At 73.1% G+C, this 56,813-nt stretch carries 52 protein-coding genes and 1 tRNA gene (1 of these 53 running past the window's edge); 31 read left to right on the top strand and 22 right to left on the bottom strand.

The annotated features are described in order from the left end of the window. The 3 genes from RBH18_RS14915 to RBH18_RS14905 form a co-directional block, all read right to left on the bottom strand. A protein-coding gene (locus RBH18_RS14915) for an ABC transporter substrate-binding protein (RefSeq protein WP_306208011.1) crosses the window boundary here: on the bottom strand, nt 1-456 show its 5' end (the start). 642 nt of this gene lie to the left of the window's left edge; only the first 456 of its 1,098 coding nucleotides appear in the window; the start codon lies at nt 454-456; its stop codon lies beyond the left edge, outside the window. A gap of 76 nt (nt 457-532) precedes the next feature. Further along, a complete protein-coding gene (locus RBH18_RS14910) occupies nt 533-1,366 on the bottom strand; it encodes an ABC transporter permease (protein ID WP_306208009.1) in 834 nt (277 codons plus the stop codon). 16 nt (nt 1,367-1,382) lie between these two features. Then, the gene (locus RBH18_RS14905; protein ID WP_306208007.1) at nt 1,383-2,186 is read right to left on the bottom strand and encodes an ABC transporter ATP-binding protein; all 804 of its coding nucleotides are present in this window, start codon (nt 2,184-2,186) and stop codon (nt 1,383-1,385) included. Nucleotides 2,187-2,833: 647 nt separating this feature from the next. Between RBH18_RS14905 and RBH18_RS14900 the strand changes: the two genes are divergently transcribed. Then, a complete protein-coding gene (locus tag RBH18_RS14900; RefSeq protein ID WP_306208005.1) occupies nt 2,834-4,609 on the top strand; it encodes a SpoIIE family protein phosphatase in 1,776 nt (591 codons plus the stop codon). Nucleotides 4,610-4,621: 12 nt separating this feature from the next. On the opposite strand, the gene RBH18_RS14895 is transcribed toward RBH18_RS14900, so the two are convergent. Then, nucleotides 4,622-5,083, bottom strand: coding sequence for a GNAT family N-acetyltransferase (locus tag RBH18_RS14895; protein WP_306208003.1), 462 nt, complete (start codon nt 5,081-5,083; stop codon nt 4,622-4,624). Nucleotides 5,084-5,110: 27 nt separating this feature from the next. On the opposite strand from RBH18_RS14895, the gene RBH18_RS14890 reads away from it, so the two are divergent. Both RBH18_RS14890 and RBH18_RS14885 read left to right on the top strand, forming a co-directional pair. Continuing rightward, nucleotides 5,111-5,920 carry an NUDIX domain-containing protein gene (locus RBH18_RS14890; RefSeq protein WP_306208001.1) on the top strand — a complete coding sequence of 270 codons (810 nt, stop codon included), beginning with the start codon at nt 5,111-5,113 and terminating at the stop codon, nt 5,918-5,920. Nucleotides 5,921-6,020: 100 nt separating this feature from the next. Continuing rightward, nucleotides 6,021-7,262: an erythromycin esterase family protein gene (locus RBH18_RS14885; RefSeq protein ID WP_306207999.1), complete on the top strand. Its 1,242-nt coding sequence runs from the start codon at nt 6,021-6,023 to the stop codon at nt 7,260-7,262. A gap of 1 nt (nt 7,263) precedes the next feature. Here the strand turns inward: RBH18_RS14885 and RBH18_RS14880 are convergent, their stop codons facing one another. Then, on the bottom strand, nt 7,264-8,100 hold the full coding sequence (locus tag RBH18_RS14880) for an MEDS domain-containing protein (protein ID WP_306207997.1): 837 nt from the start codon (nt 8,098-8,100) through the stop codon (nt 7,264-7,266). 87 nt (nt 8,101-8,187) lie between these two features. Beyond that, a complete protein-coding gene (locus RBH18_RS14875) occupies nt 8,188-9,189 on the bottom strand; it encodes a permease (protein ID WP_306207995.1) in 1,002 nt (333 codons plus the stop codon). A 73-nt stretch (nt 9,190-9,262) separates the two neighbouring features. Here RBH18_RS14875 and fdh point away from each other — a divergent pair, with 73 nt between their 5' ends. The 4 genes from fdh (at nt 9,263) to RBH18_RS14855 (ending at nt 15,184) form a co-directional block, all read left to right on the top strand. Further along, nucleotides 9,263-12,556 (top strand): formate dehydrogenase, encoded by a 3,294-nt coding sequence (gene fdh / locus RBH18_RS14870; RefSeq protein ID WP_306207994.1) that lies wholly within the window; start codon nt 9,263-9,265, stop codon nt 12,554-12,556. Beyond that, a complete protein-coding gene (locus tag RBH18_RS14865; protein WP_306207992.1) occupies nt 12,556-13,683 on the top strand; it encodes a 4Fe-4S dicluster domain-containing protein in 1,128 nt (375 codons plus the stop codon). Before fdh ends, RBH18_RS14865 begins: the two co-directional genes overlap by 1 nt. Continuing rightward, on the top strand, nt 13,680-14,747 hold the full coding sequence (nrfD, locus tag RBH18_RS14860; protein WP_372338917.1) for an NrfD/PsrC family molybdoenzyme membrane anchor subunit: 1,068 nt from the start codon (nt 13,680-13,682) through the stop codon (nt 14,745-14,747). Before RBH18_RS14865 ends, nrfD begins: the two co-directional genes overlap by 4 nt. An 89-nt stretch (nt 14,748-14,836) precedes the next feature. Further along, nucleotides 14,837-15,184 carry an SDR family oxidoreductase gene (locus RBH18_RS14855; protein ID WP_306207990.1) on the top strand — a complete coding sequence of 116 codons (348 nt, stop codon included), beginning with the start codon at nt 14,837-14,839 and terminating at the stop codon, nt 15,182-15,184. Between the two features lie 52 nt (nt 15,185-15,236). Here RBH18_RS14855 and RBH18_RS14850 read toward each other — a convergent pair whose 3' ends face one another. Together RBH18_RS14850 and selD are read right to left on the bottom strand one after the other, a co-directional pair. Beyond that, a complete protein-coding gene (locus RBH18_RS14850) occupies nt 15,237-16,127 on the bottom strand; it encodes a DUF5996 family protein (protein WP_306207988.1) in 891 nt (296 codons plus the stop codon). Next, on the bottom strand, nt 16,127-17,122 hold the full coding sequence (selD, locus tag RBH18_RS14845) for a selenide, water dikinase SelD (RefSeq protein ID WP_306208027.1): 996 nt from the start codon (nt 17,120-17,122) through the stop codon (nt 16,127-16,129). Before selD ends, RBH18_RS14850 begins: the two co-directional genes overlap by 1 nt. Nucleotides 17,123-17,299: 177 nt before the next feature. Between selD and RBH18_RS14840 the strand changes: the two genes are divergently transcribed. Next, nucleotides 17,300-17,491 carry a hypothetical protein gene (locus RBH18_RS14840; protein ID WP_306207986.1) on the top strand — a complete coding sequence of 64 codons (192 nt, stop codon included), beginning with the start codon at nt 17,300-17,302 and terminating at the stop codon, nt 17,489-17,491. 117 nt (nt 17,492-17,608) lie between these two features. Then, nucleotides 17,609-17,704 (top strand) — tRNA-Sec (locus tag RBH18_RS14835). Nucleotides 17,705-17,730: 26 nt separating this feature from the next. On the opposite strand, the gene RBH18_RS14830 is transcribed toward RBH18_RS14835, so the two are convergent. Next, entirely contained in the window at nt 17,731-17,910 is a 180-nt protein-coding gene (locus RBH18_RS14830) for a hypothetical protein (RefSeq protein WP_306207984.1), read from the bottom strand. A 33-nt stretch (nt 17,911-17,943) separates the two neighbouring features. Here RBH18_RS14830 and RBH18_RS14825 point away from each other — a divergent pair, with 33 nt between their 5' ends. From RBH18_RS14825 to selB, 4 genes are all read left to right on the top strand, one after another. After that, complete coding sequence (locus tag RBH18_RS14825; protein WP_306207982.1) at nt 17,944-18,411, top strand: DMT family transporter; 468 nt, start codon at nt 17,944-17,946, stop codon at nt 18,409-18,411. Nucleotides 18,412-18,572: 161 nt separating this feature from the next. Then, on the top strand, nt 18,573-19,616 hold the full coding sequence (locus RBH18_RS14820) for a hypothetical protein (RefSeq protein ID WP_306207981.1): 1,044 nt from the start codon (nt 18,573-18,575) through the stop codon (nt 19,614-19,616). Between the two features lie 9 nt (nt 19,617-19,625). Beyond that, on the top strand, nt 19,626-20,918 hold the full coding sequence (gene selA, locus RBH18_RS14815; RefSeq protein ID WP_306207979.1) for an L-seryl-tRNA(Sec) selenium transferase: 1,293 nt from the start codon (nt 19,626-19,628) through the stop codon (nt 20,916-20,918). 1 nt (nt 20,919) lies between these two features. Beyond that, nucleotides 20,920-22,665, top strand: a complete 1,746-nt coding sequence (gene selB, locus RBH18_RS14810) for a selenocysteine-specific translation elongation factor (protein WP_306207978.1) — start codon at nt 20,920-20,922, stop codon at nt 22,663-22,665. On the opposite strand, the gene RBH18_RS14805 is transcribed toward selB, so the two are convergent. Beyond that, nucleotides 22,662-23,240 (bottom strand): TetR/AcrR family transcriptional regulator, encoded by a 579-nt coding sequence (locus tag RBH18_RS14805; RefSeq protein WP_306207977.1) that lies wholly within the window; start codon nt 23,238-23,240, stop codon nt 22,662-22,664. The genes selB and RBH18_RS14805 overlap by 4 nt on opposite strands. A 63-nt stretch (nt 23,241-23,303) precedes the next feature. Here RBH18_RS14805 and RBH18_RS14800 point away from each other — a divergent pair, with 63 nt between their 5' ends. Then, nucleotides 23,304-24,281 (top strand): hypothetical protein, encoded by a 978-nt coding sequence (locus tag RBH18_RS14800; RefSeq protein ID WP_306207975.1) that lies wholly within the window; start codon nt 23,304-23,306, stop codon nt 24,279-24,281. After that, the gene (locus tag RBH18_RS14795) at nt 24,278-24,724 is read left to right on the top strand and encodes a GNAT family N-acetyltransferase (protein WP_306207973.1); all 447 of its coding nucleotides are present in this window, start codon (nt 24,278-24,280) and stop codon (nt 24,722-24,724) included. The genes RBH18_RS14800 and RBH18_RS14795 overlap by 4 nt, the downstream gene beginning before the upstream one ends. On the opposite strand, the gene RBH18_RS14790 is transcribed toward RBH18_RS14795, so the two are convergent. Further along, nucleotides 24,689-25,222, bottom strand: coding sequence for a TetR/AcrR family transcriptional regulator (locus RBH18_RS14790; RefSeq protein ID WP_306207972.1), 534 nt, complete (start codon nt 25,220-25,222; stop codon nt 24,689-24,691). The two genes, RBH18_RS14795 and RBH18_RS14790, sit on opposite strands and share 36 nt — an antisense overlap. Before the next feature lie 96 nt (nt 25,223-25,318). Between RBH18_RS14790 and RBH18_RS14785 the strand changes: the two genes are divergently transcribed. Together RBH18_RS14785 and chrA are read left to right on the top strand one after the other, a co-directional pair. Next, complete coding sequence (locus RBH18_RS14785) at nt 25,319-26,836, top strand: CocE/NonD family hydrolase (protein WP_306207970.1); 1,518 nt, start codon at nt 25,319-25,321, stop codon at nt 26,834-26,836. A gap of 104 nt (nt 26,837-26,940) precedes the next feature. Beyond that, nucleotides 26,941-28,353, top strand: coding sequence for a chromate efflux transporter (gene chrA / locus RBH18_RS14780; protein ID WP_306207967.1), 1,413 nt, complete (start codon nt 26,941-26,943; stop codon nt 28,351-28,353). 45 nt (nt 28,354-28,398) lie between these two features. Here the strand turns inward: chrA and RBH18_RS14775 are convergent, their stop codons facing one another. Both RBH18_RS14775 and RBH18_RS14770 read right to left on the bottom strand, forming a co-directional pair. Then, complete coding sequence (locus RBH18_RS14775; protein WP_306207965.1) at nt 28,399-29,457, bottom strand: spore photoproduct lyase family protein; 1,059 nt, start codon at nt 29,455-29,457, stop codon at nt 28,399-28,401. Beyond that, on the bottom strand, nt 29,454-30,866 hold the full coding sequence (locus tag RBH18_RS14770; protein WP_306207963.1) for an MFS transporter: 1,413 nt from the start codon (nt 30,864-30,866) through the stop codon (nt 29,454-29,456). Before RBH18_RS14770 ends, RBH18_RS14775 begins: the two co-directional genes overlap by 4 nt. A gap of 62 nt (nt 30,867-30,928) precedes the next feature. On the opposite strand from RBH18_RS14770, the gene RBH18_RS14765 reads away from it, so the two are divergent. The 3 genes from RBH18_RS14765 to glgX all read left to right on the top strand — a co-directional run bounded on the left by RBH18_RS14765 (nt 30,929) and on the right by glgX (nt 35,858). Then, nucleotides 30,929-32,353, top strand: a complete 1,425-nt coding sequence (locus RBH18_RS14765; protein ID WP_306207961.1) for an MFS transporter — start codon at nt 30,929-30,931, stop codon at nt 32,351-32,353. Nucleotides 32,354-32,620: 267 nt separating this feature from the next. Further along, entirely contained in the window at nt 32,621-33,541 is a 921-nt protein-coding gene (locus tag RBH18_RS14760) for a PRC and DUF2382 domain-containing protein (protein WP_306207959.1), read from the top strand. A gap of 202 nt (nt 33,542-33,743) precedes the next feature. Beyond that, nucleotides 33,744-35,858, top strand: coding sequence for a glycogen debranching protein GlgX (gene glgX / locus RBH18_RS14755; RefSeq protein WP_306207957.1), 2,115 nt, complete (start codon nt 33,744-33,746; stop codon nt 35,856-35,858). On the opposite strand, the gene RBH18_RS14750 is transcribed toward glgX, so the two are convergent. Beyond that, entirely contained in the window at nt 35,849-36,508 is a 660-nt protein-coding gene (locus tag RBH18_RS14750; protein WP_306207955.1) for a response regulator, read from the bottom strand. The two genes, glgX and RBH18_RS14750, sit on opposite strands and share 10 nt — an antisense overlap. Next, on the bottom strand, nt 36,505-37,590 hold the full coding sequence (locus RBH18_RS14745) for a sensor histidine kinase (protein ID WP_306207953.1): 1,086 nt from the start codon (nt 37,588-37,590) through the stop codon (nt 36,505-36,507). The genes RBH18_RS14750 and RBH18_RS14745 overlap by 4 nt, the downstream gene beginning before the upstream one ends. An 81-nt stretch (nt 37,591-37,671) precedes the next feature. Between RBH18_RS14745 and RBH18_RS14740 the strand changes: the two genes are divergently transcribed. The 3 genes from RBH18_RS14740 (at nt 37,672) to RBH18_RS14730 (ending at nt 39,536) form a co-directional block, all read left to right on the top strand. Further along, complete coding sequence (locus RBH18_RS14740) at nt 37,672-38,106, top strand: DUF1810 domain-containing protein (RefSeq protein ID WP_306207951.1); 435 nt, start codon at nt 37,672-37,674, stop codon at nt 38,104-38,106. 11 nt (nt 38,107-38,117) lie between these two features. After that, the gene (locus RBH18_RS14735; protein WP_306207949.1) at nt 38,118-38,855 is read left to right on the top strand and encodes an NADPH-dependent FMN reductase; all 738 of its coding nucleotides are present in this window, start codon (nt 38,118-38,120) and stop codon (nt 38,853-38,855) included. A 237-nt stretch (nt 38,856-39,092) separates the two neighbouring features. Then, nucleotides 39,093-39,536 (top strand): dCMP deaminase, encoded by a 444-nt coding sequence (locus RBH18_RS14730; RefSeq protein WP_306207947.1) that lies wholly within the window; start codon nt 39,093-39,095, stop codon nt 39,534-39,536. Here the strand turns inward: RBH18_RS14730 and RBH18_RS14725 are convergent. After that, on the bottom strand, nt 39,502-39,735 hold the full coding sequence (locus RBH18_RS14725; protein ID WP_306207946.1) for a winged helix-turn-helix transcriptional regulator: 234 nt from the start codon (nt 39,733-39,735) through the stop codon (nt 39,502-39,504). The two genes, RBH18_RS14730 and RBH18_RS14725, sit on opposite strands and share 35 nt — an antisense overlap. On the opposite strand from RBH18_RS14725, the gene RBH18_RS14720 reads away from it, so the two are divergent. The 3 genes from RBH18_RS14720 to RBH18_RS14710 are packed head-to-tail and all read left to right on the top strand — an operon-like array spanning nt 39,676 to nt 41,955. Continuing rightward, the gene (locus RBH18_RS14720; RefSeq protein WP_306208031.1) at nt 39,676-39,822 is read left to right on the top strand and encodes a hypothetical protein; all 147 of its coding nucleotides are present in this window, start codon (nt 39,676-39,678) and stop codon (nt 39,820-39,822) included. The two genes, RBH18_RS14725 and RBH18_RS14720, sit on opposite strands and share 60 nt — an antisense overlap. A gap of 45 nt (nt 39,823-39,867) precedes the next feature. Beyond that, entirely contained in the window at nt 39,868-40,995 is a 1,128-nt protein-coding gene (locus RBH18_RS14715; RefSeq protein ID WP_306207944.1) for an outer membrane protein assembly factor BamB family protein, read from the top strand. A 30-nt stretch (nt 40,996-41,025) separates the two neighbouring features. Continuing rightward, complete coding sequence (locus RBH18_RS14710; protein ID WP_306207942.1) at nt 41,026-41,955, top strand: diacylglycerol/lipid kinase family protein; 930 nt, start codon at nt 41,026-41,028, stop codon at nt 41,953-41,955. Nucleotides 41,956-42,122: 167 nt separating this feature from the next. Here the strand turns inward: RBH18_RS14710 and RBH18_RS14705 are convergent, their stop codons facing one another. Further along, nucleotides 42,123-43,394, bottom strand: coding sequence for a cellulose binding domain-containing protein (locus tag RBH18_RS14705; RefSeq protein ID WP_306207940.1), 1,272 nt, complete (start codon nt 43,392-43,394; stop codon nt 42,123-42,125). A gap of 189 nt (nt 43,395-43,583) precedes the next feature. On the opposite strand from RBH18_RS14705, the gene RBH18_RS14700 reads away from it, so the two are divergent. Continuing rightward, nucleotides 43,584-45,356 (top strand): rhamnogalacturonan lyase, encoded by a 1,773-nt coding sequence (locus RBH18_RS14700; protein WP_306207938.1) that lies wholly within the window; start codon nt 43,584-43,586, stop codon nt 45,354-45,356. On the opposite strand, the gene RBH18_RS14695 is transcribed toward RBH18_RS14700, so the two are convergent. From RBH18_RS14695 to RBH18_RS14685, 3 genes are all read right to left on the bottom strand, one after another. Next, nucleotides 45,317-45,991 carry a tyrosine-type recombinase/integrase gene (locus RBH18_RS14695; protein ID WP_306207936.1) on the bottom strand — a complete coding sequence of 225 codons (675 nt, stop codon included), beginning with the start codon at nt 45,989-45,991 and terminating at the stop codon, nt 45,317-45,319. The genes RBH18_RS14700 and RBH18_RS14695 overlap by 40 nt on opposite strands. Before the next feature lie 29 nt (nt 45,992-46,020). Continuing rightward, nucleotides 46,021-46,413: an N-terminal phage integrase SAM-like domain-containing protein gene (locus RBH18_RS14690; protein ID WP_306207935.1), complete on the bottom strand. Its 393-nt coding sequence runs from the start codon at nt 46,411-46,413 to the stop codon at nt 46,021-46,023. Between the two features lie 135 nt (nt 46,414-46,548). Further along, a complete protein-coding gene (locus RBH18_RS14685) occupies nt 46,549-47,877 on the bottom strand; it encodes a hypothetical protein (protein ID WP_306207933.1) in 1,329 nt (442 codons plus the stop codon). Between the two features lie 652 nt (nt 47,878-48,529). Here RBH18_RS14685 and RBH18_RS14680 point away from each other — a divergent pair. The 4 genes from RBH18_RS14680 (at nt 48,530) to RBH18_RS14665 (ending at nt 52,587) form a co-directional block, all read left to right on the top strand. Then, a complete protein-coding gene (locus tag RBH18_RS14680) occupies nt 48,530-48,799 on the top strand; it encodes a hypothetical protein (RefSeq protein ID WP_306207931.1) in 270 nt (89 codons plus the stop codon). 258 nt (nt 48,800-49,057) lie between these two features. Next, the gene (locus tag RBH18_RS14675) at nt 49,058-49,951 is read left to right on the top strand and encodes a phosphotransferase family protein (protein ID WP_306207929.1); all 894 of its coding nucleotides are present in this window, start codon (nt 49,058-49,060) and stop codon (nt 49,949-49,951) included. A gap of 80 nt (nt 49,952-50,031) precedes the next feature. Further along, complete coding sequence (locus RBH18_RS14670; RefSeq protein WP_306207927.1) at nt 50,032-51,297, top strand: pectate lyase; 1,266 nt, start codon at nt 50,032-50,034, stop codon at nt 51,295-51,297. Nucleotides 51,298-51,630: 333 nt separating this feature from the next. Beyond that, complete coding sequence (locus tag RBH18_RS14665) at nt 51,631-52,587, top strand: Acg family FMN-binding oxidoreductase (protein WP_306207925.1); 957 nt, start codon at nt 51,631-51,633, stop codon at nt 52,585-52,587. Here the strand turns inward: RBH18_RS14665 and RBH18_RS14660 are convergent. Together RBH18_RS14660 and RBH18_RS14655 are read right to left on the bottom strand one after the other, a co-directional pair. After that, nucleotides 52,584-55,061, bottom strand: a complete 2,478-nt coding sequence (locus tag RBH18_RS14660; protein ID WP_306207923.1) for a helix-turn-helix transcriptional regulator — start codon at nt 55,059-55,061, stop codon at nt 52,584-52,586. The genes RBH18_RS14665 and RBH18_RS14660 overlap by 4 nt on opposite strands. Then, the coding region (locus RBH18_RS14655; protein WP_306207921.1) for a helix-turn-helix domain-containing protein at nt 55,058-56,813 on the bottom strand (1,756 nt) is incomplete at its 5' end. The genes RBH18_RS14660 and RBH18_RS14655, both read right to left, overlap by 4 nt.

Genomic DNA, 56,813 nt, shown 5'->3' with positions numbered 1-56,813 from the left:
GGTGACGTCGGGCATGGTCATGAGGACCTCGAGGCCGACGTTGGAGTAGGACGAGATGCCCTGCACCTTGATGCCGTTGGCGTTCGCCGACAGGATGTCCTGCTGGCTGACCGGGCTGAAGGTCACCTTGCCCGAGGCGAGCAGCTTGGTGTTCTGCGCCGTGTCACCGGTGCCCGGCTGCAGCTTGACGTTCAGGCACAGGTCCTTGAAGTAGCCGAGCTTGTCCGCCGCGGCGTACTCCAGGATGGAGGCCGAGGCCTGCCACTGGTAGCCGGACAGGTACGTGATCTCGCCGGCGGCCTTGTTCTTCGCACAGCGCTCGGCCGAGATGGCCGAGCCGCTCGACGCGCTCGGGGACGCCGACGCGTCGTCGTCCGACGAGCCGCACGCGGCGACGGAGCCGAGCAGCGTGGCCGCCGCGGCGACAGCCAGAGTTGTTCGGATTCCGGTTCTCATGTCGTCACTCCTGGTGATTTTTCTCCGGGCAGGGCAAACCGGCCGTCCGAGGCGGACGACCGGCGGAGTTCAGGGATCAGCGGCCGGAACCCTGGCGGGTCTCGTGCCAGTGCAGGACGCGGCGCTCCAGCAGGGTCACCACGAGCAGCAGCAGGGAGCCGAGCACCGCGAGGATCGCGATGGAGGCCCAGACCGCGGCGAGCCGGTTCATCGAGGAGGCGAGGCTGATCGCCGTGCCCAGGCCCTTCGAGGAGCCGGCCGCGGACAGCTCGGCGACGACGGCACCGACGATCGAGAGCGGGAAGACGATGCGCAGCGCGGCGAACAGGTACGGCATCGCGCTCGGGATCCGGATGTACCACAGGGTCTCGAGCCGGGAGGCGTTGACCGTCCGGTAGACCTGCAGCACCGGCTGCGGCACGGTCCGCAGGCCCATCGACGTGTTGATGAGGATGGGGAAGAAGCAGATCAGCCCGGTGACGATGAGCTTGGGCAGCATGCCGAAGCCGAAGGCGACCACCAGCGCCGGGGCGATCGCCACGAGCGGGGTCACGTTGAGGATGACCGCCACGGGCATGATCGCGCGCCGGGCCAGCGGGAACTCGCTGACAACGATGGCAAGCACGAAGGCGCACACGAGGCCGAGCCCCAGGCCGCCGAGCGCCTCCTTCAGGGTCGCCCAGGCGCTGTCGAGGTAGTAGTCGGCGTCCTCGTGGAGGGTGGTGCCGATGTCCTCGAGCGGCGGCAGCAGGTAGGGCAGCTTGTGGGCGCCCCACTGCCAGAGGAAGCCCAGCAGGACCAGCATCAGCACCAGCGGGAGCCACATCCGCGGGTGCAGGAACTCCAGGCTGGGGCGGCGCAGCCGGCGGCGGGCCGCGGGCAGGGGCATGATCACTTCTTGCTCGGCCACGGGTCCTCCTGCGTGCTCAGGACCCGTGGAACGCGCCGCGCAGGGCGTCGCGGACCAGGTCCTCGTAGTGGTGGAACTCGGCCGTCTTGAGCAGCGCCGAGCCGCGCGGCCGGGGGAGGTCCACGTCGATCACCTCGGTGATGCGGCCGGGCCGCGGCGCCATCACCACGATGCGGTCGGAGAGCCGGACCGCCTCGGTGACCGAGTGCGTGACGAACAGGACGGTCGCCTGCAGCTCGTCCCAGAGGTCGAGGAGCTGCTCCTGCAGGCTCTCGCGGGTGAACTCGTCGAGCGCGGAGAAGGGCTCGTCCATCAGCAGCACGTCGGGCCGCAGCGCGAAGGCCCGCACGATCGCGGCGCGCTGCTGCATGCCGCCGGAGAGCTGGCTCGGCAGCTTGTGCATGGCGTCCTGCAGGCCCGCCTTGCGCAGCAGCTCCTCCATGGAGGGCCCGGGCACGCCGGCGCGCTTGCGGGAGGCGGCCCGGTTGACCTTCGCGGGCAGCTTGACGTTCTTGAGCACCGTCAGCCAGGGCAGCAGGGCCGGCGTCTGCGGCACCAGGCCGAGCATCTTGGCCGCGGCCGCCTCGTGCGGGCTCACGCCGCAGACCCGCACCTCGCCGCGCTCCGGGTCCTCGAGACCCGCGACCAGCCGCAGCAGCGTGGACTTGCCGCAGCCGCTGGGGCCGATGACGCTGACGAAGCTGCCCGCCCGGACGCTCAGGTCCACGTCGTTCAGCGCGACCAGTTCGCCGCCCGCGCCGGACGGGTACACCCGGCGGGCACCGGTGACCTGAATGGACGTTGCCGTGGCGACGCTCATGCGAGCGGGCCCTGAACGCGTGCGGGCATGGCGGTCTCCAAGTGGACGGGTAGCGTCGATGGAGCCGAGGAATGCGAGGCGAATACGAGGAATGGCTTCGCGGGACTCAAGCTGAGAGGAACCTAGGGAGGCGATGATTCCGGCGCAAGTAAGCGAAGTTTCCCGTCCGTTAACGCGGGGAATGGTGACCGGCTCGGCATCGAACCCGCTCGAAGCCCTGTGACCTGCTCATAGGCGCTTCGCCAGGGGGACGGATCGGACGTCGTGGCGGCAACGGGAAGCATTCGGCGCAGGTCGGCTGTGATTCAATCGTTACCTATTGCGCCGTAACGGTGCAGGTCGGTGGGCCGGCGCCATATTGTTGCGCCCGTCACATCGTACGGGCATCAATGTGCCGAGGGTGAGCATATCCCCACGCTCGGCCACTCCGGCGGTCGTGGCCCCGATCGGGTGACAATCCCGGCCGCAGGCCCCTGACCGGGCGTTCGGGTGATGACGGTGACGCCGCCGCTGGCGTAATCAGGAGACCTGACGGGGAAGGCAGGTCGGCATTGAGTGGGTGGCATTCATCGGGAGGACTCGCTCCGGCGGTACCCCTTGCGGGCGGCTTGGTGAGCTCCGGCGCCCGGCCCGGGGGCGGGGCGGTCGTGGACCGGGCGGTCGGGCTGCTCGCCGGGCGCACGCGGTGCCGCCTGATCGAGGCCCACCGGCACCTGCTGCAGATGGCCGCCGACGAGGGCCGCCTGCTCGCCGACGTCGCCCGCGACGTGATCGCCCTGCTCGACCCGCCCGAGGCCACCGGCGGCCCCGCGCTGCGGCTCCCGGTGCCGCCGCCACCCGACGCCGTCCAGCTGCGCCGCTCGGAGCCCTGGCCGGCGCTGGTCCAGGCCGTCCTCGACGCGCTGCCCGGCAACGCGGCCCTGCTCCTTCCGGTACGCGACGCGAGCGGCCGCCTCGTCGACCTGGAGTACGCCGCCACCACGCCCGGCGCGATCGCCTCCGACGGCACCCTGAGCCGCGAGCTGATCGGCCGCCGGCTGGCCGCCCAGTTCCCCGAGGAGCTCGACGGCGCGCGCTGGCGGCTCTTCGACCGCGTGCTGCGCACCGGGGAGCCGGCCGAGACCGGCCCGTTCACCTCGCGCGAGGGCCGCTACACGATCCGGGCGCACCGGCTGGGCGCGGCGCTGCTGGCCACCTGGGACCGCCTCGACGTCGCCCCGGCCGAGGACGCCCGCATCGCCGCCACCGAGCGCCTCGGCAACCTCGGCTGGGGCGAATGGGACCTGGTCAGCGGCGACATCCGGTGGTCGGCGCAGCTCTACCGGATCTACGGGCGCGACCCTGCCCTGGGCCCGATGCCGCACGCGGAGTCGGAGGCACTCATCGTCCCCGAGGACCGCCCGTTGCACGCCGCGGTCACCGAGGCGTTCGCCCGCGGCGAGCAGATCGACATGACCGTCCGCATCCGCGTCGGCGATCAGATCAAGCACGTGCACGCGGTCATCGACGCCCTCCGCGACACCGCCGGCAAGCCCCTGCGCCTCTTCGGCATCGTCCAGGACGTCACCGCCCGCGAGACCGCCGCCCTGCGCCTCGCCGAGGTCGAACGCCAGCTCGCCGAGCAGCGCCGCTCCGCCGCGGCCGAGCACGAGGTCGCCACCCGGCTGCGGCAGGTGATCCTGCCGATCCCCGAGGAGCCCCTGCCGCTGCCCGGGCTCAAGGTCGCCGTCCGCTACCTGCCCGCCGCCCGCGACGACCTGGTCGGCGGCGACTGGTACCACGCGGCCGCCCAGCGCGACGGCTCGGTGCTGCTGGCCGTGGGCGACGTGGCCGGCCACGGCACCCCGGCCGCCACGATGATGGCCCAGCTGCGCCACTCCCTGCGCGCCCTGGCGGTCACCACCGGCGATCCCGCCGAGCTGCTCACCCGCCTCAACCGCCTGGTGGCCGACCTGGCCGCCGAGAGCGAGCTCCCGGAGACCACCGCCACGGCCGTGGTCGCCCGCTACGATCCCGCCCGCCGGCGGCTGGTCTGGGCCCAGGCCGGCCACCCGCCGCCCCTGCTGCACCGCGCCGGGCGCACGGCCCCGCTGCCCCGCCCGTCCGGCCCCATCCTCGGCGTCCTCGACGACGCCCGCTACGAGGCCGCGGTCCTCGACCTGCGCCTCGGCGACGTCCTGCTCTGCTACACCGACGGCCTGGTCGAGCACCGCCACCGCGGCCCGGACGACGGCCTCGCCGAGGTTCGCCGCACCATGGACGAGGCGGTCGCCGCCGATCCCCGGCGCCCCCTGCAGGAGCTGCTGGGCCGCCTGCGCCGCGCCAACCCCGCCGACGACACCTGCCTGCTCGCCCTGCGGCCGATCACGGACGAGACCCGCGACCTGCGCGGCTTCCTGCGCTCGCCGCGGGCCGGCGGGTAGCCGGGCGGGCCGTCAGAGCGGGCGGCGGTACTCGAGCAGGTCCGGGTGGGGCGGGAAGGGCTCGCGGGTGACCCGGCCGGTGGCGCGCCAGCCGCGGCGCTCGTAGAAGCGGCGGGCGCGGTGGTTCTCGCGCATGACTTGCAGCGTGGCGTACGGCATCCCGGCCGCGGCGAGGCGGGGGAGCAGCTGGTCGTGCAGCTCGGCCGCCAGGCCGGTGCCCCACGCCGGGACCGCCGTGCCGAAGTGCAGGAGCTCGTTGCCGCGCAGCGCCGCGAAGCCGCGGATCTCCTCCGCGGTGACGAGCACGTCGACGGCCGGATCGGCGAGTTCGGCCTCCCACGCGGCGCGGAGCTCGGCACGCGGATACGGGTACTCGGCCGGCGGGAAGATGTGGGCGAACCCCGCCAGGGCGCCCTCCTCCTGGACGGCGAGCAGCCCGGGCAGGTCGGCCGGCGTGGCGGGGCGGAGCAGCATGACTGCAGGGTATGGAACGATCACGGCATGGCTTCGTACGAGGTGTCGCTCGTGGTGCTCGTCAACGGCGACGGCGCGGTGCTGCTGCAACACCGCGACGAGCACGCGCCCACGGCACCGGAGAAGTGGAGCCTGCCCGGCGGGCGCATCGAGGCGGGCGAGACCCCGCTCGAGGCGGCGCACCGGGAGCTGCGCGAGGAGACCGGGCTGACGGCAGGCGAGCTGCGTCCCCTGTGGAGCGGCCCCCGCCCGTACGAGCACGGCTTCCCGCACGACGTCACGTTCCACGCCTTCGGGGCGGTGACGGACGCGACGCAGGAGGACGTGGTGCTCGGGGAGGGGCGGGCGATGGTGTTCGTACCCCGGGACGAGGTCTGGGACCGCGACCTGGCGGCGACCACCGCCCGCCTCCTGCCCCGGCTGCTGCCCCGCCTGCTGCCGGCCGGGCCCCAGGTGTCGTGCGTGTTCGTGTGCCACGACGGCGCCGGCAAGATCCTGCTCGCCCGCCGCTCGCCCGGCGCACGCGACGAGCCGGGCGCCTGGGACACGGGGGCCGGCGCCCTCGAGTTCGGCGAGACCTTCGAGCAGGCGGTCACCCGCGAGGTCACCGAGGAGTACGCCGCCACCCCGCACGACATCCGCCTGCTGGGCGTCCGCAATGTCCTGCGCCCCGGCTCCCACTGGGTCGCCCTGGTCTTCGCCGCGACCGTCGACCCGGCCGCGGTGGCGATCGGCGAGCCGCACAAGTTCGACGAGCTGGGCTGGTTCACGCCGGAGGACCTCCCGTCGCCCCTGCACAGCCAGCTCCCCGCGACGCTGGAGCTCTTCACCCCCTGACCCGGTGCTCTGCTCGACGACGCGCGTGCGCGGGGCGTACCAGTTCCGGCGGCGGAAAAATCCGACGTATGGGACGGGGGCGAGCGGGTACGCGCCGGGGATGTCGCGCTACGGTGACGGGATCGCGTCGCTGGCCGTGCCGCTGACCGGGGCCGGGGATCTGGACCGGCTGGTCGAGCGGGCGGCGGGCTGCCGGGTGGTCATGCTGGGGGAGGCCAGCCACGGCACGCACGAGTTCTATCGGTGGCGGGCGCTGGTCACGCGGCGGCTGATCGAGGAGCTCGGGTTCTCGTTCGTCGCCGTCGAGGGGGACTGGCCGGACTGTGCGCGGGTGGATGCCGCCGTGCGCGGGCTGCCCGGGGCGCCGGCGGATCCGCGGGAGGCTCTGCACGCGTACGACCGGTGGCCCACCTGGATGTGGGCGAACGAGGAGTGCGTGGACTTCGCCCGGTGGCTGCGCGACTGGAACCGGACGGCATCGGCCGGCTTCCACGGCCTCGACGTCTATTCGCTGTGGGAGTCGATGCGGGCGATCCTGGTCTACCTGCGGGAGCACGACCCGGCGGCGGTCGGGGAGGCGCTCGCCGCGTACAAGTGCTTCGAGCCCTTCGCCGAGGACCCGCAGGCGTACGCGTGGGCGACCCGCTTCGTCGGCGCGAGCTGCGAGCCCGCGGTCGTCGAGCTGCTGACCAGCATGCGGACCGCCGGCGACCTCGGGGTCCGGCAGAACGCCGAGATCGTGGCGGGCGCCGAGAGCTACTACCGGGCCATGGTCCAGGGCGGTCCCCGGGCGTGGAACGTGCGGGACCACCACATGGACGACACCCTCGCCCGGCTGCTCGACCACCACGGGCCCGGGTCGAAGGCCGTGGTGTGGGCGCACAACACCCACGTCGGCGACTCCCGGGCCACCGATCAGGCGGCGCACGGCGAGGTGACGATCGGCGAGCTGGCCCGGCAGCGCTACGGTCCCGGACAGGTGCTCCTGGTCGGCATGGGCACCCACCGCGGCACCGTCGTCGCCGCGCCGCGCTGGGGCGACCCGATGGAGGTCATGGGCGTGCCGCCCGCCCGCCCCGGCTCGCTCGAGGACGTCCTGCACGCCACGGCGCCGCCGCGGGCGCTGTTCCTGCTGCCGGAGGACCTGACCGAGGAGGTCGCCCACCGCGCGATCGGCGTCGTCTACCGGCCCGAGCGGGAGCGCTGGGGCAACTACGTGCCGACGGTGCTGGGGAAGCGCTACGACGCGTTCCTGTGGTTCGACGAGACGACCGCGGTGCGCCCGCTGCACCCCGCCAGGGTGGACACCCACGAGCTGGAGACGTACCCGTCGGGCGTGTGATTCAGAGCAGGCCGGGGACCAGGCCCGCGCCCACCAGGGTGAGGAGGCGGTGGATCTGCGGGCGGGCGCCCGTGGTGCGCAGGCGCCCGCCGGCCGTACGCCCGGTGTCCACGATGAGCTCGCACGCGGACGCGTCGGCGAAGCGCAGCCCGGCCAGGTCGATCGTGACCGGTCCGGCGTCCTCGATCAGGTGCCGCAGCAGGGCGGCCAGGGCGTCGCGGTTGGACAGGTCCGCCTCGCCGGTGAGCCGCAGGACGGCCGGCGTCCGGGCCATGCGCAGCCGGGGCTCGTGCTCCGGGCCGCGGGCCGTGACGGTGGCCGGGTGTGCGCGGGAGACGTCGGCCAGCAGGTCGCCGGGGCAGCGGCGCCGGTCGTAGAGGCAGATCGCCATGCCGAAGCCGTCGGCGACCAGGCGGTTGAGGCGGCGCTCGAACCAGCCGACCCGGTCGGCGCCGGGGACCGGGCCGGCCGCCCAGCTCATGTCGCCCAGGACGCGCAGGCCGGCGTACCCCTCGCGGCGGGCCTGGCGCATCGCCGCCGCCCAGCGCTCGCAGGTCCGCTCGGGGTCGAAGTGGCCGCGGCTCAGGTGGGCGGCGGCCGCGGCGGCGACCCGGAGGCGGCCGGTGGTCACGTGCTCCGCCACGTCGATGCCGTCCGCGGCGAGGCCGGCGAGGGCCGCGTCGCGCCCGGCCGGACCGGTGAACCACAGGATCTTGTGATGGTCGCGCAGGCCGGCCCGGACGTGGGCCGCGGCGACCCGGCGCTGCTCGTCGTCGTCGGCGTGCGTCCAGCAGACGTGGTCCCCGGGCCGAAGCCGGCCGAGCGGCGAAGCGTCCATGCGTCGTCCCCCGAGCGTGATCCCCGCCCGAGCGGCGGCATGGCCGTAGATTACGCAGCCCGGACCGTGATCGGCGGCACAGACACCCTATGGGGTGAGCAGCGCCAGCACCGCGCCCCCGGCCAGCCCGCCCGCGACCACGACGCCGGCCGTCGCGGCGGTCACCTTCCAGCCGAGGGTGCGAACGACCAGCACGGCGCCCGGGATGCTGACCGCGGGAAGGGTGATCAGCAGCGCGCCGGCCGCGCCCAGGGACAGCCCGGCCAGCGCGAGACCCTGGACGATCGGGATCTCGCCCGCCGTCGGGATCACCATGGCCGTCCCCACGACCGCCGCGGCCAGCACGGCCAGGACGCCCGCCGACGCGGCGCTCAGCGGGAACAGCCAGCCGCGGAACGCCCCGACCAGCATGACGACCACCAGGTACTCGGGGACGATCAGCAGCAGCGGCAGCCACCCGCGCCGGCCTTCGGGCGGCGGCGGGGGCGTCGCGGTGCCCGGGACGAACCGGTCGACCAGGGCGGCGCCGGCGATCACGACCAGCGCGCCGACGAGCAGGCGGGTGGCGCCCCACTGCCACGGGGCGACCAGGAAGAGGAAGATCAGGACCGCCGGGTTGAGCAGGGGATTGCCCAGCCAGTACGCGACGACGGCCGAGACCGGCACGCCAGTGCGCCGCAGCGTGACGGCGACCGGCGCCGAGCAGCACGCGCACATCATGGACGGCGTGGCCGCCAGCCCGCCGGCCATCGCACTGCCCACGCGCGAGCGCCGGGAGAGCACCCGCAGCAGCCAGGCGCGGGGCACGAGCGCCTGCACCGCCACGCTGATCAGCAGGGCGGCGACGAGGGCCTTCCAGACCGCCTTCGTGTACGCCCCCGTGAAGCTGGTCGCCGCGGACCACGACGGCGGGTCGCCGGGCTCGACGCCGCCCACGCCGAGGATGCCGCTGCCCGTCCACTCGTGGCTGCCGCCGAGCTCGACGGCCCGGGCCTGGTAGGGCAGCCACTTCGCCCACAGCAGCACGGCCACGGCGATGACGGCGAAGATCAGGAAACCGGACACCGCGGTCGTACGGGAACGAAGCACCGGGCGACCGTAACAGCGGCACCGCGGGGCCGCTCGCCGTGCGGGGGCGTACGGGAGGGCGTATGTTGATCTCGTGGGCGTCAAGACGTGGATCGAGGGCTGGCCGGTCTACCGGCAGCTGACCGGCACCGACCCGCTGGGCCGGGGTGCCGCGGCGCAGTCCGCCCGGTCGAAGTCGCTGACCGCGCGCACCGAGACCGCCGACTCCGTGGCGAAGTCGGTGTGTCCCTACTGCGCGGTCGGCTGTGGCCAGCGGGTGTTCGTGAAGGACGGCGAGGTCGTCCAGATCGAGGGCGACCCGGACAGCCCGATCTCCAAGGGCCGCTTGTGTCCCAAGGGCTCGGCCAGCAAGAGCCTGGTCACCAGCGACCGCCGGCAGCGCAAGGTGCTCTACCGCCGGCCGTACGGCAAGGATTGGGAAGAGCTCGACCTCGACACCGCGATGGAGATGATCGCGGACCGGGTGCTCGCCGCGCGCGAGGAGACCTGGGAGGACGTCGACGCCGACGGGCGTCCGCTCAACCGCACGCTGGGCATCTCGAGCCTGGGCGGCGCCACGCTGGACAACGAAGAGAACTACGTCATCAAGAAGCTCTTCACCGCGATGGGCGCCATTCAGATCGAGAACCAGGCGCGTATTTGACACTCCGCCACCGTCCCCGGTCTGGGGACCTCGTTCGGCCGCGGCGGGGCCACCAACTTCCTCCAGGACCTGGAGTACGCCGACTGCATCGTGATCCAGGGCTCGAACATGGCCGAGGCGCACCCGGTCGGCTTCCAGTACGTCGTGGAGGCCAAGAAGCGGGGCGCCAAGGTCATCCACATCGACCCGCGGTTCACGCGGACCAGCGCGCTCGCGCACACCTACGTGCCCGTGCGGGCCGGTGCCGACATCGCCTTCCTGGGCGGCGTCATCAACTACATCCTCGGCAACGAGAAGGACTTCCGGGAGTACGTGCTCGCGTACACCAACGCGGCGATGCTCGTGCACGAGGGCTTCCAGGACACCGAGGACCTCGACGGGCTGTTCTCCGGCTACGACGACGAGCTCAAGGCGTACGACCAGAGCACCTGGCAGTACGCCGGCCAGGGCGAGGAGGGCCAGGAGGAGGGCGCCTCGCACGTCGACCGGGAGACCGCCTCGGGCCTCGAGCAGGAGTCGCACGGCCCGCCGATCCCCGCGGACGTGCCGCGTGACGACACGCTGCAGGACCCGCGCTGCGTCTACCAGGTGCTCAAGCGGCACTACGCCCGCTACACGCCCGAGGTCGTCGAGCGCCTCTGCGGCGTGCCCCAGGACAAGTTCCTGGAGGTCTGCGAGGCGTGGACGAGCAACTCGGGCCGGGAGAAGACGACCGCGCTGGTCTACTCGGTGGGCTGGACCCAGCACAGCGTCGGCGTGCAGTACATCCGGGCCGGCGCGATCATCCAGCTGCTGCTGGGCAACATGGGCCGGCCGGGCGGCGGCGTGATGGCGCTGCGCGGGCACGCCAGCATCCAGGGCTCCACGGACATCCCGACGCTGTTCAACCTGCTGCCCGGCTACCTGCCGATGCCGCACCACGAGCAGCACGAGACGTACTCGAAGTGGATCGACTCGATCCGGCACCCGGGGCAGAAGGGCTTCTGGGCCAACGCCGAGGCGTACGCGGCGAGCCTGCTCAAGGCGTACTTCGGCGACGCCGCGACGAAGGACAACGACTTCGGCTACGGGTGGTTGCCGCGGCTGACCGGAGACCACGGCACGTACCGGCAGGTCCTCGACATGATCGACGGGAAGATCAAGGGCTACTTCCTGCTCGGCCAGAACCCGGCGGTCGGCTCGGCGCACGGCCGCGCCCAGCGCCTGGGCATGGCCAACCTGGACTGGCTCGTGGTCCGCGACCTGTTCCTGATCGAGAGCGCGACGTTCTGGAAGGACGGCCCGGAGGTCGCCACCGGGGAGATCGACCCCGCCACGTGCAAGACCGAGGTGTTCTTCATGCCCGCGGCCTCGCATGTGGAGAAGGAGGGCACGTTCACCCAGACGCAGCGCATGCTGCAGTGGCGGGAGAAGGCCGTCGAGCCGGCCGGCGACTGCCGCTCCGAGCTGTGGTTCTTCTACCACCTGGGCCGGATCATGAAGGAGCGCCTCGCGCAGTCGACGCTGCCGCGCGACCAGGGCCTGCTCAACCTCACCTGGGACTACCTGCCCGAGGGCGAGACGGAGGAGCCCTCCGGCGAGCTGGTGCTCCAGGAGATCAACGGCTACGACCTGGCGACCGGCAGGCTGCTGTCGTCGTTCACGGAGATGAAGCCGGACGGGTCGACGAGCGGCGGCTGCTGGATCTACACCGGCGTCTACAAGGACGGCGTGAACCAGGCCGCCCGCCGCAAGCCGCGCACCGAGCAGGACTGGGTGGCCCGCGAGTGGGGCTGGGCGTGGCCCGCCGACCGGCGCACCCTCTACAACCGCGCGTCGGCCGACCCCGAGGGCAGGCCGTGGTCGGAGAAGAAGAAGTACGTGTGGTGGGACGAGGAGGCCGGCGAGTGGACCGGCTACGACGTGCCCGACTTCGAGAAGACCAAGCCGCCGTCCTACCGGCCGCCGGAGGGCGCGTCGGGCGTCGAGGCGATCTCCGGTGACGACGCGTTCATCATGCAGGGCGACGGCAAGGGCTGGCTCTACGCGCCCAGCGGGCTGATCGACGGCCCGATGCCGACGCACTACGAGCCCGCCGAGTCGGGGGTGCGCAACCCGCTCTACGACCAGCAGGCCAACCCGACGCGGAAGGTCTACGACCGCTCGGACAACCTGACCAACCCGAGCCCGCCCGAGCAGCACAGCGAGGTCTACCCGTACGTCTTCAGCACCAGCCGCCTCACCGAGCATCACACCGCCGGGGGCATGAGCCGGCAGCTCGCGTACCTGTCGGAGCTGCAGCCGGAGATGTTCGTCGAGGTGTCGCCGGCGCTCGCGGCGGAGCGTGGCCTGGAGCACCTGGGCTGGGCGACGATCGTGACCGCGCGGTCGGCGATCGAGGCACGGGTGATGGTGACCGACCGGATGCGGCCGCTGCGCATCGAGGACAGGATCGTGCACCAGGTGTGGCTGCCCTACCACTGGGGACACGAGGGCCTGGTCACCGGGGACCCGGCCAACGACCTCATCGGCATCACCCTGGACCCGAACGTGCTCATCCAGGAGAGCAAGGTCGGCACCTGCGACGTCCGGGCGGGGCGCCGGCCGACCGGTGCGGAGCTGACCGCCTATGTGCAGAGCTTCCGCGACCGGGCCGGCCTCGCGCCGGACCACAAGCAGCCGATGACGACCGTGGATCAGGCGACCTTGGACGCGTCGGGCGCCGCCGAGGGTGAGGAAAGCTAGTGGCCGGGCCGAACAGCTTCTACGGGCCGCTGGACCCGGCGCCCGACGCGGGATACGTCGACGCGCCGCCGCGGATGGGCTTCTTCACCGACACGAGCGTCTGCATCGGGTGCAAGGCGTGCGAGGTCGCGTGCAAGGAGTGGAACGCGGTCCCGGACGACGGGTTCGACCTGCTCGGCCAGTCGTACGACAACACGGGCGGCCTCACCGCGAACAGCTGGCGGCACGTCGCCTTCATCGAGCAGCCGGGCCGCCCGTCGTCCGGCGGCTGCGGCTCGGGCTCGCCGGGCGGCGGCTGCGGCTGCTCGTCCGGCGCGTCGGGGCAGGCCACCACCACGCCAGGTGCCTTCGCCGGCCTCCCCTCCGGCCCGCCGGCCAGTGCGCATGCCGCGGCGGTGGCCTCCCAGACCGTTCCCGACACGGGTACGGAGCCCGGGGTGGGCCCGGCCTTCGACGCGCTCGCGGCGGCGGCCACCACCGCCTCGGTGCTGGACAACTCGCAGTTCCTGGGCATGCCCGGCTCGGATCTTCCGGGGCGCACGTCCGAGGCGCCGCGCGAGGACTTCCGCTGGCTGATGATGTCCAACGTGTGCAAGCACTGCACGCACGCGGGCTGCCTGGACGTGTGCCCGACCGGCGCGCTGTTCCGCACCGAGTTCGGCACGGTGGTCGTGCAGTCCGACATCTGCAACGGGTGCGGCTACTGCGTGCCCGCGTGCCCGTACGGGGTCATCGACCGCCGCCAGGACGACGGCCGCGCGTGGAAGTGCACCCTCTGCTACGACCGCATCGGCGACGGCCTCACCCCCGCCTGCGCCAAGGCGTGCCCGACCGAGTCCATCCAGTACGGCGAGCTGGACGAGCTCCGCGAGCGCGCCGCGCGCCGCGTCGCCACCCTGCAGGAGCAGGGGGTGACCGAGGCCCGGCTGTACGGCAACGACCCGGGCGACGGCGTCGGCGGCGACGGGGCGTTCTTCCTGCTCCTCGACGAGCCCGAGGTCTACGGCCTCCCGCCCGACCCGATCGTCACCACCCGCGACCTGCCCGCCATGTACAAGCGCGCCGGCCTGGCCGCCCTCGCCATGGCCGCCACCGCGGTCGTCTCGTTCCTCGGGAGCCGTTCATGAGCACCGTCCCGGACCGGCGCCAGTCCTCCCGCCGTCGCGACGGGGGAGCCACCTCGTCGCGGCGGCGCGGCGACCGCTCGATGGTGCCGCCCGCCGACTTCCGCTCCTACTACGGCCGCCCGGTCGTCAAGCCGGCGCCGTGGCACCACGACATCCCGGCGTACCTGTTCACCGGCGGCCTCGCCGCGGGCTCGTCCCTGCTCGCCGCGGGCGGAGCCGCCACCGGCCGCCCGGCCCTGCGCCGCGCCGGCCGCGTGACCGCGCTGGGCGCCGTGGCCGCCAGCGGCTACTTCCTGATCAACGACCTCGGCCGCCCGGAGCGCTTCATCAACATGCTCCGCGTCGCCAAGCCGACGTCCCCCATGTCCATGGGCACCTGGATCTTCAGCGCCTTCGCCGCGGGCGCCGGCGTCGCGGGCGTCGCCGAGGCGGCCCCCATGCTCCCCGAGTCGCTCCGCCGGCTCCTCACCCCGCTGGGCACCGCCGGCGGATACGCGGCCGCGGCCACGGCGCCGGCCCTGGCCACCTACACGGCGGTCCTGCTCGCCGACACGGCCACCCCGAGCTGGCACGAGCCCTACCCCGACCTGCCCTTCCTCTTCGCCGGCAGCGCCCTCGCCAGCGGCGCCGCCGTCGGCCTCATCGCCGCCCCGACCGCCGAGACCGCCCCCGCCCGCCGCCTCGCCGTCGCCGGCGCCGCCCTCGAACTCGCCGCCGGCCACCGCGTCGAAAACGCCTACGGCCTGGTCAGCGAGCCCTTCCACCAGGGCAAGGCGGGCACCCTGATGAAGGCCGCCCGCCTCCTCACCGCCGCCGGCGGCGTGGGCGCCCTCCTCGGCCGCCGCAGCCGAACCGTGTCGGTCCTGTCCGGCCTCGCCCTGCTGGCCGGCTCGGTCGCGACCCGCTTCGGCGTCTTCGAGGCCGGCCTCGCCTCCGCCCGCGACCCGAAGTACACGGTGATCCCGCAGCGCGAGCGCCTGGCCGCCCGAGGCCCGGCCGACGCCCCCAAGGAAACCCCCGTCGACACCCCTCCTCCCGCGGGCCCGCTCGCTCCCGGGGCCTGACCCCGGTCAGGTCCGGACTCTTCCTCCGGCGGGTCCGCTCGCTCCCGGCGCCTGACCCCGGTCAGCCCCGGGTGAGGTGGTCGCGGCTGGTGCGGTCCTTCGCCGCGGCCGCGCCGATGGCCCACTACGGCGCCGCCAAGGCCGCCCTCAACACCTATGGCAAGGCGCTCGCCGCCGAGCTCGGCCCGGCCGGCATCCGCGTCACCACGGTCATCCCCGGCAACGTGTTCTCCCCGGGCGCCGACCCGATCCGCCGGCACCTCGCCGACGCGGCCGGCATCTCGCTCGCCGATGTCACGGCGGGCATCCCACTGGGCCGGATCGGGGACCCGCGCGACGTCGGCGAGGCCGTCGCCTACCTCGTATCGGACCGGGCCCAGTGGGTCACCGGGGCGACCCTGGTCGTCGACGGCGGCGAGCTCCCCGTCATCCAGTGACGAGCCGGTCAGGGCACCGCCGGGCCCGGAGGATCGTTCCGGGGCGCGGCGGTCAGCGGTCGAGGAGGGCCCGGTCCCAGGCGGCGAGGTCGGCGGCTGCCGCGTAGGTCGACTCGAGGAAGGCGGTCAGGGCGGCCTCCGGGTCGGGGGAGTCCGCCACGATCTCGTACGGCAGGAGGAACTCGCGCATGTCCTTGTCGTAGTGCGCGCCGGGCGGGCTCACGGGCTCGCCGGGGTAGCCGGGCGGCTCCGGGTAGGCGTACGCGTAGAAGGCGCCCTCCGCCCCGCCGCCCGGCCAGAAGCCGAAGCTCGCGAGCTCGTGCGAGTAGCCCTCGCGCATCACCGACGGCGGGCAGTTCGGCGCGCCGCCGGGGTGGGGCGGGGCCGTGCGGCCGGAGAAGCGGGTGTGGGCCAGGTCCATCGCGCCCCAGAAGAAGTGAACCGGGCTGGCCTTGCCGACGAAGCCGGTGCGGAACCGCTCGAACACCCGGGCCACGTGCGCCAGCTGCTGCCAGAAGGCCCGGGCGGCGGCGCCGTCGTAGTCGCGGTGCACGTCGTCCCCGGCGAACGGGATCGCCGGGTCCACCTCGTTGGGCACGGCGTGGAGCTCCGGTTCGATGCCGAGCGAGGCCAGCGCCGCCATCGTCTCGCGGTAGAAGGCGGCGACGGTCTTCGGGGCGAGGGACACCGATCGGGTGCGGCCGTCGTCCGTACGGATGTGGAGCTGGTGGTCGAGGAAGTCGAACTCCATCTCGACCAGCCCGCCCGGGTGCGGGACCGCGGAGGTCGTCAGCCCGCGCGCGCTCACGTAGAAGGTGACGTGCCACCAATGGTTGACCGCCGGGGCGTACGCCATGCGGACCTTCCCCACGATCTGCGTCCACATGTGCAGGGTGTCGCGCGTGGCCGTCCAGTCCTCCGTCCGCAGGCGCGGCCACGCCATCATCGGACCTCGAGGGTGCGGCCGTCGGGGCGTGCGGGCAGCAGCTCGCCGATCACCGGGTGGCCGGGAATCTCGCCCGCGACGAGCAGCCCGCCCGACGTCTGGGCGTCGGCGAGCAGGAGCAGCTCGTCCTCGGCCACGCTCCCGGCGTCGAGGTGCGGGCGGACCCAGTCGAGATTGCGCCGGGTGCCGCCGCTCACGAAGCCGTCGGCCAGGGCCTGACGAGCACCTTCCAGGTACGGCACCGCGGCGCTGTCGACCCGCGCGGTCACCCCGCTCGCGCGCGCCAGCTTGTGCAGATGCCCGAGCAGCCCGAACCCCGTCACGTCGGTGGCGCACACGGCCCCGGCGGCGAGCGCGGCCTCGGACGCCGCCCGGTTGAGCCGCGTCATGGCGGCCACGGCCTGCGGGAAGACCTCGCCCGTGCTCTTGTGGCGGCTGTTGAGCACGCCGATGCCGAGCGGCTTGGTCAGCGTCAGCGGCACCCCGGCCACCCCGGCGTCGTTGCGCAGCAGCCGCTCCGGGTCGCCGACGCCCGTGACGGCCATGCCGTACTTGGGCTCGGGGTCGTCGACACTGTGCCCGCCGGCGACGTGACACCCCGCCTCGCGCCCGACGTCGAGCCCCCCGCGCAGCACCTCGGCGGCCAGCTCCATCGGCAGCAGGTCACGCGGCCACGCCAGCAGGTTGACGGCGACGACCGGGACGCCGCCCATCGCGTACACGTCGGAGAGGGCGTTGGCGGCGGCGATGCGCCCCCAGTCGTACGGGTCGTCGACCACGGGCGTGAAGAAGTCGGCCGTCGCGATCACCGCCGTGCCGGCCGCGAGCCGCACCACGGCCGCGTCGTCGCCATCGTCGAGGCCGACCAGCAGCTCGCCGGGCCCCTGCGGCAGGTCGCCGCCGGTCAGCCCCGCCACCACGGCCTCCAGCTCGCCGGGCGGAATCTTGCAGGCGCAGCCGCCGCCGTGCGCGTACTGGGTGAGCCGTCGCATCTCCGTCGCAGTCACCCTTGCACTGTGCCACGCGGGCGGCCGGACAGCCTCCCGGGGCGGGCCGAATGCGATCTTCGTACGGTTCCGCCCGCCCTCGCCGGGTCGGCGCGAACGGGTCGGACACGCTCGGCCGTACGGTGGGTGTCCGCAGCTCAGCCCGCATGCGAGAGTCCCGGCGTGGATGATGCGATCGAGGCCTACACGACCGGCCATGCCGACGGCGCCGCCCGTCAGCCCGACGCCGCCCGGGCCACCGACCCGGCCACCGGCGCCGACTACCGCACCGGCGTCGTCGACGGCAGCGTCGCCGCCTTCGAAACCGAACTCCTCGACAAGATCCGCCGCCTCATGCGCGGCGACCGCGGCTGACAGCTCTCCCGGCGCTGTCCGACTGCGGACGTGAGCACCGCTTCCCCGGCACTGTCGGCTCCGGCCGTGAGCACCGCGCCGCCCGGGCCCCGCGGAGTGCGCGCTAGGGTGATCGGCGGAGGCGTTCAGGTGGCTGGTGCCCCTCGCGGTCTTCAAAATCGTTGTGACCCGGCATCCGGGTCAGGCGGGTTCGATTCCCGTCCGCCTCCGCCACCACCAGCAGGCATCGCCCGCCGGGCTCAGGGCCGGGCGGGGACGGGTGCCGGGGTCTTGACGGCGCCCAGGCGGAGCAGGGTCGTCACCCGCCGGGCGCCGATGCGGGGCAGGGTGCGGAGCAGGTCCTGCAGCTCGCGGGCGTCGGCCGCGGCGATGTGGAGCAGAACGTCGTCGGCCCCGGCGATGGCGTCGGCCCGCAGCACGGCGGGGATAGCGGCCAGGGCCTCGGTGAGCCGTTGCTCGGCGGCGTCGGAGTGCTCGCTCAGCAGCCCAGCCCCGGTGCGGCCGTCACCTTGCTGGGCACCGTGGCCATCGCCGTCCAGATCCTGCTCATCGGCCGGTTCGCCGGGACCGTCGACCTGCGGCTGGTGACCGTCGTCCAGCTCGCGGTCTGCTCGGTGCTGGCCTCGGCCGTCCGCCCGATGACCGGCGAGCGCCTGCCTGCCCCGTCGTGGTCGCTCGCGGCGATCGTGGCGGCCTTCGGGCTGGTCACTGCGGGCGTCCAGGTCGCGATGAACTGGGCGCAGCGTTCGGTCCCGCCGACCCGTGCCACCGTGCTCTACGCCGGGGAACCGGTGTGGGCGGCGCTGTGGGGGCACCTGGCCGGGGAGCGGCTGACCGCCCCGGCGCTGTGCGGAGGGGCGCTGGTCGTCGCCGCTGTGCTGATCTCGGCACTGGGGAAGCGGCGGGTGAACACCGGGTGAAGGTTGGCCCGGCGGCCCGGCGGACCGGGACGAAACCGGCGTCTGCGTGTGCCACTCTGGCCCGTCCGCGGAATCTTGACCGCGGCGGTCAAGGAGGAGAGGTCCGGGTGGCGAGACGCGTTTTTGTGCATGTGGGGGCGCCCAAGACGGGGAGCACCTTCGTGCAGAACGTGCTGTGGGGCAACGCCGGGGCGCTGCGCTCCGCCGGGATCCTGCTGCCCGGCGGCACGTGGAAGGCGCACGACCAGGCCATGATGGACCTGCGCCAGGTGTCGTGGCGGGACCCCGGCGCCACCTGGACGTGGGACGCTCTGGTGCGGGAGGCGGCGGCCTTCGACGGGGACCTGGTCATCACGAACGAGGGGCTCGGCGGGGCGACGGCGGAGCAGGCCGGGCGGGCCGTCGCGAGCCTGGCGCCGGCCGAGGTGCATGTCGTGGTGGTGGGGCGGGACCTGGGGCGGACGCTGCCGTCGATGTGGCAGGAGAGCATCCGGTCGCGGGGGCTGTGGAGCTTCGGGGAGTTCCTGAGGGCGATCGAGTCGGGCCGGCACGACGCCTTCTGGAACCATACGGCCACGCGGATGCTGCGCACCTGGGGCGATCATGTGCCGGCCGAGCGGCGGCACTTCGTCACCGTGCCGCCGGCCGGGGCGCCGCGGCTGCTGCTGTGGGAGCGGTTCGCCGGGGTGCTGGGGATCGCCGACGGGTTGTGCGAGATCACCGAGGACACGGCGAACCTGTCGCTGGGGGCCGCCGAGATCGAGCTGCTGCGCCGGTTGAACCATCGGCTCGGCGATCGCTATCCGCACCGGATGCCGTACCGGAAGGTGGTGTTGCGGCATCTGGTCAATCCGGTGCTCAAGGCCGCGCCCAACTCGCTGCGGTACGGCGTCGGGCCCGACCGCGCCGGCTGGCTGGCCGAGGTGTCGGAGCAGCACGTGCGGGAGCTGGCCGGCTATCCGTGCCAGGTGGCCGGTGACCTCGCGGAGCTGGAGCCGGCGCCGCCGCGGGACGGCATGACCGAGCCGGACGCGCTCACCGACGCGCAGCTGCTCGACACGGCGCTGGACACGATCATCGGGATGCTGGGCTACACCGACAAGGTCAGCGAGCGGGCGGACCGGCCCGAGGTGCCCGTGCTGACGCGGATCAAGCGGCGGGTGGCCCGTGAGGTGCGGCAGGGGCTGACCGTACGCCGCGGTTAGGGTGGAGGCGTGGATCCGCGCCGCCTCGTACCCCGTACCGATGCCGTCCTGGCCGACCCCCGCCTGGCCGCGGCCGCCGGACGGCTCGGACGGGCCACGGTGAAGGCGGCGGTGGTCGCCGCGCAGCAGCGCGCCCGGGCCGGGGAGATCGATCCCGGTCAGGTCGCGGAGCAGGCCCTCGCGGTGCTGCCGCCGACCGCCGCCGGGCTGCGCTCGGTGCTCAACGCGACCGGCGTGGTCCTGCACACCAACCTGGGCCGGGCCGCGCTGTCCGAGGCGGCCGTGCACGCGGTCGCCGAGGCCGGCGGGCACACCGACGTCGAGCTGGACCTGGCCACCGGCCGCCGGGCCAAGCGGGGCCGTGACGCCCTGGGCGCGCTCGCCGCCGCGGTGCCGGACGCGGGCGACGTGCACGTGGTCAACAACGGTGCCGCCGCCCTGGTGCTGGCCGCGACGGCCCTGGCCGCGGGCCGCGAGATCATCGTGAGCCGCGGGGAGATGGTCGAGATCGGGGACGGGTTCCGGCTGCCCGACCTGCTGCAGTCCACCGGCGCCCGGCTGCGCGAGGTGGGCACGACCAACCGGACGTCGCCCGCCGACTACGCCGCGGCGATCGGCCCGGACACCGGCTTCATCCTCAAGGTCCACCCGTCCAACTTCGTCGTCCGCGGCTTCACGAGCGCGACCGACATTGCGGAGTTGTCTGACCTGCCCGCGCCGGTCGTGGTGGACATCGGCTCCGGACTGCTCGCCCCGGACCCGCTGCTGCCCGACGAACCGGATGCCGCGACGACGTTGCGCAACGGCGCCGATCTGGTCATCGCGAGCGGGGACAAGCTGCTCGGCGGGCCGCAGGCGGGGCTGCTCCTGGGCGGTGCCGATCTCGTACACCAGCTGCGCCGGCACCCCCTCGCCCGCGCCCTGCGGGTCGACAAGCTCACGCTCGCCGCGTTGCACGCGACCCTGACGGGTCCGGAAACCCCGACGTGGCAAGCTCTGCGGTTCCCTCCCGCCGATCTGCTGGTACGAAGCCAAGCCGCGCACACCGCCCTCACCGCGGCCGGGGTCGAGGCCGAGGTCGTCCCGGCCGTGGCGGTCGTCGGCGGCGGTGGCGCGCCCGAGCTGGAGCTCCCGTCCCACGCCCTGGCCCTGTCCGACAAGTACGCCGAGCCGCTCCGCACCGGCACACCCCCCGTCGTCGGGCGGGTCGAGCGGGGCCGCCTGCTGCTGGACCTGCGCTGTGTTCCCCTCGCCCGTGACGCCGAGCTGATCGCCGCGGTAATCGCGGTCGCAGGCCGCTGACGTGCACGTCCTCGCCACCGCCGGGCACGTCGACCACGGCAAGTCCACCCTGGTCCGTGCGCTGACCGGCATGGAGCCCGACCGCTGGGCCGAGGAACGCCGCCGGGGCATGACCATCGACCTCGGCTTCGCCTGGACGACGCTGACGCCCGGGGGGACGGTGGCGTTCGTCGACGTGCCCGGGCACGAGCGCTTCGTGCCGAACATGCTCGCCGGCATCGGCCCGGTCCCCGCCGCCATGATCGTCGTCGCCGCGGACGAGGGCTGGATGCCCCAGTCCGCGGAGCATCTGGCGGCGCTGGACGCGCTGGGCGTACGTCATGGGTTGCTCGTCGTGACCCGCAGCGACCTCGCCGATCCCGCCCTGGCGATCGAGGAGGCCCGGCTCGAGCTGACGCCGACCGGCCTGCGCGAGGTCGAGGCGGTGGCGGTGAGCGCGGTCACCGGCGCGGGCCTCGACGACCTGCGGGCCGCCCTCGGCCGGCTCGTCGCGGGGTTGCCGGACGAGGTCCCCGGCCCGGTGCGGCTCTGGATCGACCGATCGTTCACGGTCAAGGGCGCCGGCACGGTCGTCACCGGCACGCTCGGCGCCGGCCGCCTGGGCGCCGGGGACGAGCTGGAGCTGACCGGCCATCCCCGCACCGTCCGCGTCAAGGGCCTGCAGAGCCTCGGCGCCGCGGTGGACACGATCGCCGCCCCCGCCCGGGTCGCCGTCAACCTGCGCGGCCTCGCCAAGGAGGAGGTGAGCCGCGGCGAAGCCCTGCTCACCCCGGGACAGTTCCTGCTCACCGACCTGCTCGACGTCCGCGTGCACGGCGACCCCGTGGCGGACCTGCCGGCAACGCTGACCTTCCACATCGGCTCGGCCGCCGTCCCCGCGCGGGTGCGGCCCCTCGGCAAGGACACCGCCCGCCTGCGCCTCGCCCGCCCCCTCCCGCTCCGCCTCGGCGACCGCGCCCTGCTCCGCGACCCGGGCCGCCACCACGTCGCCGGCGGCGTGACCGTTCTCGACGTGGTCCCGCCCGGCCTCTCCCGCCGCGGGGCGGCCGCCGCCCGCGCCGACGTCCTGGCCGGCCTCGACGGCACCCCCGACCTCCCCGGCGAGCTGCGGCGGCGCAAGCTGGCCCGCCGCGCCGACCTGGCCCGCACCGGCGTACCCACCGACGAAGTCTCCCCGGTCGCCGGCGACTGGCTGGCCGACCCGGCCCACTGGGCGTCCCTCCGCGACCGCCTCGCCGCCGAGGTGGCCCGGCACGCCGCCGACAACCCCCTCGAACCGGGCGCCCCGGTCGAAGCCCTGCGCCACCGCCTCGCCCTCCCGGACCGCGCCCTCGTCGAAGCCCTGATCACCCCGCCGCTGGTCCTGCGCGCCGGCCGCGTCTCCACCGCCGACGCAGGCGCCCCGGCCGAACTCTCCGCCGCGGTCGACCAGGCCTTCGCCCCCCTCGCGGACCGCCCCTTCGCCGCCCCCGAAGCCAACGACCTCCGCCTGAGTCCGAAACAGATCGCCGCCGCCGCCCGCGCCGGCCTCCTGGTCCACCTGGGCGCGGGCGTGATCCTCCGCGCGACCGCTCCCGACGAGGCCGCCGCCGTCCTGGCCGCCCTGCCGCAACCCTTCACCCTCAGCGAAGCCCGCCAGGCCCTGGCCACCACCCGCCGCGTCGCCGTGCCGTTGCTCGGCCTCCTCGACACCCGGGGCCTGACCCGCCGCCTCCCCGACGACCGCCGCGAGGTCGTGCCCCGCTAACCCGCCCGCCCGCGGACGAGGGGCAGGAAGATCTCGTCGACGATCTCGATGAGGGCTTCGTCGGGGGCCGTCGGTTCGCCGCGGGTCACGTACTCGTTGCGCAGCAGCACGATTGGCGTGGTCGCCACGCGGGGGTGGAGGGCTTCGGGCGGGGCCTCGCCGCGGGCGACGGCGCGTTCGAGGACGGTCAGCCACAGCGCGGAGCCGGCGTCGGCAGAGCCCTCGCGGATCAGGGCGAGCAGCTCCGGGTCGTGGGCCGCGGCGGCGAGCAGGTCGCGCTGGACCGCGCCCAGCGGGGACGACCACTGCCGGTTGACGCGGCGCAGGAGCTCCAGGACGTCCTCGCGCAGGCTGCCCGTGTCCGGGATGTCGGTGAAGGCCACGGTCAGGCGGCGATAGGCGGCGACGCCGAGGGCCGCCCGCCCCGGCCAGCGGCGGTAGACGGCGTTCTTGTTGGTGCCCGCGCGCCGGGCGACTGCCTCCATCGTCAGGCCCGCGTAGCCCGCGGCGGTCAGCTCGTCGGCGGCGGCCTGCAGGATCGCGTCCTCCAGGGCGGCTCCGCGTCGTCGTCTCACCCGGCCCAGTTTATAGGGTACGGGCGGTACCCTTTTTAAGGTACGGCGCGTACCCTATGACGCATGCAGACGTACGGCATCACCTATGACACCGGCTGGACCCACGGGCCCGGCCCCACGACGCACGAGCCCTTCACGGCCGACACCGTGCGCGCCGACATGGCCGCCATCCGGGACCAGTTGCACTGCACGGCCGTACGCGTGACAGGGGGTCTGCCCGACCGCCTGGAGCTCGCCGCCCAGCTCGCGGCCGACGCCGGCCTGGAGGTCTGGTTCTCGCCCTTCACCAGCGACCAGAGCCTCGACGAGCTGCTCGCCACGCTCGCCGACTGTGCGGAGCGGGCGGAGCGCCTGCGTCGCACGGGTGCCGAGGTCGTCCTGGTCACCGGCGCCGAGCTGACCCTCTTCGCCCGCGGGTTCCTGCCCGGGGACACCCTCGACGAGCGGCTGGCCGGGCTCGGGGGCTTGACGCCGGAGACCCGGCAGCGGCTCAACGCGTTCCTCGCCGAGGCGGCCGCCACGGTCCGCAAGCACTTCGGCGGCCGGATCACCTACGCGGCGCTGCCGTCGGAGCGCATCGACTGGACGCCGTTCGACATCGTGGGCATGGACCTCTACCGGACCAGAGACAATGCCGACGTGTACGTCCACGCCCTGCGCGTCCTTACGGAGGTGGGCAAGCCGGTGGCCATCACCGAGTACGGCTGCACGACGATCCGCGGTGCCGCCGATCTCGGGGCGGAGGCGCTGACGCTCGTCGACTGGGACGGGCAGGTCGCGCGTGGCCTCACCGCCGACGTCGAGCGCGACGAGGAGGAGCAGGCGACCTATCTGCGAGAGCTGCTGGCGACCTTCGAGGAGGAGGGCGTGGCGGCGGCGTTCTGGTGCACCTTCGCGTCCCGCAACCTCCCGCACCGCCCGGACGCGGGCCGCGCCGACCTCGACAAGGCCTCGTTCGGGCTGGTCAAGGTCCTGGAGTCGGGGGAGTGGGAGCCCAAGGCCGCGTTCCACGCCCTGGCCGCTGCTACCGTCGCCCGGTGAAGATTGCCGCCGAGACCAGCTTGAGCAGGGCAGAGACCCGCGACCTGTACGAGTCCGTCGGCTGGGACGGCTACGTCGCCGACCTGGACACGCTCGTCCGCGGGCTCGCCGCCTCGCACACGCTGCTCACCGCCCGGGCGGACGACGGGCGCCTGCTCGGGCTCGCGCGCACGGTGTCCGACGGGGAGACCGTCTGCTACGTGCAGGACGTGCTCGTCCACCCGGACGCGCACCGGCAGGGCATCGGGCGCGCGCTGATGGAGGAGCTCAAGCGCCGGTACGCCCACTGCCGCTTCTTCGTCCTGTCCACCGACCGGGCCGGGACCGAGGGGGCGCGCACGTCGCACCCGTTCTACCGGTCGCTGGGGCTGATCCCGCACGAGGAGCAGGAGATGGCCGCGTTCGCCCTACCGATCGGCCGGCAGCAGCCCGCCGAGCAGTAGCTCGACCGACCGGTCGGCGTCCTCGGCGGCTGCCACCCCGCGGACCATGCTGAACAACAGCAGGACGTCGGCCGGGGCCAGGTCGGTGCGAATCAGCCCGCGGGCCTGGGCGGTGCGCAGCGGCGTGGTCAGCGCGGCGAGCAGGCGCTGCTCGTAGCGGCGGCGGGTGGGCGCGTCGAGGCGCTGCGCGAGCTGGACGAGGGGACGCATCGCGACCTGGCGGTGCAGCGCGTCGCCGAGCAGGTGCCGGAAGTCGACCGGCGCGGCGGCGCGGGCCGCGAGGGCGGCGAGCTCGTGGTCGATGACGGCGGCCGTGAGGGCGTACCGGTCGGGGAAGTGGCGGTAGAGCGTGGCCTGCCCGACGCCGGCGCGCCGGGCGACCGCGGCCATGAGGCCGGCCGGTCCGGGTCCGGTGAGGACCGCGCCCGCGGCGGCCACGATGGACTCGCGGTTGCGGCGGGCATCGCGGCGAAGGGGGGTCGGGGCGCCGTAGAGCATGGGGCACGCTCCCTCGGATCGGCCCCTCACGTTACCGGCCGGTAACGAGAATGTCATCATCTTCAATCTCTCGGAACCGCCGCCTACGGTCCCGCCATGAAACGCCTGCTGCTCGTCCTGCTGCTGGTCACCGCGGGCCTGGTGGTGCCCGCCCGCGCGGAGGCCGCGGCCCTGCGCTTCGTCGACATCCCCGGCGCCGGGGTCACGCTCAAGGCCAACGTCGCCACCCCCGCCGGCTCCGGACTGCATCCCGCGGTGGTCATGCCGTCCAGCTGGGGGCTCAACGACATCGAGTACGTGGCCCAGGCGCAAGCCCTGGCCGCCCGCGGCTACGTCGTCGTCTCCTACACGCCGCGCGGCTGGTGGCTGTCCGGCGGCGAGATCGACACCGCCGGGCCCCGGGACCTCGCCGACCTGTCCGCGGTCATCGACTGGGTGCTCGCGAACACGCCCGCGGACCCGGGTCGGATCGGGGCGGCCGGGGTGTCGTACGGGGCAGGAATCAGTCTCCTCGGGGCCGGCGCCGATCCCCGCATCCGCGCGGTGGGCGTGCTGAGCGGATGGACAGACCTGACTTCCTCCCTGTACGGGGACGACACGCGCCATCGTCAGGCCGCCGACCTGCTCGGGATCGCCGCGAGCACGCTCGGCCGCCCGGGCACCGACCTGAGCACCAAGCTCGCCGACTTCGCCGCCAACCGCAACGTCGACGAGGTGCAGGCGTGGGCCGACGAGCGCTCCGCCGCCACCCACCTGGCCGCGATCAATGCCAACCACCCCGCCGTGCTCATCGCGAACGCCTGGGGCGACTCGTTCTTCCCGCCCGGCCAGCTCACGTCCTTCTTCGGCGGCCTGACCGGGCCCAAGCGCCTCGAGCTGCGGCCGGGGGACCACGCCATCGCCGAGCTGACCGGCCTGCTCGGCCTGCCCAATGCGGTGTGGACGAGCCTGTACCGCTGGTTCGACCAGTACCTGGCCGGCGTCGGCACCGGCATCGACGACGAGCCGCCGGTGCAGCTGGTGCCCTGGAACGCGCCCGCCGAGCAGTACGCCAGCTGGCCGTCCTTCTCCGCCCGGGAGCTGCACCTGGGCCGCGCCGGACTGCTCGGCTCGCCCTCCGCGGAGGCGTGGACGAAGTCCCTGCCCACGGACAAGGACACGATCGCCGGGGGAGGGGTCGTCCTGCTCACCAACGGCGCGGCCGCCTTCACCGGTCAGCGGCCGAAGATCTGGCTCCCGGCTGTCGACCGCACCCGCGCCGGCGTGTGGGCCGCCGCCCGCCCGGCCACGGTCCAGCGCCTCCGCGGCTCCCCGCGCCTGCACCTCGCCCTGCGGAACACCCCGCCGACCGGCACGATCGTCGCCTACCTCTACGACCTCGACGCCCTGGGCACCGCCACCCTGATCACCCACGCCCCGGCTTCCTGGCTCGGCACCACGCCCGGCGACCGCACCCTCGACGTCGACCTCTGGCCCACCGCGTACGACGTGCCCGCCGGCCACTCGCTGACGCTGGTCGTGGACACGACGGACCCGCTCTACTACGACGAGAACGCCCCCGGCCGTACGATCACCGTCGCCACCGGCTCGCGCCTCGACGTGCCCATCCGGTGAGGCGTGGCGCACCGGTGACACGGGTGCGGTGACCGTGGTTACATCTGGCTGGCGGCGGAGACAGGCGCGGCCGCTCCCGATGGCTCGACCGGAGTACACACACGATGACCAGCACCGACCCGCCCACCACGCCGGCCGATCCGACACCGCCGGGGGGCGAGGTGCGGGACGTCGTGCCCCTCGCCCAGGCGGTCCGGGCGTGGTTCGTCATCTCGTTGCAGACCTTCGGCGGCCCGGCCGGGCAGATCGCCGTCATGCAACACCACCTCGTCGACGAGCGCCGCTGGATCGGGCAGCAGCGGTTCCTGCACGCGTTGAACTACTGCATGCTGCTGCCCGGCCCGGAGGCCCAGCAGCTGGCCATCTATGTGGGATGGCTGCTCAACGGGCTGCGCGGGGGCCTGATCGCGGGCACCCTGTTCGTCCTGCCCGGCGTGGTCGCGCTGCTCGCGCTGTCCGCGGTGTACGTCGGGTTCGGGGACACCACCGTCGTGACGGCGCTGTTCGCGGGGCTCGCACCGGCGGTGGTCGCCATCGTGGCCCAGGCGGTGTGGCGCGTCGGCAGCCGGGCGCTGACCAACCGCGTGCTCGTCGGCTTCGCCGTTGCCGCCTTCCTCGCACTGGCGGTGTTCGGGGTGCCGTTCCCCATCGTGGTCGCCGCGGCGGGTGTGGCCGGGTGGGCGTTGCACCGCCGCCGTCCGGCCCTGGTCACCGCCGGTGGTGGCCAGGGCGGCGCCAAGGACGGCCCGCAACCGTTGATCGCCGACGACGCCTTGCACCACGACCGGCCGAGCGCCCGGCGCGGGCTGACCATTCTCGCCGTCGGGCTGGTCGCCTGGTTCACGCCGGTCGCCGTCGTGGCCGCGCTGACCGGCGCCGGCAGCCTCTACACCCAGCAGGGTCTGTTCTTCTCCGGCACCGCCGTGGTGACCTTCGGCGGCGCCTACGCCGTCCTCGCCTTCGTCGCCCAGCGCGCGGTCGAGCACTACGGCTGGCTGTCCGCCGGCGACATGGTGCGCGGCCTCGCCCTGGCCGAGACGACCCCCGGACCGCTGATCATGGTGGTGCAGTTCGTCGCGTTCCTGGGCGCCTACCACCACCCCGGCCCGCTCGGTCCCTGGACCGCCGGCGTCGTCGCGTCCCTGCTCACCACCTGGGTGACGTTCGTGCCGTGCTTCCTGTTCATCCTGCTCGGCGCCCCCTACGTCGAGCGGCTCCGCGGCAACCACGCCCTCTCGGCGGCGCTGACCGGGATCACCGCCGCCGTGGTGGGCGTCATTGCCGACCTCGGGCTCTACTTCGCCGTGCACACCCTGTTCACCGGAGTCCGCGAGGTCACCGCCGGGCCGCTGCACCTGCTCGTGCCCGCCCTCGCCACCATCCGCCCGGTGCCCGTGGTCATCGCCGTCGTCGCCGCCGTGCTGATCTTCCGGCGCACCTGGCCGGTGTTGCGCGTCCTCGGGATCAGCGCCGCTCTCGGCCTGATCGCCGGCCTCGCCCACCTCCCCGGGGTCTGAGCCCCGCTCCGGGAGGCCGGCCGCCGCGCCGGCCGGGAGAGGCGATCAGAACGCGTAGCGGATGCGCAGGTACGGGGTGAGGCGCTCGATGAGTCCGGTCAGCTGGGCGACGTAGGCGCCCTTCTCGCCGGTGCGGTAGCGGACGTTCCAGGCGCCGTTCTCGGAGCGCTTGCCCTGCTGGAGGTCCGGTCGCCAGAGGACCTCCTCGGCCTTGGGGTGCCAGCCGAGGTTGACCTGGTGCAGGTCGCGGTTGTGGGTCAGGAAGATGATCTCCGCCGCGAGCTGCTGCCTGGCGGCCGGGCCGATGCCCGCGTCGAGCTGCTCCAGCAGGGTGGCCCAGTCCTCGAGCCAGCCGTCGCGGACCACGACGGGGGAGAAGTTGACGTGCACCTCGTAGCCGGCCGCCACGAAGTCGTCGATCGCGGCGATGCGCTCGGGGATTCCGGACGTGCGGATGTCGAGCAACTTGGCGTCCTGCTGGGGCATCAGCGAGAACCTGATCCGGGTACGCCCGCCCGGGTCCCACGACAGCAGCTCCCGGTTGACGTGCTTCGTGGCGAAGCTGGCCTTGGCGTTGCCGATCCAGCGGAAGGTCTCGACGAGGTCGCGGACGTTGTCGCTGACCCGGGCGTCCAGCGAGCAGTCGGAGTTCTCGCCGATGTCGTAGACCCAGTCGACGGGGTCGCACTCGTTGGGCGCGGGCTTGACCCCCTGGCGGGCGGCGTGGCGTTGCACGTACCCGGTGATCTTGTCGATGTTGGCGAAGACCGTGATCGGGTTGCTGTAGCCCTTGCGCCGCGGCACGTAGCAGTAGGCGCACGCCATGGCGCAGCCGTTCGCCGTCGACGGGGCGATGAAGTCGGCCGAGCGGCCGTTCGGGCGGGCGGTGAGCGACTTCTTCACGCCGAGGACGAGGGCTTCCTGCTTGATGCGCACCCAGCGGCGGACGTTCGTCTCGTCGCCGTACAGCTCGGGGATGCGGTCGTGGCGCTCGATCTCGACGATCGTGGCGTCCGGCCAGCGCGCCAGGATCTCCTTGCCGCGCGGCAGCGCGGCCGCGGCGGGCTCGGCGTAGATGCGGCGGATGTCGAGGAGGTCGCTCACGAGTGGATCAACGCCGGTTCGCGGGTCTCGACGCGGGCGGCGGTCTCGCGGGCCCGCGCCGACGTGGTGACCAGGGCCAGGGTGAGCACGGCCAGCCCGCAGCCGAACATGATCCACCAGCCGGTGTGCGACGCCCGCGCGAAGCCGGCCGCCGTCGAGCCGTCGAGGCCGGAGACGACGGCGGCGCCGATGACCGCGACACCGATCGCGCTGCCCGTCTGGCGGCTGGTGGAGGTGATCGCCGCGGCGACGCCCGCCCGGCTGCGCGGCATGCCCGAGACCGCGGTGTTGGTGATCGGGGCGTTGACCATGCCGTACCCGAACCCGAAGACCAGGTACGCCGTCAGCAGCAGCCACACCGGCGTCGTGGTGGTGAGCTGGGTGAGCGGCAGCATTGCGACGGACATCGCCGAGCCGGCCAGGATCAGCGGCAGCCGGGGGCCCCGGGCGCCGACGATGCGGCCCGCGAGCGGGGCGGTGACCGCGGTGGTCAGGGCCATCGGCAGGGTCCAGAGGCCGGCGTGCAGCGGGGAGAGGCCGCGGACGTCCTGCAGGTAGATCGCGTTGAGGAACAGGAAGCCGCCGAGGCTGCCGAACGCGCAGATCGCGATCAGGCTGGCGCCGCTGAACGGCAGGCTGCGGAAGACCTGGAGGTCCAGCAGGGGCTGCGGGCGCCTGTTCTCGTACGGGATCAGCACTGCCAGGGCGATCGCGGCGGCGGCGAAGCAGGCGAGGATGCCGGGGTGGGACCAGCCCAGGTTCGGTCCCTCGATGATGCCGAAGGTCACCGTGGCGAGCAGGGTCAGCACGAGCAGCTGGCCGACCGGGTCCGCGGCGCGGGCGTGCGGCGCCCGTGACTCGGGCACGAACAGCGCGCACAGCACGATCGCCGCCATCGCCACGGGCACGTTGATCCAGAAGATCGAGCGCCAGCCGAACGAGCCGACCAGGGCGCCGCCGAGAATCGGGCCCAGGGCCATGCTGAGCCCGACGACGCTGCCCCAGATGCCGATGGCCCGGGCGCGCTCGCGGGGCTCGGTGATCGTGTTGGTGATGATGGACAGGGCGACCGGGTTGAGCATCGAGCCGCCGATGGCCTGCACCGCCCGGAAGGCGATCAGCCAGCCCAGGCTCGGCGCGACGCTGCACAGCAGCGACCCGATGCCGAAGAGCGCCAGCCCCGTCTGGAAGACCCGGCGCCGGCCGATCCGGTCGGCGGTCGAGCCGCCGAGCACCAGCAGGCTGGCCAGCACCAGGGTGTACGCGTCGACCACCCACTGCAGCCCGGACACCGACGAGCCGAACTCGGTGCGCAGCGAGGGGAGCGCGAGGTTCACGATCGTCACGTCCAGCCCGACGATGAACAGGCTGATGCAACAGATCGCGAGGATCAGATTGTTTCGGCGCACTGTGCATTTGTACCCTCCGTGACGCTGCATAATGCAGCGTTCGCCGGGGTAGCACTCGTCACATGAGCATGATCGATACGCCGACGGTGCGGACCAATGTGCCCGCGCGTCTCGACCGCCTGCCGTGGTCCCGCTGGCACTGGATGATCGTCATCGGCCTGGGGACCGTCTGGATCCTGGACGGGCTCGAGGTCACCATCGTGGGCAACCTCTCCGGCCGCCTGTCCGAGCCCGGCAGCGGGCTGGACATCACCCAGAGTCAGGTCAGCGGCCTCGGCGCCGCGATCTACGTCCTCGGCTCCTGCTTCGGGGCGCTCTTCTTCGGCTGGCTCACCGACCGCTTCGGCCGCAAGAAGCTGTTCATGCTCACGCTGGGCGTCTACCTCGTCGGGACGGCGGCGACGGCGTTCAGCTTCGACGTCTGGTGGTTCTTCCTGTTCCGCTTCGTCACCGGCGCGGGCATCGGCGGCGAGTACGCGGCCATCAACTCCGCCATCGACGAGCTCATCCCCGCCCGCCACCGCGGCCGCGTCGACCTGGTGATCAACGGGACGTACTGGGCGGGCGCCGCGTTCGGGGCGCTGCTCACCGTCCCCGTCCTCACCGCCCTGCCGGTCAGCTGGGGCTGGCGTGTCGCCTTCGGCCTCGGCGTCGTCCTCGGCCTGGTGATCCTGCTGGTCCGCCGGCACGTGCCGGAGAGCCCGCGCTGGCTGTTCATCCACGGCCGGGGCCAGGAGGCGGAGTCGCTGGTCCAGGACGTGGAGACCGAGGTCGGCGGCCGGCTGGCGCCGGCGGAGGAGTACATCGAGATCCGCCAGCGGCGCACGATCGGGTTCGGGCAGATCGCCAGGACGCTGGTGCGGCACTACCCCAAGCGGGCCGGGCTGGGCCTGGCGCTCTTCGTCGGCCAGGCGTTCCTCTACAACGCGGTCACCTTCGGGTACGCCCAGATCCTCCAGACGTTCTTCGACGTCCCGTCCGGGAGCACCGGCTACTACTTCGCCGTGATCGCCGTCGGGAACCTGCTCGGCCCGGTGCTGCTCGGCGGCCTCTTCGACTCGATCGGCCGCAAGATCATGATCACCGGCACGTACGTGCTCTCCGGCGTCCTGCTGCTCGGCACGGCCTGGCTGTTCGCGGCCGGCGTGCTGACCGCGGTCACCATGACGGCGTGCTGGTGCGTGGTGCTGTTCTTCGCGTCGGCGGGGGCCAGCTCGGCGTACCTGACGGTCAGCGAGATCTTCCCGATGGAGACCCGCGCCCTGGCGATCGCCTTCTTCTACGCCGTCGGCACGGCCGTCGGCGGCGTCACCGGCCCCCTGCTCTTCGCCGACCTGGTGGGCACCGGCAAGGTCGGCGACACGGTTCTCGCCTTCGTCATCGGCGCGGTCCTGATGATCGCCGCGGGCCTGGTCGAGGCCGTCCTGGGCGTCAAGGCCGAACGTCAGAGCCTCGAAAGCCTCGCCAAGCCCCTCACCGCCGCCTAGGTCCGGCCGGCCGAGCGTCGCGCGGGAACGGTGATGTCACGGTCCCGCCGCCGCGGCAACCCCGTCCCCGCCGGGCCATCGTGCCCGGCGCATCGGCCCGGTCGAGGGTCCCGGCGGCCCGCGGGAAAGGCGCGCTTCATACCCGCTGTAGTGCAGAAATAACGGCCCGTCAGTGTCCGATATGAGCCATGATCAGCTGTTTGTCAGGCGTACCGGTCGGCAATGTCCCTGGGTGTACCGCAGCAACCCCCTCGGAAAGGGCAAGCCATGGTGAACCGTACCGACATCTCCCAGCTCTACGGCCGCGACGTCTACGGCCGGGACGGCGACAAGATCGGCTCCGTGGACGACGTCTACCTGGAGGCCCGCACCGGCGAGCCGGAGTGGCTGGCCGTCAAGACCGGCCTGTTCGGGCTGAAGCAGTCGTTCGTGCCGCTGCGGGGAGCCGACATCAGCGCGGACCGGGTGCAGGTGCCGTTCGCCAAGGATCAGGTCAAGGACGCCCCGCGGATCGACCCGGACGGGCAGCTGTCGCACCAGGAGGAGGACGACCTCTACCGCCACTACGGGTTCAGCTCGACCGGCGGCGAGGTCACCGGCGGCGAGGGCGGCCGCCACGCCCGTACGGACTCGGACTACGAGGTCACGGACCGCGGCGAGGGCCGCGGAGTCAAGGAGCGCATCAAGGACGCCGTGACCGACCGCGACCGCGGTGACCGGGATCGCGACTACAGCGACCGGGACCGCGACTACAGCGACCGGAACTTCGGCGACCGGGACCGGGACGACACGGTCACGGGACGCGGGACGACCGGGGGCGACGCGATGACCCGGTCCGAGGAGCGCCTGGTCGCCGGCACGCAGACCGAGGAGGCGGGCAAGGCGCGCCTGCGCAAGTACGTGGTGACCGAGCAGGAGCGGGTCACCGTCCCCGTCCAGCGTGAGGAGGTACGCCTCGAGCGCGAGCCGATCACCGACGCCAACCGCGACGCGGCGCTGTCCGGGCCCGCCATCAAGGAGAGCGAGCACGAGGTGACCCTGCGCGCCGAGCGCCCGGTCGTCGACACGGAGGCCGTGCCGGTGGAGCGGGTGCGGCTCGGCAAGGAGACCGTCCGCGACGAGGAGCACGTCGAGGGCGAGGTCCGCAAGGAGCGCATCGACTTCGACGGCCCCGACGACCGTCGTTGATCTTCTGAAGGTCTTGGATCACGCAGCATGAAGGCCTCGGCGGGCTGCTCTGGAGCGCCAGCTCCTCGGCCCGCCGTGGCCGGCCTCGGCGGGAGCGACGATCCGTACCCCCCACTCAGCTACGACATGCGTCTTTTGCTTGTGATTTTGATCCGGCCCGTCGAACTGTGCGGGACGACCCGGTTACTGGTGTGATTGAGCGATGAAAATCTGGCCGGGGAACCCCTACCCGCTCGGCGCGACGTACGACGGCGGCGGGACGAATTTCGCATTGTTCTCCGAGGTCGCGGAGCGGGTCGAGCTGTGCCTGTTCGACGACGACGGCAAGGAGACGCGCATCGATCTGCCCGAGCGTGAGGCGCTCGTGTGGCACGGCTATCTGCCGCGGATCGTGCCCGGCCAGAGATACGGCTATCGCGTGCACGGCCCGTACGATCCGTCGCGCGGCCTGCGCTGCAATCCCAGCAAGCTGCTCCTGGACCCCTACGCCAAGGCGATCGAGGGGCACAACGACTGGACCAACGCGCTCTTCTCCTACGAGTTCGGCAATCCCGGGCAGCGCAACGACGCCGACTCCGCGCCGTACGCGATGAAGTCCGTCGTCGTGAACCCGTGGTTCGACTGGGGCAACGACCGCCCGCTGCGCATCCCCATGTGGGAGACGGTCATCTACGAGGCGCACGTCAAGGGCATGACCCAGCGGCACCCGGACGTGCCCGACGATGTGCGCGGCACCTATTCCGGGCTCGCCCACCCGAAGATGATCGAGCACTTCAAGAAGCTCGGCGTCACCGCCGTCGAGCTGATGCCGGTGCACCAGTTCGTGCACGACAGCACGCTGATCGACAAGGGCCTGACGAACTACTGGGGCTACAACACGATCGGCTTCTTCGCCCCGCACAACGACTATTCCTCGTTCGGCGGGCGCGGCGGGCAGGTGCAGGAATTCAAGTCGATGGTCAAGGCCCTGCACGCGGCCGGCATCGAGGTCATCCTCGACGTGGTCTACAACCACACCGCCGAGGGCAACCACCTCGGCCCGACGCTGTCGTTCAAGGGCATCGACAATCCGGCGTACTACCGGCTGGTCGACGAGGACAAGCAGTTCTACTACGACACCACCGGCACCGGCAACAGCCTGAACGTGCGCCACCACGAGTCGCTGCGCCTCATCATGGACTCGCTGCGCTACTGGGTGACCGAGATGCACGTCGACGGTTTCCGCTTCGACCTGGCGTCGGCGCTGGCCCGCGAGTTCCACGAGGTCAACCGGCTCGCGGCGTTCTTCGACCTGGTCAACCAGGACCCGGTGGTCTCGCAGGTCAAGCTCATCGCCGAGCCCTGGGACGTCGGCGACGGCGGCTACCAGGTCGGCGGCTTCCCGCCCCTGTGGACCGAGTGGAACGGCAAGTACCGCGACAGCGTCCGCGACTTCTGGCGCGGCGAGCCCGCCAGCCTGGGCGAGTTCGCGTCGCGCTTCACCGGCTCGTCCGACCTCTACGAGATCGACGGCCGCCGCCCCATCGCCTCGATCAACTTCGTCACCGCGCACGACGGCTTCACCCTCGCCGACCTGGTCTCCTACAACGAGAAGCACAACGAGGCCAACGGCGAGGACAACCGCGACGGCGAGAGCCACAACCGGTCCTGGAACAGCGGCGCCGAGGGCCCGACCGACGACGCGGAGATCAACAAGCTCCGCGCCCGCCAGCAGCGCAACTTCCTGGCCACGCTGCTGCTCTCGCAGGGCGTCCCGATGGTCGCCCACGGCGACGAGTTGGGCCGCACCCAGCAGGGCAACAACAACGTGTACGCCCAGGACAACGAGCTCAGCTGGGTCGACTGGGAGGACGCGCGCCACCACGACGTGCTGACCCGCTTCACCCGCAGCCTGACCGAGCTGCGCCACCAGCACCCGATCTTCCGCCGCCGGCGCTTCTTCACCGGCGAGCCCGCGGGCGACTCGAAGGTCCCGGACATCGCCTGGCTGCGCCGCGATGCCGAGCCCATGACGCCCGACGACTGGAACCAGCAGTCGGGCATGACCATGACCGTCTTCCTCAACGGCGCGGGCATCCCCGAGACGGACGCCCTCGGCGAGGCCATCGCGGACGACTCGTTCCTCGTGCTCTTCAACCCGCTCGGCGAGCAGGTCACCTTCACCCTGCCCCCGAAGGAGTACGGCACCGCGTGGGAGCGGGTCATCGACACCGCCGACCCGCTGCTGGCCAGCCGCAAGCGCAGCCTCAAGGCGGGCACCCCCTTCGAGGTGGGCGGCCACACCATGGTCGTCCTGAAGTGCCGCTATCACGCCTGATCGCCGGGCCGGACCAGGCCGGCGTCGTACGCCACGACGACGGCCTGGACGCGGTCGCGCAGGCCGAGCTTCGTGAGGATCGCCGAGAGGTGGGTCTTCACGGTGGCGCGGCTCAGGTGGAGCTCGGCGGCGATCTCGTCGTTGGACAGTGCCCGCGCGACCAGGGTCAGCACCTCGCGTTCGCGGTCGCTGAGGACGTCGAGCCGCGGTGAGCGGCCGAGCGGGGGCGTGGCGGCGAAGCGGTCCAGCAGGCGGCGGGTCACCGTCGGGGCGAGCAGGGCGTCGCCGTGGGCCACGAGGCGGATGGCGCGGGCCAGCTCGTCGGGGCGGATGTCCTTGAGCAGGAAGCCGCTCGCGCCCGCGCGCAGCGCCGCGACCACCGGCTCGTCCAGGTCGAAGGTGGTCAGCATGATGATCCGGGCGGGGTTGCGCTCGGCGGCCAGCCGCCGGGCCGCCTCGACCCCGTCCACCCCCGGCATCCGTACGTCCATCAGCACCACGTCCGGCCGGTGCTCGCGCGCCAGGGCGACCGCCTCCGCCCCGTCCGCCGCCTCGGCGACCACCTCGAGATCGTCGCGGCCGTCCACGATGAGCGCGAAGCCGGCCCGCACGAGCTCCTGATCGTCCGCGACGAGCACCCGGATCGTCACGCCGCCGCCTCCAGGGGGAGGTCGGCGCGCACCAGGAAGCCGCCCGTGGCGGTGGGCCCGGCGTCGAACGTGCCGCCGAGCAGCCGCGCCCGCTCCCGCATCCCGATCAGCCCGTGCCGGCTGCCCGCGACCCGGCCCTGGACCCGGGCGGGCCCGTCGTCGCTGACCTCCACGCTGACCGCCGCGCCGGTGCAGCTGACCGTCACGCGCGCCCGGGTGGCCTGGCTGTGGCGCAGGGTGTTGGTCAACGACTCCTGCACGATCCGGTACGCCGACAGGTCCACGGCCGGCGGCAGCCGCACCGGCTCGGCGCGCAGGTCCACCCGCAGCCCCGTGGTGCCCAGCGAGGCCGCCAGCTCGGGCAGCTGCGCGAGGCCGGGCTGCGGTCCGGTGCCCTCGGACTCGTCGGACAACGTCTGCAGCAGCACGCGCAGCTCCTGCAGGGTGCCCCGGGCGGCCGTACCGATGGTGGTCAAGGCCTTGCGCGCGTGCTCCGGGCGGCGGTCGAAGACGTCCTCCGCGGCCTGCGCCTGCACCACGATCACCGAGATCGTGTGGGCCAGCACGTCGTGCAGCTCCCGGGCGATGCGGGTGCGCTCCTGCGCGAGGATGCGCTGCCGTTCCTCCTGCCGGCGCAGGTCGCGGGTGCGGGCCAGCTCGCCCAGCGTCCAGCCGAGGGCGGGCCCGGCCGCGGCCAGCAGCGTCTCGGTGAGCCCGTCGCCGGTCAGCAGCTCCAGCACGGCGCTGCCCGACAGCAGCGCCAGGACCCACAGCGAGCGCCGGGGCGGGCGCAGCCGCGCGTAACAGGCCAGCACCGCCGACGCCTGCCCCAGCCAGCCGATGCCGGGACTGAGCACCTCGAGGCCGGCGCCCGCCGCGACCGCCACCGCCATCGCCGCCTCCGGCCGGCGCCGCATCAGGACGACGGACCCGGCCTGCACGCCCGCCAGCGCGATCGCCGCGCCGAACCCGAGCGGCCCCCGTGGCCCCTCCGGCGTCACGATGACGAGCAGCGTCAGCACGAGGAACAGCGCCCCCGCGACGCCGATGTCGATCTGCCGTAGCCGGCTCCCCGCTGTCATGACCTGAGCGTAGGGAGCCGTGCCGCCGCGGGCATCGGTCCCAGGACTGAGCTGTTCGTGGGTCCGGGGGATGATGGGTCCATGAGCGATCTCAGCCGCTTCCACGAGGCCCAGCAGGACGTCTACGACCGCGCGCTCGACGAGCTGCGCGCCGGCCGCAAGCGTACGCACTGGATGTGGTTCGTGTTCCCGCAGATCGCCGGTCTCGGCTTCAGCGCGACCGCCCAGCGCTACGCGATCCGCGACCTCGCCGAGGCCCGGGACTATCTGGCCGACCCGGTCCTCGGCCCGCGCCTCGCCGAGTGCGCCCGCGCCCTGCTCGGCGTGTCCGGCCGCACCGCCCACGACATCCTGGGCACGCCCGACGACCTCAAGCTCCGCTCGTCCATGACCCTGTTCGCGGCCGCCGCCGACGACCCGGCGCTCTTCGAGTCGGTCCTGGAGCGCTACTACGACGGCGAGCCCGATTCCGCGACACTCGAACGCGTCCGAGGCGCCGGGACGCCCAGGCACTAAGGTGTGGCGCCATGACGCGCATCCTGCTGGTGCCGGGCAGCACTCGCGACGAGTCCCTGCACACCGCCGCCCTGCGCACGGCGGCCCGGTTCGCCCCCGAGGGCATCTCCGCCACGCTCTACACCGGCCTGCGTGACCTGCCGGCCTTCGTGCCGGGGGAGCAGCGGCCGCCCGCCTCCGTCGCCGGCCTGCGCGAGCAGATCCACGAGGCGGATGCGGTGCTGTTCAGCACGCCCGAGTTCGCGGGCTCGCTGCCGGGCAGCCTCAAGAACCTGCTCGACTGGCTCGTGGACGGCGGCGACCTGCAGGCGAAGCCGGTCGCGTGGCTGTCGGTCGCCCCGGCCGGCCAGGACGAGGGCGCCCGCGAGACGCTGGAGACCGTCCTCGGGCACGCGGGCGCCCGGCTGCTGCGCGCGGCGTGCATCCGGCTGCCGCTGACCCAGGCGGCGGTCGACCTCGGCGGCATGATCACCGATCCCCAGCTGCACCAGGCGCTGCAGGACATGGTGCACGCCCTGGTCCGCGTCCTCACCATGGGCGACGGCACCCCGCAGCCCTCCTGGGCGGCCGTCTCCAGCGTCTACCCGACGATCAACCCGCAGTCGGCGCCGCGCTCGCACGCCTACCCCGCGGCCGGCCGGCACCCCGGCGGCCCGCGCGCGCAACCGCCCGGTCCGCAGGGCCCGGCCGTCCGCCGCCCGTGGGGCCCGCCCCGCTTCCCCGGCGACGGCGGACCCTGGGGCAGCTGAGACCCGGCGTCGGCCGCCGGGCCGACGCGCCCGGTCGGCGGGCACCGCGCCCTGGCAGCGGGCGACGCGCTCAGTCGGCGGGCGACGCGCCCGGGCGGCGGGCGACGCGCCCGGGCGGGTGGCCGGCCCGATCCGCGGGCGGCGCGCCCGCGGTCGGCGACCCGCCCGGCAAGGGCGTGACGCAGCTCTCAGCCGACGAGGTTGAAGTTTCAAGTCAAGAGGCCGATCGTTGCAGGCATGACGCTGCGTTCCGACCGCGACCTCCTGCAGGCCGCCGTCGACCTGTCGAGGCTGTCCCCGCCCGCGCCCACCCACTACGCCGTCGGTGCCGTCGTCGCCGACGCGGCCGGCGGCATCCTGGCCACCGGCTACACCGGCGAGGCCGAGCACTTCCACGCCGAGGAAGCGGCGCTGGCCAAGCTCGCCGGCCCGGCCGTCACCCTCTACACCTCCCTGGAGCCGTGCACCTTCCGCCGCTCCCGCCCGCGGCCGTGCACGGACCTGATCCTCGCCGCCGGCATCCGCCGCGTCGTCCTCGCCCTGCGCGAGCCGCTGCTCTTCGCCGACTGCCACGGCGTGGAGTCGCTGCGCGCGGCCGGCGTCGAGGTCGTGGAGCTGCCCGAGCTGGCCCCGGCCGTCCGCAAGATCAACGCCCACCTGCTGGCGGCGCCGGCTCTCTGAAGTCGCGGATCTCCGGCATGTGGCGCTCGGCCCACTCGCGCAGGGCCGCCAGGGGCTCGTCGAGCGAGCGGCCCAGCGGGGTCAGGGCATAGCAGACGCGCGGCGGGACGGACGGCTCGACCCGGCGGGGAGCCGGCGGGTGACCGCGATCGGGGCGCGGCCGGTCGGGAACATCCTGCACCGCCAGCTGCAGCCGCATGTCGCGGATCTGCGCGGGCTCCTCATCCCCGAATGCGGGCACATCGTTCCGCTGGACCGGCCGGACGCGCTGCTCGGGTTGTTGTGAGGCATAACGCCGCCGGGGCGCGGGGAGCGCGGCGAGACTGACGGCATGTCGCTGTCCCTGCTGCTCGCCCTGGTCCTGGCGGGATCCCCGTGGCCGTTGCCCGGACACGATCCCGCGAACACCGGATGGAACCCCACGGCGCCGGCCGTCACCGCACTGCGCCACCAGTGGACGATCCCGGCGCCCGTCGGTGTCGCCGAGTGCGCCGCGCCGCCCGTCCCGCCCGTGGTCGCCGGGGGCCGGCTGTTCCTGCTGGACCGCTCGACGAACGGCGTCGCCGCCCACGACGCCGCCACCGGGGCGCGGCTGTGGACGTGGCAGGGCACCTACTACTTCCGGGCCGCCCGGCTCGCGGTCGCCGGCGACCTGCTGATCGTGGTCGAGGAGCCGTGCCACCTGTCCGACGAGGACACCCGGGTCGCCGCCCTCGACGTGGCCACCGGTGCGCTGCGGTGGCAGCGGTACGGCTCGTGGCGTACGCCCGGCATCGTCCTCGACCGCGGCATCCTGGTCACCGGCGGCAACTGTCCCGGCTGCATCTCCGACATCGCCTACCGGATGCACGGCGTGCGCGTGGCCGACGGCACGACGGCGTGGGAGTCCGCGTGGCAGGACATCGCCGGACCGGTCTCCGCGAACGGCCGGATCCTCGTGACGGCGGCCGGACGGGATCCGTTCCCGGGCGTACCGGCTCCGAAATGGACCCTCCTGGACATCCGCACCGGCAAACGGATCTGGCACACGCGGATCCCGACGGCCGGCGTGCGGGCGGCGGATCCCGGCGGGGAGCGGCTCTACCTCGCCGAGGCCCACGGGATGCGCGTCGTCGCGGCCGCCACCGGCAGGCGCCTCTGGGCGACGGGCGTGGGACGCGCCGGCGGGGTGGCCGTGGACGACCGGCGCGTCTACGTCAGCTTCCCCGGCCAGGTCCGTGCCTACGACGCCGGGACCGGCCGCTTCCGCTGGGCGCGGGCCATGACGGCGCCGGGCCGTCCGGTGCGGGCCGGATCCGTCCTGTACGTCCCCACCGGCGCGACGATGGCCATCCTGGATCCCGCCTCGGGGTCGACCGTGGCGCTCTCGGCACCGTTCCGTCCCGTGACCGGGCCGCCCGTCGTGGCGGACGGACGGCTCTACCTCACCGACGGCGCCACGGTCCGCGCCTACGCGTGATCTTTCCCCCGGCCGGTACGCTCGGGGGCGATGCGAACCAAGCAGCAGCTCACCGAGGCCATCCACCGCGACCGGCGGGCCGCGCTCGTCGTCAACGCCCACTCGCGGCGCGGGCGGCAGTTCTACGACCAGGCCCGGCAGCGGCTGCTCGCGGCGGGTTTCGAGCTGCTCGGCGATCATCCGCTGGAGCGGCCCAGGGAGCTCGAGCGCACCATCGACGCCGCGCTCGCCACCGGCGCCGACCTGCTCGTCGCGGGCGGCGGGGACGGCACGATCAGCACCGCCGGGCGGATGCTCGCCCACCGCGACGTCGCCCTCGGGCTGCTGCCGCTGGGGACGACCAACAACTTCGCGCGTACGGTCGGCGTGCCCCTGGACCTCGACGAGGCGATCACCACGCTCACCCACGGCGCGGTGGTGGACGTGGACCTGGGTGTCGCCGGGGACGAGCTGTTCACCAACCACGTCGGCATCGGGCTGTCCGCCGAGATCATGGTCGCCGCCCCGCCGCGGCTCAAGCGCGTCGTGGGGCGCCTCGCCTACCCGGCCACCGCGCTGGCCCTGCTCGCCCGGCACCGCCCGATGCGCGCGACCGTGCGGGCCGACGGGCGCGAGAACGTCTACGACACCCACCAGCTGTACGTGGCCAACGGCGGCTTCCACGCCGGGCGCCCCATCACCGCGGACGCCGGGGCGGACGATCGGCTGCTGGTGGCGTACCCGGTGGGCGGCCCGACCCGCGGCGGCCTGCTCCGCGAGACGGCGCGCAACGCGGCGACCGGCCATCGCCGCACCCTGCGCACCGACCCGTTCCTGGCCACGGGCGAGGTGTGGCTGGAGACCGACCGGCCCGCGCGCGTCGAGGTCGACGGCGAGCCGCGCGGGCACACCCCGATCCGCATCGGCCTGGCCGCCAACGCCCTGCGCGTGATGGCCCCGCCCGGCACGCCCGACCACTGACTGCGCGCGCCGTACCGCTGAGCCCGCGCCGTCGCGCCGTAGCGCCGAGCCCGCGCGCTTGGTGCCGAGCCCGCGCGCCTGGCGCTGATCGCTGAGCCGGCGCTGACCACCGGGCCTGCGTGCCTCGCGCGCGATCGACCACCGAGCCCGAGGGCCGGGCGCGGCCGTCAGGGCAGGACCGCCTGGACGGCCGGGAGCCAGCGGGCCGCGATCTTCACGTTGCCGGCGTCGCCCGGGTGGACGCCGTCGTAGGTGTCCGTGGCGGTGTCGAAGCCGGTCCACTGGTCGACCACGGTGATCGGGGACGCCGCGGTGGTCAGGCCCGCCGCCCACGCCGGTATCGCCGCGTTGAGGGCCGCCACGCGCTGGGCGCACTCCGGGCACGTCGACGGGTTCATCGGGATGATCTGCGCGACGATGATCCTCATGGCCGGGTTCGCGGCGCGCATCTGGCCGACCAGCTTCGTGAACGCGGCGAGAATGGTCGCGGGGGCGATGTTGCTCCACACGTCGTTGGTGCCGAGATGCATGAGGACGACGTCGGGATCCGTGGCGGCCAGCCAGCCGGGCAGCAGGTCCTGGTTGGCGATGTTGGTGGCGAGATAGCCGCCGTGGCCCTCGTTCTCCCCGTCGTACGCGAAGCCGCACCCCTGGCCCGGCAGCGTGCCCACGAAGTCGACCTCGTCGGCCGGCAACTGCTGCCACAGCAGCGCCCGCCAGCAGCCCGGCGAGCCGGTGATCGAGTCGCCCAGCGGCATGATCCGGACGGGCGACCCGGCGGGCGGGGGCGTGGTCGGGCCGGCGCTGCCGGTGCACGTCGTGCCGTTGACCGCGAAGGACGTGGGCGCTGCGCCGGAGCCGGATCCGTTGAAGCCGATCGTGGTCGTGGCGTTGGTGGCGAGGGATCCGTTCCAGGCGGCGTTGCGCACGGTGACGTTCGCGCCGGACTGGGTGTGGACGCCGTTCCAGAGCTGGGTGACGGTCTGCCCGCCCGGGAACGTGAAGGCGAGGGTCCACGAGCTGACCGCGTCGCCGAGGTTGGTGATCGCGACGGAGGCGCCGAAGCCGCCGGGCCATTGGCTGGTCACCTGGTAGTCCACCTTGCACCCGGCGGCGGCGAGGGCGGTGGCGGCCGTGGCGGGGGAGGCGGGCGAGGCGACGGCGACGGCCGCGGCGGTGCAGGCGAGGGCCACGGCGAAGGTCGCGGCCAGGGCACGCCGGCGCGGCGACGCGGCAAGGACCGGTCGGCGCGGGGAGGCGGCGCGGGAGGCGGCGAGGGCAGGCGGGCGCGGGGAGGCGGCGCGGGGCGCGGCGGGAGCGGGCCGACGCGGGGTCGCGGCGCGGGGCGCGGCGGGAGCGGGCGGGCGTGGGGAGGCGGCGCGGGGCGCGGGCGGGGTGGGCCGGCGCGGCGATGCGGGGTCGGCGGCGAAGGGATTCATGGGGTCCTCCCGGGGACGACGGAAGCCGGGGACAGAGCCGCAGCATGCCATGGAAGCGCTCCCAGCGGCACCCGTGCATTGATAACTGCAAATTTCCTGCACATTTCCGCATCTTGACGGCGAGGGTGCCGCCCGGCAGTGTCGGGAGCGCTCCCATGTAATGACAAACGTCAATGTATAGGAGGGGTCATGGCTCGTCAGGCCCGATTCGCCGCGGTGGCCACGGTGCTGCTCGCCGCGGGCCTCCTGGAGGCGGTGCACGCCCTGCCCGCCCAGGCCGCCCGGCAGGCCGAACGCCTCGACCGCGGGCTGATCAGCGTCCGCTCCGGCACCGGCAACCTGGTCAGCTGGCGCTCGCTGAGCACCGATCCGGCCGGCGTGGGATTCCATGTCTACCGTGGATCGACGCTGGTCACCTCCGCCCCGGTCACCGGGTCGACCAACTTCCTCGACGCCGGGGCGGCGGCCGGGGCGTCGTACACCGTGCGGGCCGTGGTCAACGGCAGCGAGCAGGCCGCCGAGGGACCCTCGCTCTCGTTCGCGAACGGCTATCTGGACGTCCCGATCCAGAATCCCAACAGCAGCCTGTACGCCGCCAACGACGCGAGCACCGGCGATCTCGACGGCGATGGAAAGCTCGACCTCGTCCTCAAGTGGGAGCCGCTGAACGCCAAGGACAACTCGCAGTCCGGCGTCACCGATCCCGTTTACGTCGACGGCTACAGACTCGACGGCACCCGGCTGTGGCGCATCAACCTGGGCCGCAACATCCGGGCGGGAGCGCATTACACGCAATTCCAGGTGTACGACTACGACGGCGACGGCGACGCCGAGGTGGCCATGAAGACGGCCGACGCGACCGTCTCCGGCACCGGCCAGGTCATCGGCAGCTCGACCGCCGACTATCGCAACTCGAGCGGATACATCCTGACGGGTCCCGAATACCTCACCATGTTCGACGGACGCACCGGCGCCGCGCTGTCGACCGTCGACTACGTGCCGCCGCGCGGGACCGTGTCCAGCTGGGGCGACTCGTACGGCAACCGGGTCGACCGCTTCCTCGCCGGCACCGCCTTCCTCGACGGGACGCGGCCGAGCCTGATCATGGCGCGCGGCTACTACACCCGCTCGGTGGTCGTGGCCTGGGACTTCCGCAACGGCACGCTGACCCGGCGCTGGACCTTCGACAGCAGCAGCTCGACCAACGCGGGCACAGCGGGGCAGGGCAACCACCAGCTGTCCATCGCCGACGTGGACGCCGACGGGCGCGACGAGATCATCTACGGCTCGCTGGCGATCGACGACAACAGCAACCGCCTCTGGAACACCACGTACGGCCACGGCGACGCCCTGCACGTCGGCGACCTCGATCCGAACCGCGCCGGGCTGGAGGTCTTCAAGGTCGACGAGGACTCCAGCAAGCCGTCGTCGTGGTTCGCGGACGCGCGTACCGGTCAGATCATCTGGTCGACGCCCGCCAACGGCGACAACGGCCGCGGCGTCTCCGGCGACATCTGGGCCGGCAGCCCCGGCGCCGAGTCGTGGTCGTCGGCGGCCGACGGCGTGCGCAGCCCCTCCGGCGCCGTGGTCGCGAGCCGCAAGCCGGGCTCCACCAACTTCCTGATCTGGTGGGACGCGGACCCGGTCCGCGAGCTCCTGGACCAGACCCGCATCGACAAGTACGGCACCAGCGCCGACACGCGCCTGCTGACCGCCGCGGGCGTCCACTCCAACAACGGCACCAAGGCCACACCATCACTCTCCGGCGACATCCTCGGCGACTGGCGCGAGGAAGTCATCTGGCCGACCACGGACAACACCGCCCTGCGCATCTACTCGACCCCGATCGCCACGACCCGCCGGATCACGACACTGCTGCAGGACAGCCAGTACCGCCTGGCGCTCGCCTGGCAGAACACCGCCTACAACCAGCCGCCCCACCCCTCGTTTGCGCTTTCGTAGATCATCCACGGTCTGGGGCCGTCCCTGGGCCGTCCGGGCTCTCGGGCTCTCGGGTTCTCGCAGCTGCCCCAGCTACTCCGCCAGCGCTTTGATGCTCTCCCGGCATCTAGCAGCACCGACGCGTACAGGTGACGAAGCGCGTGCATCCCGTCGGCCCGGTTGGGCGTGATGCCGGCTGCCCGAAGTGCCGGGTGCCAGATTTGATTCGCGGCCACCTGTTGCCGTACCGCCGAGCCCCGGAGCGTCGTGAACATCAGGGGCACCGTGACGGCCGCCCCGTTTGCCGGGTCCTCCCACGGCAGCGTGACGGAGACCGGCGGGCAGGAGTCGAGGTGGCTGCGCACCGCAGCAGCGACGAGGTCAGGAACGGGGACCTGCCGTTCCTTGTCGTTCTTCGGCAGCCCGAACACTAGGTGAGACCCGACCCGCTTGACCTGTCGCCGAACCGTGAGCCAGCCGTCGGCGAAGTCGAAGTCACCCGGCGACAGCCCGAAGATCTCGCCCTGCCTGGCGCCGCAGCCCGCGCCGATGTCCACGATGGCCTGGTAGCGGGGCGCCATCGCGCTCCTGACCGCCGCGACCCGCGACGCCTCCCACGGCACCAACTTGCGCTGAGCCACCACCGGGGCGCTCACCGACTTCGCCGCACAGGGGTTCTTGGCGATCAGCCCATCGTCGACCGCCGCCGTAAAGATGCGCTCAGATGCGCGAACAGCACCGCCCGGGTACTCGAAGCGAGCCCCTTGTCGATCAGTTCCGCATCCCACTCCCGCACCGTGCTCGGCTGAGCGGCAGAAAGTGGCCGTGCGCCGAAGAACGGGATGATGTGGTTACGCACTCGCGACCGCACACTCACCCGCGTCGACTCGTCGAGCCGATGCGTCCGGAGCCACTGTTCCGCGAAGGCGTCGAAGGGCCGCTTTCCCGCAGAGGGGTCGAGGTAGTGGCCGCGCAGCTTATCGGCTTCCACGCTCGCAAGGAAGTCGTCAGCCAGCCGCTTGCTGCGATCCGGGAACGACTTGCTCCGCTCCCGTCCGTCCTGCGCGATGTATCGCATGCGCGCCGCCCTTGCCGGCCGTCCGCGCCTGCCGCTTCGCTCCCGGCGCGGCCCGGCAAGGCCGTAACGCAGTTTCAGCGGGTGCGCCGGAGTCGGACGCCTATCCAAAGAGCGTCCGGGGCTCGCATTTTCCGATCAATGAGTAGACGCGGTCTGCGCTTTCCAGACGAAATATGCGCCCTCGCTTTGGAACTGCTGTTCTTCCTCGATCCGCTTTTCCCGGTAGCGCAGCATCGATGGCAAAATTCCTGCGACCCCCGCTGCAGCGCCAACCGCCGTGACGAGTGGAAGGCCTCCGCTGGCAGCCACCGCAGTTGCTATTGAGCCAAGTGCGAAGGACGCCGCACCGAACGTCGCACCGGCAGCGAGCTTACGGTCTCGGGCTCGCTCGCTCGCGGCAATTTTCTGCCTCAGTGCTATTACCTGCGGGTGAATTTTGTTCTGCCATACGATGTCAGCCGTCTCCTCCGGTGAACGGCCACTGTTATCGCGAATGGTCTCCTCGATTGCTTGCCTAATCAAGACCTGAAGACCGAGGAAGCTCTCAAATTCCTCCTCGCGCAGACGAATAAAATCGGCGGTGGAAAGCCCGCGAATGGCTGGAATCTTCACACGCAGAGCAACATCATCTACATTCAGTCCCGCTGACTCGGATGGCCTGGCGAACATATGCGGCTCGACTAGCGATGCGATCGGCAGCCCGGCCTGCTTGGCGAACGCTGCATCGTAGACCATCTCGTCGAGCTGGCCCTGCAGCAGCTTTAGAGCGACAACCTGCTTCTTTGGCCGCGTTTTCTGGTTGAGGGTCACGGCCGTAGTGCCGGTGAATGACGGCTCACGGAAAGAGCCGGACCATTCGCGAGGCCCAGTCTGCGTGACATCTATCGCCCCCGAGGCACTTAGCTCTTTGGCAAGCACGGCGAGTCTATCTTCATCTATAAAATCGCTCATTCCGAGGCTGAGCGCATGCTGGCGACGATGCTCCTCGCAGTAGCACGGCCGACCAGAGTCAAACATAATGTAGTTGACTAGTCCAGATTTACGGATATGAAGTAGCAATCGAACGTCATTATGTAGCAAGTGGAAGAACTCTTGAGCGTCATCAGTCTTGCGTAAACTTACGTAATCTCGTTCGTATGTTGAGACCAGAGGGCCTTGCATGACGGCAACATCGAAATACTGGAGAACGCTCGCAAACTCCGTGTCTGCAATCTTTGATCGACAGCCGAAATCTGAGCAAGTCTCAGGAGAAATTAGATCTAGGCCTAGGCCTGCTACTACTGCTCCAGAGCTTGGAACGTCGGACACCGCAAGCGCACCCGAGGAAGCACCCTCCGCCAACTCAAGGAGACGGTTACTCGCTTCAGGGAGGTTGATCACCTTGGAAAGTCGACTGAGATCTGTGATCTCGAATTCGTCGATCCATTTGTACATCCAGTGCTGACCCGTGATCTTGCCTGCCACGACCCCGCCCTTCGTCCTAGCCCACAGAGCCGTCCTGATTATCCCTCCTCTCGTCAAAGGGGCGGCACAGCGGCGGTGCAGCCCATGGGGTGGAGTCTGCTTGCCTCCGGCGGGTAGGGCCTCCGGCCCTACGACCCGGGAGGGCCTCCGGCGGCCGGGGCTCCGCCCCTGGCCCCTGGGCCGCTCTGGGATGGCCGGAACCCGGCGGACCATCGCACACCGGAGGCCACCAGACCGCGCCTGCCGGTCCAGGTCGTTCGTCCGGCGGGGCGCTCCACCTGGACCAGGCAGGCGCGGCCCGGCCGAGCGAAGCGTGCGCGACGGGATGTCCCACCGGGACACGGACCACCCATCGCTTTGAAGATCAAAGGCTCAATAGCCCTCAAGATCTCCGGCCCAACGAGGGCACAACTTCCGCCGTAAAGAGCTGGAAAGCGATGACAACGAGCGTGAACGATATGCGCTGGTCAACGCCGCGATTCGGACCACCCGCCGAGGTCGGCGCATGCCCCCGCTTGCTTCGAGATGTACCACTGCGCTTACAGCCCGTATCGATCAAGCGCATCACCGTGAAATCCTGTCGCCGCGATGGTGATCCGACATCGGTCTGCCTGGCATGCCGCCGGGAGCGTGATACTGAGGAGGACAACGAGTGACCTACGAAGACGACGGCAGCGTTGCTTACGTACCGGTGAAGGTCTACGACAACGGTCTCGCGGTGCCTTCTGGCACTACCTTCTACGGCGACCGTGAGCAGACACAGGCGTACGTTGACTGCCTCAACGCGAAGGCGAAGGCGCAGGGCGACGCCACTCGCTATCGCGTCGGTGGACTCGCGCCCCTGCCTGACGTTTCTATAGACCGAAACTACGTCGGTCCGTTGCACTCCCTTGAGGACGGTTGTACCGAGCAGACGGCGTAAGCCAACGAGGATCAAGCCAGCGGCCCACTTGGGGCCGTCTCTGGGCCGTCAGGGCCGCCAGGGGGCCGTCAACGTCGACCGATGTCGACCGGCTTTGAACCGTACTTACGTTTGAAATGGCAGGTGAGGACGGGTGTGCGCAACCATGACCAGCGCTCGGGACAAGGTCCACGCGAGACACCGCCGACAACCAGCTGCCGCGCCCGAGCTTCGCGATCCAGTGAGGCGGGTCGCCCGGGGCTTCGGCACACTGGCGTCATGGAGATCGCCGGACGTCTTGCCGAAGCGCTGGGCAGCACCCTGATCGGCAGCCGCACGCTGGCCGGAGGCTTCTCGCACGAGACAGCCCTGCTCACGCTGGCCGACGGTCCGGTGGTGGCCCGGGTGGGCGGCGGCGACCCCGCGATCGAGGCGGCCGTGATGGACCGGGCCCGTGCGGTCGTGCCTGTGCCGCAGGTGCTGCTGGTCGAGGAGCAGTGCATGGTCATCGAGTACGTGGCCGGGGATCCGCTGAGCGAGGTGCTGGACGCCGGCCGGGGCGATCTGGCGGCTTTGGGCGAGGTCGTGGGGCACACGATCGCGCGCATCGGGTCGATCCGGCTCGACCGGCCCGGCTTCTTCACCGGGCCGGAGCTGACCGTCAAGCCCGAGGAGCCGTGGTCGCAGCAGCTGCCCGGGATGGCGCGGTGGTGCATGGACCGGGTCCCGGACGGGCGGCTCAGCGACCGGGTCCGCGCGGACTGGATCGAGCTGTGCGCGGAGGAGGCGCCGCTGCTGGCCGCTGTGGACTCGATCGCCCGGCTCACGCATGCGGACGTCAACCCGAAGAACATTCTCGTGGCCCGCGATGCCGGCGGGTGGCGGGTGACGGCGGTGCTCGACTGGGAGTTCGCGTACTCGGGATGCCCCTACGGCGACGCCGCCAACATGGTGCGCTTCGGCGGCGACTATCCGGCCGGGTTCGTCGCCGGGTTCGAGGCGGGCTTCGCCGGTGACCAGCCGGCAGACCTGCCACTGCGGGCGGACTGGGCGCGGATCGGGCGGGTGCTGGACATGTTCGCGCTCAGCGACCTGGTCACCCGTACCCCCGGTCATGTCGTCGCCGATCAGGCGGCGGCGGTCATCGTGAGCCGGACCCGCGCCATGCGGTGATCGCGGTCACACTGGAACAACGGAAAATGCATCGGTGGACACCTGGGTTGAGCAATGCCCCCCACCGAGAGGTAGTTCCGATGGCCAGCAGAAAGGCCCGGCGGCTCATCGCCGTCGCCGCCTCCGCCGTGACAGCGGCGGGGCTCGGCGTGGTCGGCCTGGTGCTCACCCAGCAGGCGAGCGCCGCCACCGTCGACACCAGCGGCTACTACGTGCTGAAGAACCGGGCGAGCGGCAAGGTGCTCGACGTCTACGAGTACTCGAAGGCGGACGGCGCCCGCATCGACCAGTGGTCGCAGAACAACGGGGACTGGCAGCAGTTCCAGTTCCTCGACATGGGCAGCGGCTACTACCGGCTCAAGGCCAAGCACAGCGGCAAGGTCGTCAGTGTGGCGAGCGCGTCCAAGGCCGAGGGCGCCCAGGCCGTCCAGTCGACGGGTGACAGCAAGGCGGCCGCCCAGCAGTTCGAGCTGCTCGACATGGGCAGCGGCTACTACCGCCTGAAGAGCAGGAACAGCGGCAAGGTGCTCGCCGTCGAGGGCGGCTCCACGGCCGACGGCGCCAATGTCGTGCAGACCACCGGCGACTCCAAGGCCACCGCGCAGCAGTGGTCCCTGGTCAAGGCCGGCAGCAGCGGCAGTACGGGCGGCACCACCAGCCCGACCGCGGCGTGGCCTGCCGAGACGGGCAGCCAGAAGGTGTCCAGCATCATCTCGGTCCCGAAGAGCGGCCTCGACGGCGGCAACAAGCGCTACTACGCCGACGGCGGCGGCCAGGAGGAGGGCCAGGACCCGATCTTCGAGCTCGCCGACGGCGCGACCCTCTCCAACGTCATCATCGGCTCCCCGGCCGCCGACGGCGTGCACTGCAAGGGCTCCTGCACGCTCAAGAACGTGTGGTGGCTCGACGTGGGCGAGGACGCGGCGACGTTCCTCGGCGGCGCCTCGGCGACCTACACCGTGGACGGCGGCGGCGCGAAGAAGGCCTCCGACAAGGTCTTCCAGCACAACGGCGGCGGCACGCTGACCATCAAGAACTTCCAGGTCGAGGACTTCGGCAAGCTCTACCGCTCCTGCGGCAACTGCAAGTCCGGCCAGCAGAAGCGCACGGTCGTCGTGCAGAACGTCACCGTCACCGCCCCCGGCAAGACGATCGTCGGCATCAACACCAACTACGGCGACACCGCGACGCTCAGCGGCATCACCATCATCGGCGACAGCTCGAAGAAGATCTCGATCTGCGACCGCTTCACCGGCAACAGCACCGGCGCCGAGCCGCCCAAGACCGGCTCCGGCCCGGACGGTACGTACTGCAAGTACTCGACGTCCGCCATCACCTACAAGTAGCCCCCGAACCCGAGTGGGGCGGCGCGCCGGGATCCGTGCCGCCCCCTCGTCATCCCCGCCGCTCGCCGTCCTCCTGCGTGTCGCGGGCCGTGACGGCTGAGCCGGCTTGCTTCCGCCGATTCGCGGCGAGCGGCCGAGCGCCGCAGACGGAAAGCCCCCGCGCACCCGCGCACGGGATGCCCAAACCGCCTACGAGCGGCCGGCACCCGGGCCGGGCAGAGCGCGACACCCGCCGGCGTCGTGCCGGCCCGGCAAGTGGGGACGTTCGACCCTGCCCGGCGGACGCCACGGCAAGCAGGGTGAGGGGATCCAGTACGTCCCCGGGAGGATGCCGTGTTCCCGTACCGTGACACCGACCTCCGGCTTGCCGCCGCCGCGGCGGTCCGGGCGCCCTCGCTGCACAACAGCCAGCCGTGGCGCTTGCGGCTGCGGGACGGCGGGATCGAGGTGCTGGCCGACCGCTCACGCCAGCTCGCGGTGGCCGACAGCACGGGCTGGGCGGTACGCCTCGCGTGCGGCGCCGCCACGTGCAACGCCCGGCTGGTGCTCGCGGCGGCCGGCAAGCCCCCCGAGGTGCTCGTGCATCCCGACCGCTCCGATCGGGATGTGATCGCGCGGCTGGTGCCCGGGGCGCCGCGCCCCGGCACGTACGCGGAGGAGGAGCTGGCGGCGGCGATCCCGCGGCGGCGCAGTCAGCGGGACCCGTTCTCGCCGGAGCCGGTGCCGGCCGGCGCGCGACTGCGGCTGCTGGAGGAGGCCCGGGGCGCCGGCGCCTGGCTCGAGCTGCTGGCCGGGATGACGGCGCTGGCCGGGTTCGCCGAGATCGCCACCAGCGCCGACCGGGTGCTGCGCCGGGACCTGCACTATCAGGCCGAGCTGTCGGCGTGGGCGCACACGACCGAAGCGCCGGACGGGGTGCCGGTGACGGCCGGGGCGCCGTACCCGGAACCGCAGGATCTGCTGCCGCAGCGCGCCTTCGGCAGCCGGCACCGCGCGCCCGGCCGCGACTTCGAGCCCGAGCCGCTGGTGGCCGTGCTGGGCACGGTGGGCGACCGGCCGTACGACCAGGTGGTCGCCGGGCAGGCGCTGCAGCGCGTGCTCCTGGCCGCGACCGCCGAGGGCCTCGCCGCCTCGATGATCTCCCAGCCGATCGAGGTGCCGCCGGCCCGCGAGCAGCTCCGGCGTGCGCTGCGGCGCTCCGGCGTCCCGCAGATGGCCCTGCGCATCGGCTACGGCACCCCGGGCCGCCCGGTCCCGCGCCGCGGCGTCGACGACGTGATCGTGCCCTAGGTTCCTGTGCCGAGCACGCCCGGGAGCTGGGAGCGGCGGGTGACCCCGAGGACCGGGTACGCCCGGCTCAGGTGGATGCCGATCGTGCGGGCGGACAGGCCGAGGCGGGCGGCGATCTGCGGGTTGGTCAGGCCCTGGGCGGCGAGCGTCACCACCTCGCGCTGCTGCGGTGTGAGGCGGGCGCCCGGGGTGGCGCCGGGGCGGGGCGGGGGTGCGGCGGCGGCCAGTTCGGCGGCGGTGCGGTCGCGCCAGGCGGGGAGGCCGGCCGCGGCGAAGGCGTCGCGGGCCGCGGTCAGGAGCGGGCGGGACTCGGCGGGGCGCTGGCGGCGGCGGAGCCAGGTGGCGTAGTCCATGGCGGCCAGGGCCCGCTCGACCGGCCACCGCGCGGTGCCGGGGTCGGCGAGCGCCCGGCGGTAGTGGTCCTCGGCGGCCGGGTCCTGCTCGGCGAGCAGCGCCTGGGCGAGGTGCCACAGGGCGGTCAGGCGGGCCGAGCGCAGGGCGTGCACCCGATGCGCTGCCGCGTCGGCCAGCGGCTTGATCGTGGCGCCGCGGCCGAGGGCGACGGCGATCCGGGCCAGGTCGGCGAGGCCCAGGTCGGAGAGGCGGTGGTGGACCGGGTCGCCGGCCGGGTCGTAAAGGTGGCGCAGGCGGTGGTGGGCCACATCGTGCTCGCCGGCGATCCAGGCGGCCAGGCCGCGGGCGCGGTGCAACCGCATCTCGTGGGCGGCGTGGTGCACGGGTTGGACGGCGGCGAGGGCCGCGCGCAGCCGTTCTTCCTGGTCGGGGTCGCCGCGCAGCACGGCCACCGAGGCGAGCGCGGCCAGGGCGCCCGCGCGGGTGTCGGCGAGGCCCGGGCCGGGGGACGTGCCGAGCACCTCGCCGGCCCGGGCGCGCGCTTCGTCGTAGCGTCCATGGTCGAACGCCGTCCAGGCCAGGCCGCCGAGCGCGAGGGCGCGGTTGATGCCGCCGGGCGGCGCGAGGGCGTACGAGTCGCGCAGCTGCTGCTCGGCGAGACCGGTCTCGTGGCGGGACAGCGCCGTCGTGCCGAGGATCATGGCCCGGAGATCCGGCGCGAGGGAGCCCGTGGCCGAGGTTCCGGCGGGGAGCGGATCCGACGTGGCCACCGCCCGCGCCCACGTCGTCAGAAGGGGATGCGCCACCGGGCGGCCGGCGTCGAGCAGGTCCCGCACCGCGGCCAGGGCCGGGCCGTCGCCGCGCAGCCACAGGGCACGCATGAGCGGCGCCAGCTCGGCGGCCTCGATCGGCCCGGTCGGCGCGGCGGCCGGGGGACCGGCGGTCAGCGCGCGCGCCCAGGCCGGCTCGCCCGCCAGGTGCGCGTTGTGCGCGGCGTGCAGGCGGTCGCTGTGCGCGGCGTGCGGGTCGGGGCTGCGCTCGGCGGCGACTGCCAGCGCGTACGCGGCCGCTCGCAGCCACCCCGCCCGGGTGAGCCGGTCACCGGCCCTGCGCAGCTCCGCGATCAGGCCGTCGTCGAGCGCGGATCCGGCCCGGGCGGCATGCCACGCCCGGGCGGCACCGCGGGGAAGCGCCGCGGCCAGCTGGAACCGGGCCTCGCGGATCAGGTCGACCCCGGCCCGTTCGATCACGGCGGCACGGACGACCGGATGCGTGAAGCGCCGCGCGGTCCCGGGCCGCAGCACGCCGTCCACGGCCAGCCACTGCCACACCTCGGGGCGCACGAGCGTGCCGAGGGCCCGGGCGGTCGCGTGACCCGGCGTCTCGGTGGCGAAGGCCGCCAGCAGCGCCGCGCGGAGGCGTACGGGATCCAGGGTGTCTGCCATGGGAGCCAGCGCGCGCCGCAGCCGGGGCGGGACGGGCAGCTCGGTCGCGGAGGGCGGGAGCTCGCCGGGCGCGGGCAGATTGCGGGCGAGCTCGGTCAGTGCCAGGGGATTGCCCGCGCTCTGCGCCAGCAGCAGGTGGGTCGCGGGATGATCCCGGACGTCCGCGACGACCCGCTCGGCATCCCGGCGGCGCAACGGCCGGAGGGCAACCGGATGCCAGGGCGGACCCGCGGGATCCACCGCCGACGCCAGCACGGGTACGGCGCGCTGCCCGAGGATCGCCGCCCGCGACACCGCGTCCAGCCGATCCAGGTCGTCGACGCACCACAGCCAGCCGGCGCCGAGCCCGTCGGCCAGCTCCCGCACGGCGCCGGCCAGGGAACCGGGCTCCACCGGGGCGGGCACGGCGCCGATCAGCCGGGCGACCGCCGCCGGCAGCTCGGGCAGCGGCAACAGCAACCGCTGCAACCCCGCGCCGGGCAGCGCCTCGTCACCCGGCAACGCGCGCGCGGCGAGCACCCTGCGGCCCGTGGCGGAGCCGCGCCGGACGGCCTCGGCCAGCACGGCGGACCGCCCGGTGCCGCGCGCGCCGTGCACCAGGACCGAGCTGCCGCGCCGCAATGCGGCGTCGATGTCCGCCAGTTCGGAGGTACGCCCGGCAAGCCCTCCGATCACGGCGACTCCACCGGTCCCGCCGCGCCGCCGCCGGGTGCCGAGGCGGCGCGGGCAATCATGCTCAGCTGCGTCCGGTTGGTGACGCCGAGCAGCGGGAAGATGCGGTACAGGTGCGAGCCCACCGTCCGTGGCGACAGCGCCAGCCGTGCGCCGATCTCCCGGTTCGTCAGCCCCTCCGCGGCGAGCCGGACGATCTGCACCTGCTGCGCGGTCAGCCCCGCGAACGGATCCTCCCGTGCGGTCTCGGCGCGCAGCAGCCCCCGCACCTGGGCGACCCAGCCGGCCGCTCCGAGCCGCTCGAAGGTCTCCAGGGCGTCGAGCAGCACCTCCCGCGCACGCCGGGTCCGCTGGGCGCGGCGGAGCCGGTCGGCGTACTCGACGGCGAGGACCGCCCGCTCGTACGGCCACCGGGCGGATCCCGCGACGAGCGGTGCCAGCGCCGTGGCGGCCGCGGCGGGATCCTCGTCGAGCAGCGCGGTCGCCGCCGCCAGCCGGGTGCGGACGCGGGTGCTGAGCCACCGGGTCGCGTACCGGTGCCGGGTCTGGTCGATGACCGTCGCGGCGGCCGCCTGGGCCCCGATGCGGGCGGCGGCCGCGGCCAGGTCGGGCAGGACCAGCAGCTGCCACGGGTGGCGCAGGTCGCCGTCGGCGCCGCAGGCCTCGCGCAGCAGCTGGTACGCCGTGGCGTGCTCCCCGTCCGCCGCCGCGGCGAGCCCCTGCGCCCACCGCACGCGCACGGCGAACACGGGCACTTCGAGCAGGCCGGGCAGGGGGCGCAGGGCGGCGCGGAGGTCCTCGTCCGGGACGGGACGCCCCCGCCCGTACGCGAGGACGGCCAGCTGGGCGTGCGCCCCCGCCCGGATCAGCGGCGCCTCGGCCGTGACCTGCGCTGCGAGCAGCGGGGCGATGACCTCTTCCGCCTCGGTCCAGCGGCCGAGGTCGACGAGCGCCCACCCGGCGGCGCCCGGCGCGCTGAGGAACGCGCCGATGGCCGTCCCGCCGGTGACCGCGGCGACCGCCGGCCCGAGCAGCCGCAGCGCCTCCTCCGGCTCGTCCAGCAGGAGTGCGGCGGCGCCGGCCGCGGCGGCCGCGTACACCTGGTGTGGCGCCTCCGGATCCGGGACCGCGAGCACGGCATCCCGGACCCCCGCGCCGGGACGCAGCAGCGCGAACGGGAACAGGGTCCGCGGATCCGTCTCCGGACCGCGCAGGGCCGCCCCGAACGCCGTGGCCGGCGGGCCGTCGCCCAGCAGGAAGATCGGGAACGCGGCCGTGCCCGCCAAAGGCCACAGCACCTCGATGTCCGTGTCGCCGCCGCCGGCCTCCGCCAGCGTCCGGGCGAGCAGGTGGGCGGCGGCCCCGGGGTGCCCGCGCATGACCAGGGTCCACGCCGAGAGGGTGGCGATCCGCCGGGCCAGCCGCGGATCAGCGCCGGCCGCGGCGCGGTCGAGCAGGCTGCCCGCCCAGCGGACCCGGCCGACGGTCGAGGCCCGGTCGGCGGCCTGGAAGAGGACGGCCGGCCGCTGCTCCGGGCCGAGCAGCCCGGCGGCCCGTTCGAGCAGGCCGATCGCGGTCACCGCCCCCGCACCGTCGAGCCGGTCGGCGGCTGCGGCCAGCTCGGCGGCCAGGGCCGGATCGGGGCCCTCCGCCGCGGCGGCCCGGTGCAGCAGCGCCTGCCCGGGATCCGTGGTCACCCCGGCGAGATCCAGGTGCGCCCGCTGCCGCCCGGCCGGGCCCGCCGCGTCCAGGACG

It is taken from the genome of Actinoplanes oryzae, assembly GCF_030757795.1.
GTDB lineage: Bacteria > Actinomycetota > Actinomycetes > Mycobacteriales > Micromonosporaceae > Actinoplanes.
Note: the sequence above shows the minus strand (reverse complement) of the source record. Positions and strands in the feature narration are given on the sequence as shown.

What these genes read in the sequence shown, in the direction of transcription:
- RBH18_RS14895 (WP_306208003.1), bottom strand. Translation starts at nt 5,083, where the DNA reads ATGCTGCTCCGCCCCGCCACGCCGGCCGACCTGCCCGGGCTGCTCGCC.
- RBH18_RS14760 (WP_306207959.1), top strand. Translation starts at nt 32,621, where the DNA reads ATGGTGAACCGTACCGACATCTCCCAGCTCTACGGCCGCGACGTCTAC.
- RBH18_RS14730 (WP_306207947.1), top strand. Translation starts at nt 39,093, where the DNA reads ATGACGCTGCGTTCCGACCGCGACCTCCTGCAGGCCGCCGTCGACCTG.
- RBH18_RS14675 (WP_306207929.1), top strand. Translation starts at nt 49,058, where the DNA reads ATGGAGATCGCCGGACGTCTTGCCGAAGCGCTGGGCAGCACCCTGATC.
- RBH18_RS14890 (WP_306208001.1), top strand. Translation starts at nt 5,111, where the DNA reads ATGGCTTCGTACGAGGTGTCGCTCGTGGTGCTCGTCAACGGCGACGGC.
- RBH18_RS14700 (WP_306207938.1), top strand. Translation starts at nt 43,584, where the DNA reads ATGGCTCGTCAGGCCCGATTCGCCGCGGTGGCCACGGTGCTGCTCGCC.
- RBH18_RS14740 (WP_306207951.1), top strand. Translation starts at nt 37,672, where the DNA reads ATGAGCGATCTCAGCCGCTTCCACGAGGCCCAGCAGGACGTCTACGAC.
- RBH18_RS14725 (WP_306207946.1), bottom strand. Translation starts at nt 39,735, where the DNA reads ATGCGGCTGCAGCTGGCGGTGCAGGATGTTCCCGACCGGCCGCGCCCC.
- RBH18_RS14905 (WP_306208007.1), bottom strand. Translation starts at nt 2,186, where the DNA reads ATGAGCGTCGCCACGGCAACGTCCATTCAGGTCACCGGTGCCCGCCGG.
- selD (WP_306208027.1), bottom strand. Translation starts at nt 17,122, where the DNA reads ATGCGACGGCTCACCCAGTACGCGCACGGCGGCGGCTGCGCCTGCAAG.
- RBH18_RS14745 (WP_306207953.1), bottom strand. Translation starts at nt 37,590, where the DNA reads ATGACAGCGGGGAGCCGGCTACGGCAGATCGACATCGGCGTCGCGGGG.
- RBH18_RS14800 (WP_306207975.1), top strand. Translation starts at nt 23,304, where the DNA reads ATGCAGACGTACGGCATCACCTATGACACCGGCTGGACCCACGGGCCC.
- RBH18_RS14690 (WP_306207935.1), bottom strand. Translation starts at nt 46,413, where the DNA reads ATGCGATACATCGCGCAGGACGGACGGGAGCGGAGCAAGTCGTTCCCG.
- RBH18_RS14765 (WP_306207961.1), top strand. Translation starts at nt 30,929, where the DNA reads ATGAGCATGATCGATACGCCGACGGTGCGGACCAATGTGCCCGCGCGT.
- RBH18_RS14880 (WP_306207997.1), bottom strand. Translation starts at nt 8,100, where the DNA reads ATGGACGCTTCGCCGCTCGGCCGGCTTCGGCCCGGGGACCACGTCTGC.
- RBH18_RS14715 (WP_306207944.1), top strand. Translation starts at nt 39,868, where the DNA reads ATGTCGCTGTCCCTGCTGCTCGCCCTGGTCCTGGCGGGATCCCCGTGG.
- RBH18_RS14705 (WP_306207940.1), bottom strand. Translation starts at nt 43,394, where the DNA reads ATGAATCCCTTCGCCGCCGACCCCGCATCGCCGCGCCGGCCCACCCCG.
- RBH18_RS14785 (WP_306207970.1), top strand. Translation starts at nt 25,319, where the DNA reads ATGAAACGCCTGCTGCTCGTCCTGCTGCTGGTCACCGCGGGCCTGGTG.
- RBH18_RS14790 (WP_306207972.1), bottom strand. Translation starts at nt 25,222, where the DNA reads ATGCTCTACGGCGCCCCGACCCCCCTTCGCCGCGATGCCCGCCGCAAC.
- RBH18_RS14670 (WP_306207927.1), top strand. Translation starts at nt 50,032, where the DNA reads ATGGCCAGCAGAAAGGCCCGGCGGCTCATCGCCGTCGCCGCCTCCGCC.
- glgX (WP_306207957.1), top strand. Translation starts at nt 33,744, where the DNA reads ATGAAAATCTGGCCGGGGAACCCCTACCCGCTCGGCGCGACGTACGAC.
- chrA (WP_306207967.1), top strand. Translation starts at nt 26,941, where the DNA reads ATGACCAGCACCGACCCGCCCACCACGCCGGCCGATCCGACACCGCCG.
- RBH18_RS14735 (WP_306207949.1), top strand. Translation starts at nt 38,118, where the DNA reads ATGACGCGCATCCTGCTGGTGCCGGGCAGCACTCGCGACGAGTCCCTG.
- RBH18_RS14850 (WP_306207988.1), bottom strand. Translation starts at nt 16,127, where the DNA reads ATGGCGTGGCCGCGCCTGCGGACGGAGGACTGGACGGCCACGCGCGAC.
- RBH18_RS14885 (WP_306207999.1), top strand. Translation starts at nt 6,021, where the DNA reads ATGTCGCGCTACGGTGACGGGATCGCGTCGCTGGCCGTGCCGCTGACC.
- RBH18_RS14710 (WP_306207942.1), top strand. Translation starts at nt 41,026, where the DNA reads ATGCGAACCAAGCAGCAGCTCACCGAGGCCATCCACCGCGACCGGCGG.
- nrfD (WP_372338917.1), top strand. Translation starts at nt 13,680, where the DNA reads ATGAGCACCGTCCCGGACCGGCGCCAGTCCTCCCGCCGTCGCGACGGG.